The sequence below is a fragment of the Bradyrhizobium sp. SZCCHNRI20481 genome, from assembly GCF_032485055.1.
Classification (GTDB): domain Bacteria; phylum Pseudomonadota; class Alphaproteobacteria; order Rhizobiales; family Xanthobacteraceae; genus Bradyrhizobium.
Genome location: NZ_JAUEUE010000028.1, coordinates 1 through 41,289, shown reverse-complemented (window position 1 = coordinate 41,289; position 41,289 = coordinate 1). Strand labels below are relative to the sequence as shown.

The window sequence follows — 41,289 nt, the reverse complement described above, 5'->3', positions numbered from 1 at the left end:
CGACGCTCGTGACGATCGCGAAACGTCCCTCTTCAGCGAGCCGGGATGCGCGAGAATGTGGAGGTGATTTGCCCGACAACGCAAGTGAGGAGTCCGCGACAAACTGGCACGACGGGCAGTTGGCGCATGTAGGGCATGCGTGGATTGCTCGTCGGGCAGATGATCCATCGCACGACGACCGGGCGTCCGTGAGTCGCCTCGCCCCTCCCCCATCGTCATGGCCATGCTCGGTCACAGCCATCCACGTCGTGGTCATCACGAAGAAAGACGTGGATGCCCGGGCCTTCGTCGCCGGCCCCGCGCTGAACGGGGCAGCGAGGGCGGTCGAGATAGCGAGCGAAGCTCACGAGTTTTATGCACTGTCACCGTAATCCGCTAAGGGGTGCAGTCCAGCTCTGTCACCGTAATCTACCTCTCGTCCGGGTTGATCAAGCCCAGATCGCTCGGCTGATCTCGCTAATTCTTGAAGACATCTCCTGTGACGAGGACCAGATCACATCGGAACTCGTCAGAGGTCTTGCCGCCTGCATCTTCAATCCGGTGGTAGCAGGTGTTGTTGCCGAACGGCCTGTTCTCAAATTTACCATTCTTGTCCTGCACGATCTCGGCTCGGATCTTCCCGCCCAGCATGTTGAACAGGACGTGTGCCTTATCGCCTTTGCAGGCAAGAATGATGGCGTCACCGCCGTCTTCCAGGCCCCCGGCGCTCACGGCTTCTTTCAGGCAGTCGTTGATGCTTGCGACGATCAGATCCTTCGATCCGACTTCAGCGGCGGCGGACACACTCGGCAGAGCGAGACAGATGAACATTATGAACTTCTTCATGACGACGGCTCTCCGGGCCGGATTGAACGATTGATCGCCTCACCCTAACCACTTGGGACGATGAGGAATGCCTGCTTTGACAGCCGAGAAACTGGGCGCAAGTCAGGCAGACAACGCAAGAGCTCGTCCAAATCTCGGCGTGCGACATCGGCCGAAGTCCCGTGCCCATTTTTTGGCGCGGCATTGGCAATTTCATTGAGAACCTGCACCCTGATCGCGCCACTGAACCGTTCCGACCGACATGGCCGAGAGGCTGAAGGCCCTGGAACGGGAGAACCGTGAGCTTCGGCAGGTCAATGAGATCCTGCGCAAGGCAAGCGCCTATTTTGCGACGGCGGAGCTCGACCGCCGGTCCAAGCCATGATCGCCTTCATCGACGATCACCGTGGGACATATGGGGTCGAGCCGATCTGCAAGGTCTTGCCGATCGCCCCTTCGACCTACTACGCCCATGAGGCCAAGCGGCGCGATCCGACCAAGCTGTCGGCGCGCGCTAAGCAGGACGCCGGGCTGAAGATTGATCTGGTACGAAATCATCGACGGAGCACCAATCGTCTGATTGCGGCCTATCCGCGTTATTTTAGGCTGAAGTAGAGCCTATGCTGACGATACGTCTGGTCGTTCTGCTTTCTTTAGCGCGGAGCTATTCCCATTTTGTTTGAGTGCAGGTCTAGATTGGCGCCAGCTTTGATCAGGCCGCAGCCAACTTCAGTGAGGGCGCGAAATACTTGCGCTTCTCGAGACCCATGATCTCAAGGCTGCCTACGCCCTCACTCCTACCCGATCGTTCCCGGCGGCTTGCTCGTCACGTCATAAACCACCGGGTTCATGCCCTTCACCTCATTGATGATGCGCGTCGCGACGCTACCCAGAAACGTCATGTCGAACGGATAGAAGTCCACGGTCGTGCTATCGGTCGGGGGTCGCTGCGCGTGGGCCAACGCAGTGGTCACACGTTCGGCTGCTGCTCAGCGCTCGATCAGTCTTCCCAAGTGACCCAAGACGTGCCAAGTTAGCATAAAACAACCAGGAGGACACACTCTATGCGCCTTGAGCCAGCACTCTCGCGTTCAATGCCCGCAACAGAACCACTGAACATCGGCGGCGACTGGAAAAATGAGCTCCGGTCAGAGATGCACCTAGATCAGAATGGGGCAACTCTCACGGGGCACTACAAGAGTTATAAGAACGACGCCGGCCAGATTGCGGCGGAAGGTCCCTTGGTCGGCTGGGTGAGCGGCAAGCTTGTGGCCTTCTCCGTGAATTGGAACGGACTAGACTCGATCACGTCGTGGGTCGGGCAGCATATTGAAGACCAGGACGGGCCGCGGCTGGTGACACTATGGCAGATGACGAAAGCTGTTCCCGACGGCAGCGAATGGGAATCCATCAACGCCGGAGCCGACACATTCTGGCGGGTCTAACGACCCGCTGCCGCCCCCTACTCCCACTCAATTGCCTCGTGCTAGATTAAGGCATTGATCTTGAAGGCTTTTGCGCAGGTATCGTTTCAGGACGCTGATCGCGAGACCGACGGTTTGGTTTGATCTTGATTCCACAGGAATATCTTGTGCGCTCATGCCGAGCGCCCGTTCGGCGACTATCGGCTGCTATTGCCTACACGGCAATGAGCAACTTCTAACCTTGGTGCCAGCAGCTCATGAATGAGAGCTGAGCGGGAACGACAATTCAACTCCGAAAGCAGCGCGTCGGCCAGGCGATATCAGGAAAGGGCCGCAGAGGCGCATGACTCTCAAGGCGCCTCGTTACGGGGACGTGCAACCATATCATCTCGAGTTGCCCAAATACGAGCACTGTCCGCTACTCGAGCAGCCCCGACTCGTTCGTCAATTGCAAACTTCCCAAGTTGATCCCGTGTTGCACGCGATATAGCAGCGAGCCGGCGGGGATCCGAAGCGGCGCGACTCCACTAGCGAGCCAGTTACGTGCGTTGGCCGGGCGGCGGGTGGGGAAGGCCACCCCACCCTGGACAACGACAACAGTCCTCCTAACCACTGCCGGGTCCCCACTTCAGGCAACAACCCGTGGCCGACTTTCACAAGCCGCGAAGTGTGACCAAGTCGTTCTCATGCCTCCAGGCTTAGAGAGGTCACATCGAGCCATGCCTGGAGCGAGCTCAAGAGCATGAGAGCCCTCAAACATTCCCGCCGGCGACATTCCTGCCCACGAGCCAGCCGAAGACCAGCGCCGGACCCAACGTGATTCCGGGCCCGGGATAGGCCCCTTCCATGATCGAGGCCATGTCGTTGCCACAGGCGAACAGGCCAGGAATGGATGAGCCATCCGCGCGCAACACCCGCCCGCGCGCATCGGTGACGAGGCCCGCAGACATGCCGAGATCGGCCGGATAAACCGCGACGGCATGGAAAGGCGGCTCCAGGATCGGCGCGACGCAGGGATTGGGATGCTGATCGGCGTCGCCGAGCGCACGCTGATAGATGTTGCCGCCGCGGCCGAAGGCGGGATCCTCGCCGCGCACCGCACCGGCGTTGAACTGGTAGACGGTTGCAGTCAGCGCCTGCGCCGGGACGCCGATCGTCTCCGCGAGCGCGTCCAGACTGTCGGCACGCTTGAGATAGCCGGCAGCGACATCACGCGCGACAGAGCGCGTGAACGGCTTGATCTTGCCGAGGCCGTATCTCCACAGGAAGCGGCGATCGCAGATCAGCCAGGCAGGAACAGCCGTCGCGTGCCTGAGCTGCGCGCGCACGAACTCGTGGTAGGACACCGCCTCGTTGACGAAGCGGCGGCCGGTGCCATCGACCGCGATCAGGCCGGGCTTGGCGCGGTCGGTGACCGTGTGCGGGAAGACGCCACGGCTGCCGTCGGCCCGTGTGAAGGTCGAAGCCGGCACCCAGAACGCGCCTGCTTTCGTCGGCGCCGACAGGCACGCGCCCAGGGCCATGGCCAGCCGCGCACCGCGTGGTGCGGCGCCGGGGTCGACGGTGGCCGACAGCAGGCCGGCGGCCTCAGGCACATAGCAGCGGCGCAGCTCGGCATCATGCGACAGCCCGCCGGTCGCGAGCACCACGCCGCGCCTTGCGGTGATCCAGGAGCGGCCGGAGCGATCGATAATTTCGAGCCTCGAGACCCTGCCCTGCGCGTCGGCCTCAAGCTGCTGGACGGAGGTGCCGGTGCGTATGACAACGCCACGATCGAGCGCCGAGCGCAGCAGCCGCGCCGCCAGCGCATTGCCGAGATAGAGCGTCGTGCCGCGCCGCGCCGTGAGCCGCTGCAGGCCATAGCGCGCGAGCAGCCTGGCCGCATGCAGGGCCGAGCGCAACGATCGGCTGGCACGGCGCAGATGCGGGATATCCTGGCGGCTGATCATCATGCCGCCGAACAGCATGAACTCCGGCAACGGATCGCGCAGCAGCGCAAAGGCGTCGCCGAGGCCGCGCGCATCGAATGGCAGCGGCTCCAGCACCCTGCCTCCCGCGGTGGCACCGGGCAGGTCGGGATAATAATCCGGATAGGTCGGCACCGGCTGCAGCCGCAGCGCAGTGCGGACCTCGAGATCGCGCAAGGCTTCGTCGCCGAATGCAAGGAATGTCTCGAGCCGCGTGCGGTCCTGCCCCGGCACGGTCCGGTCCAAATACGTGCGCGCCGCCTCCAGCGTATCCGCCCGCCCCTCCGCGGCCGCCTTGTGATTGGCAGGAATCCAGACCATGCCGCCGGAGATGGCGGTGGTGCCGCCGAGGAATTCGGCCTGCTCCAGCAGCAGCACCGAGCAGCCGTCAGCCGCGGCGATGGTTGCCGCCGTCATGCCGCCCGCGCCGGCTCCGACGACGACGACATCGAACGTCTCGCCGGCGTGCAGCGCCGCCGTCATGCTCACACCATGCCGCCATTGGGCTGCACGATCTGGCCCTGGATCCAGGAGGCCTCGCCGGAGGCCAGGAAGCGCACCACCTCCGCAATCTCGCCCGGCTTGCCGATGCGATTGAACGGGCTCAACGCCGCCATGCGCTGCTTGGCCTCCTCGGTCTTGCCGGCATTGAAAAGATCGGTGTCGACGGGACCGGGCGCCACCGCATTGACGCGAACACCGCGCGCCGAGAGCTCCTTCGCCATCGACCGCACCAGGCTTTCGACCGCTGCCTTGGTCGCCGCATAGGGCCCGGTGCCCGGCACCGCGTGGCGGACCAGCGATGTCGTGATCGCGACAATGGCGCCGCCGTCGCGCACGCGCCGCGCTGCCTCCGCCAGCACGTTGAAGGCACCCAGGACGTTGACCTCCATCAGCAGCCGAAAGTCCTCCGGCCTGAAGCTCGCGAGCGGGCCTGCCGGCACGTTGATGCCGGCGTTGGCAATGACGGCCTGCGGCGCAGCACCGAGGTCGGCGGCAACTTGAGCGAAGACCTGCGCGACCGACGCGGCATCGCGAATGTCGACCTTGTATTGTCTGCCGGGCTCTCCGTCCGACGGGTGGTGGGTGGCGTAGGTCGAGGCCACCTGCCAGCCGGCGACGGCAAACGCCCGCGCGCAGGCGGCGCCGATGCCGCGGGAGCCGCCGAAGATGAGAACGATCGGAGAAGAAGTGGTCATTTTCGATTCCTTGATGGAGATGGTGTCTTCGCCATCGCGGCCCGCGTCGCTTCGATCGTCGCCTCGATGCCTTTTTGCAGATCGTAGCGCGGCTGGTAGCCGAGCTCCGCTTTGGCGCGGCCGATATCGAGCGCGCCCTTGACGGCGCTCAGCACGCGGCCGCCATGATGATAGGGACCGGTGTCGCCGACCGTGATTCTCGCACCGGGAATGGCGCGATTGACGGCGTCGGCCGTGTCGCGCAGCGTCGGTGCCATACCGGTCGCAACATTATAGGCGTCGAAGCTGTGACGCGGCTTGTCGAGCGCGAGCAGCACGCCAGCCACGGTATCGTCGATATAAACCTGATCAACCGCGAGATTGCCGCCGTCCTCCTGATGGAATGGCTCGCCGCGCAATGCGGCTTCGATGAAGGTGCGGGGCATGCGCAGGCGCGGCAGATGCGGTCCGTAGACCCAGCAGGTCCGCACATTGATGCATTCGAGACCGTGATCGCGCGAATAGACGCGACCATAGTGCTCGGCTGCGAGCTTGGTCACGCCGTAGACGCTGGCCGGCTTCTGCGGGTGCTCCTCGTCGATCACGGCGGATTGGAAGTCGCCATAGGTCTCCTCGGTCGAGATCTGCACGACGCGCCTGACGCCGGAGAGCCGCATCGCCTCGAACAGGTTGATCGCGCCCTCGACATTGACCCGCAGCGCCTTCAACGGAATGTCAGCGGCCTGAACCACACCGACCACCGCGGCGGCATGAATGACTGCATCGGGACGGAATGTCTGGAACGCCCGCAGCACTTCATGCCATTCGCCGAGATCGATCGCAGCGTTGACGAGTAGCTGTTGTTGCGAGGCGAGTGCGGCCATGGCCGGCGAGACCACCAGGTCGATGGCGACGACGCGATCGCCGCGCGCGAGCAGCGCCTGCGCGATGGCCGTGCCGAGCCAGCCGCAGGCGCCGGTGACCAGAATGGTCTTGCTCGTGGTCATGCCCGGCCCCTCACCGCGGCGCCGGCTCCTCGTCGGTCGGCGGGCTGGTGATCACGAGGAACAGCAGCGGGTCGTTGCCGGTGCAGTGGAATTCGTGCACCACGCCCGGCGGAATGTAGGTGACGTCGTTGGCACGGACCAGCCGGCGCTCGCCATCGAGGATCAGGATGCCCTCGCCCGACAGCACGTGATAGATCTGCTCCTGCACCTTGTGGGAATGGCTCTCGACATGCGCGCCGGGCTCGTAGGAGGAGATGCGATAGTCGAAGAAGCGGCTGCCTGTGGTATCCGGTGCCACGATCGCCTTGGACAGCGCCTGATTGTAGTGGCCTGGATACTGGGTCCAGAAGATCTCGGCGAGATTGCGCGTCACCGCCTTCTTCTCTGTCGCCGCATTCGCGTAGGCGTTCGGTCCGGGAACGACGATGGTCATGTCTCATCTCCTCAGGAAGGTTCAGATTGGGCCGGCCAGCAGATGCCGATGGTCACGAACTCGCAGCTGCTCATGACCCGTTTGCCGCGCGTTGCACTGCATCAGCGGTCTGAGTGATGCCAAGCAAACGCCCTTGCAGCTCGTGATCGGCCGCGAGCGCGGCAGCATCGCCGACATGGGCCACGCGCCCATTCACCAGCACATAGGCGCGGTCCGCCATCGCCAGCACGCTCTCGGCATGATGCTCCACGATGACGAGGCTCGCGCGCGACCTCAATTTGGACACGGCGTCGCGGACCTCCTGCACCACGGCGGGCGCCAAGCCCTCGAACGGCTCGTCGAGCAGAATCAACCGGCTCGGCACCATCAACGCGCGCGCGATCGCCACCATCTGCCGCTCGCCGCCGGAGAGATTTTCGGCACGCGCCTTGTGCAGGATGCGCAGCTTCGAGAACAGATCGAACACGTCGTCGAGCGACGCGCCGCCGGCGCGGGTCGCGAGCTTGAGATTCTCCTGTACGGTCAGGTTCGGAAACAGCCGGCGCCCTTCCGGCACCAGCGAGATGCCAAGACGGTTGATCTCGTCCGGCCGTAGCCGGTTGAGCTCCCTGCCGTCGAACGTGATGCGACCGCCGCTCGCCGGCACCGTGCCTGTGATGGCCCGCAGCGCGGTGGTCTTGCCGACGCCGTTGCGCCCTAGCAGCGCCACCACTTCGCCAGGCCGCACGGCCAGGTCGAGCCCGTCGAGCACGGTGCCACCGCCGTAGCCGGCGCGCACGCCCTCGAGCCTGAGCAGCGGCTCGGCGGCGGCGCTGCCGGGAAGCGGCGTCACATTGGTCGCCCGCGACGGAGCCGCCGCGACTTGGCCACGGGCTGTGCCGAGATAGGCCGTGACAACTTCGGGATGCGCCGCCACCTCCGCCGGCTCGCCGTCGGCGATCAGCCGCCCCTGATGCAACACCGTGATGCGGTCGGACATGGCCAGCACGCGGTCGATGTCATGCTCGATCAACAGCACGGCGTGGGACTTCGCCAGCCGCATGATCAACTCGCCTACGATCTTGCGGTCCGACTCCGCCAGACCAGCCAGCGGCTCGTCGAGCAGAAGGAGCTTGGCATCGATCGCGAGCGACACCGCGATCTCCAAGAGCCGCTTCTCACCATGCGCCAGCGCGGAGCAAAGCTCGGCGGCTCGATCGGCGAGGCCTACGGCATCGAGCAGCGACCACACCTTCGCGTTCGCAGCCGCATCGTCATAGGCATCGCGCCAAAGACCCGTCCATTGCCGGTTGGCAGCCTGCACCGCGATACGCACGTTCTCGAACGCGGTGAGGTTGGGAAAGACGCTCAGGATCTGGAACGAGCGGGCGATGCCGAGCCGCGCGCGCTTGTACGGCGACAGCTGATCGATGGGCATGCCCTCGAACAGGATGGTGCCGGCGTTGGCCCGGAGCACACCGGTCAGCAGATTGAACAACGTGGTCTTGCCGGCGCCGTTGGGGCCGATCAGGCTGTGCAGTCCGGTGCGGCTCATCTCGAAGGACACGTCGTGCTGTGTCACGATCGAGCCGAAATGCTTGGACAGGTTGCGGATCGCAAGAATTGGCACCTCTGAGGCCGTCGCCGCAGCCTGGCGTGCACGATCCGGCGCGTAAGGAACGATGTCGCGCGGCCGCGATGGAATGACATTGCGCGTCAGGGTCCAGCGGCTGCGGCCGGCGATGCGCTGGAAGATGCCGTGAATGCCCTCATCTGACAGCAGCGCGAAGGCGATGATGATGGGGGCGAAGACCAGCCACCAATTCTCCGTGATGGCGCTGAGCCGGTCCTCCAAAACGATGAAGACGATGGCGCCCCACAACGGCCCCAGGAAATGATGCACGCCGCCCAGCGCCGCCATCAGCACCGGATCGCCGGCATGCTCCCAGTTCAGATTGTTGGCGTAGACGCCCTGCAGCAGCAGCGCCATCAAACCTCCGGCGACGCCGATGCCGCCGCCGGCAATGACGAGCGCAATCAGCTTGGTGCGGTAGGTGTCGAAACCCAGGCTTGCGACCCGCTGCTCATTGTCGCGCAACGCCTGCATCAGTCGGCCGAACGGCGCATGCGCCAGCCGCCACATCATCCACAACGACCCGATCACCACGACGAGCGTGAACCCGTGGAAGGCAAGCGCGGAGCGAAACAGCGGACGCGCGACGTTCTGCAGGCCGTTCTCGCCTCCGGTCACCGAGGTCCATTTGAACGCAATCTCGAACGCGATCTGGGAGCACGCCAGCGTCAGCAGCGAAAAGTAGAGTCCGCGCCGGCGAAGGATGATGGCGCCGACGATCAGCGCCAGCAGCAGCGAAAATGCCACCGCGATCGCCAGGCCGGTGATTTCATTGGCGGCCGGCATGAAGCCCAGGCCGATTGCCAGCGCATAGCTCGCACAGCCGAAGAAAAAAGAGGCGCCGAACGGCACCAGGCCGAGATAGCCGATCAGAAAGTTTACCTCCGCGCCGTAGAGCGTGTAGATCGCGATCTGGGTCACGCGATGGATCGGCATGCCCACAGCGAGCGCGATGCCGGAGGCGAGCGCCAGTATCGCGACCGCCACGAGCACCGGGTGACTTGCGAGCCGCTGCAGCACGGGCTTGGCCGTCGTCATTCGAAACGCTCCCAGCGCTCGCCGAATAGTCCGCGCGGCCGCAGCAGCATGATCGCGAACATCAAGGCATACATCGATGCGGCGGCGGCCTCTGGCCAGAACTGAATGGTCAGCGAGGTGACGATTCCAACCGCGAGTCCGGCGACCACTGCGCCCCGAAAGGAGCCGAGCCCTCCGATGGCCACGATCACGAACGCGGGCATCACCGCATTGGCAGCCATTGACGGCGACACCGTCCACAGCGGCGCGGCCAGCACCCCAGCGATCGCCGCCAGCATGCAGCCGAGCCCGAACACCGCGGTGAGCACCCGCGGCAGATTGATGCCGAGCAACTCCACCATCTCCGGGTCCCGGCTGCCGGCACGCAGGATCCGGCCATAGGGTGTGAACGCCAGGAAGCCCCATAGGCCGAGCAAGGTCGCGGTTGTCGCGCCGAGCACGGCCACGCGATATTTGGTGATCAGGAGAGGACCAACTTCAACGATCCCTGCAAAGGCCGGCGGGGGATTGAACGGCTTGCCGTCGGCGCCCCATGCATAGCGGATCACCGCTTCGATCAGCAGCGCCAGCGCAAAGGTCACGATCAGGCTGAGCAACGGCTCCTTGCCGTAGAGGCGGCGGATGATCGTCACCTCCACAGCCATGCCGATCAGCCCGACCACCGGAGGCGCCAGGATCACGGCGCTCCAGCCGAATAGCTGGAACAGCTGCCAGGCCACGTAGGCCCCCAGCGCGAAGAAGGCGCCATGCGCGAAGTTGATGACGCCGAGCAGGCCGAAGGTGATCGACAGACCTACGGCGATCAGCACGTAGATGAAGCCGAGCACGAGTCCATTGGCCGCCTGGGAGACGAGAGTGTCGAGCATCGTTCGAGCCTGTCGGTGCGCTGCAGGAACCGGGGTCGCCCCGCCTCACAGCGACGGCAGGCTACAGCCGATATCCTCCTTGGTACCGAACGCCTTCGCCGTCTCCTCGGCGGTCGCCGAGGTGTTCTTCAGCACGTCGAAATAGTCGAACTTGTCGGTGATCTGCTTCTTGATCTGGACGATGACGGCCGGACGCACCAGCTGGTGATCCCAGTCGCGGAAGAAGAACGGAAACTCGCCTTCGGTGTTCTTCCACTGCTCGAGATGCGCCACGAGCTGAGCGGCCTCGGTCGATTTCGCCGCCTCGATCGATTCCAGCAGCGCCCGCATGCCGATCCAGCCCGACCACGTCTTGTCCGATGGCGGCTGATTGTACTTCTTCTTGAAATCCTCGATCAGCTTCTGCTCGGCGGCGGTATTCTTCGGATTGTTGTAGTACCACGGCTTGATGTAGATGCCGGTCGAGGCCTGCGGCCCGACGTCCCAGAAGTCGGTGTCCGTGACGGCGACCGCCGCATAGGGGATCTTGTCCTTCATCCCCATCTCGTTCCACTGCTTCAGGAAGTTGGAGAAGTCGCCGCCCACCAGGCCGCCGACGATCACGTCCGGCTTGGCCTGGCGGATCTTGAGGATGTAGGAGCTGTAGTCCGCGGTGTTGATCGGCACCTCGTCGACCCCGACCTCGGTGGCGCCGACCTGCTTCAGCATCGCGCGCGAGGCGCGCAGGATGTCCTGGCCGAAGGCATATGACGCCGTGATGAAATAGACCTTCTTGCCGATGCTGGAGACGTAGGGCATCAGGCCGGCCATCTGAACCGGCACGGTCGCCTGGGTGCGGAACGTGTACTTGCTGCAGCTCTTGCCGGTGATCTCGCTGGCCGCGGCGCCGGTCAGGATCAGCGGCACCTTCTCGCGATTGGCAACGCTCATCATGGCAAGCGCCGAGGACGAGTAGTTGCCGCCGACCACGGCGACCACCTTGCTCTCGTCGACAAGCCGCTGCATGTTCTGCTGCGACACCTGGGGATTGGGCTCGTCGAGCCAGACCAGCTCGATCGGGCGACCCAGCACCTTGTTGCCGGCCTGCTCGACCGCAAGCGCGCTGCCGCGTTGCAGGTACTCACCGATCGAGGCGCCCGGCCCCTGCTTGGCATAGATCATGCCGATGCGGACGGGCCCATCGGACTGGGCTCGCGCGGGACCGCCGACGCCGAGCACGGATGCGGCAGCCACGCCGGCCGACGCGCGCATGAAAGATCGCCGGTTCAGATCACGCTTCAACATGGTGCTCCTCCCTCTCGATGTTGTTATCTTTGTTTTGTATCGTCAGTCGCGTTTGTAAGGCTTGCCGAACACCGGCTCCTTGAATGGGATCGGCGGCAGCTCCCAGGTGCCCGTCGATGGCGGGCGCACCTCGGCGTCGACATGCAGATCGATCACGCAGGGGCGGCGGTTCTTGATCGCGGTCTCGACTGCACCGCGCAGGTCGGCGCTGCGGGTCACCGTCACGCCGTCAGCGCCGCAGGCGCGCGCCCAGGCGGCAAAGTCGGGGTTGTAGCGATCCCCACCGGGCCCCTGATTGCCGCGATAGAACGCGGTGCCGAGCTCGCGGCCCTCGAACAGGCCATACTGCAGATCGCGGATCGCGCTCCAGGCGAAGTTGTTCCAGACGATCCAGACGCACGGCAGGTCATATTCGACGGCAGTGGCGACGACATATGGCGCCATCATGAAGCCGCCGTCGCCGACCACCGCGACGCATGGACGGTCGGGCGCGGCCAGCTGCGCGCCGAGCACGCCGCAGACGCCGAACCCCATCGACGAAAAACCCCAGCTGTTCATCATGCTCTGCGGCCGCTTCGGCTGCCAGAACTGCATGAACCAGTTGTGATGCACGCCGGAGTCGAGCGACAGGATGACGTCGTCCGGCAGCACGTCCTGCAGGGCGCCGACGACATATTCCGGCCGGATCGGCGTGGTGTCGGCGCTGAAGTGCGGCCGCACGAACGCCTCCCACTCCGCCTTCCAGGTCCCGATCTGGTCGCGCCACGCCGCGAAATTTTCGCGGCGGATCGCGGGGCGACGCTCCAGCGCCGCGAGCAGTTGCCCGGCGAAGGTCTTGGCGTCGGCGATGATGCCGAGCGTCGGCGGATAGTTGCGGCCGAGCTCCGCCGGATCGATGTCGACCTGCAGCAGCCTGGTCGACGGGAAATTCCAGGAATAGCCCTGGTGCCAGCTCGACGACGAGCGATCGTCGAAACGCGTTCCGATGCAGAGCACGAGATCGGCATGACGGCCGGCCTGGTTGGCGGGATAAGCGCCGTTGCGGCCGATGAAGCCGAGCGTCAGTGGATCATCCGACGGCACGCAGCCCATGCCATTGGGCGAGGTGATGACCGGAATGCCGTAGCGGCTCTGCAACGCACTGATCTCAGGGCCGGCTTCCGAGAGGGTCGTGCCCTGCCCGATGAAGAACACCGGCCGCCCGGCGGCTTCGATCAGATCGAGCGCCTTGGTGACGTCGGCCTCGCTCGCGCTCGGCCGGTGACTGCCGTGAACATGCGACAGCGGCGGCAGCACGACGTCGGCCTCCTCCTGAAAAACATTGTACGGAATATCGAGATTGACCGGGCCGGGACGTCCCGTGACCATGGTGTCGAAGGCTTGGCGCAGCGCCAGCGGCAGCATGTCGACGCGGCTTGGCTGGAACGAACGCTTCACCACCGGGCGCAGCACCTGGGCAAAATCAGCCTGGTTGTGCGCGTACAATTCCTGGAACGGTGCGCGATTGGCCTGCGACGTCGGAACATTGGCGGTGATCGCGAGGAAGCTCGAGGAGTCCGACAACGCAGTCGCGAGCGACATCACCATGTTGGCCGAGCCCGGCCCGGTCGACGTCAGGGTCGCGACCGGACTGTGTTTGACGCGGAAATAGGCGTCGGCCATGTGACCGGCGCATTGCTCGTGGCGGGGCGACACCAGCTTGACGCGATCACGGACCTGGTAGAGCGCGTCAAGGATGCCGACGTTGCCGTGGCCGCAGATGCCGATCACGAAAGGCACCTTCTGCTTGACGAGATATTCGGCGATGACTTCGCCGCCCTTCATCTTGGTCATGGTCAGATCCTTGTCAGGTGACGGTCCGCGTCATGCGAGGATCGTCACGATACGCTCTTCGCTCATTTCGCGGATGGCGTAATGCGGCCCTTCGCGGCCGAACCCGGAATCCTTGGAGCCGCCATACGGCATGAGGTCCACGCGGGAGCTCGGAGTCTCGTTGATGTGAACGCCACCGACTTGCAATTGCCGCGCGGCCTGCAGAGCCTCGTCCAAGCGCTTTGTGAAAATGCCCGTGGCAAGCCCATAGGGTGTGTCGTTGACGCGCGCGATCGCCTCGTCCAGCACATCGAAGGGCGCGATGCACATCACGGGTCCGAACACTTCTTGGCAGCCGAGCGGCGTCGCCTTGTCGACATTCGTGAGCAGTGTCGGAGGAATCACGGCGCCCGCCCGCGCGCCACCGACCAGACGCCGCGCGCCGTTCTGCTCAGCCAGCGCGATCCAGGCCTCGATGCGCTGAGCCGCGGCCTCGCTGACGACGGGACCCACCACGGTGTCGTCCTCGCCGGGGTCTCCGTAGGGCAGCCCGGCAACGAGCTCTGAAAGTCTCTGCTCGACCTGCCCTATCAGCGAACGCTGCACCAGCAGCACCTGGATCGATGTGCAGACTTGGCCGGCCTTGCGGAAGCCGGCGTTGACGACCTTCGGCAGTGCAATATCGAGGTCGGCGTCCTCGCAGATCAGGCAGTGCGAGATCGAGCCGAGCTCCATCTGGGTTCGGCGTAGTCCCGCCTTGCTTTGGATGATGCGGCCAATTTCTGTGCTGCCGGTGAAAGCGAAGAACTTCACGGCAGCTTCGCTCATCAGCCAATCGGCAACCTCGCTATCGCCATGGACTACCGACATCAGGCCCGATGGCAGACCGGCTGCGATCAGGCACTCGGCCATGATGCAGGACGTCATCGGCGTATGCAGCGACGGTTTCAGCACCACGGCGTTACCAGCCGCCAGTGCAGGCGCAACCTTGTGCGCCACCGTATTGAGTGGAGCATTGAACGGCGTAATCGCGGCCACGACGCCGAGCGGCACACGGATGGTGAAACCGATACGGCCTTTCTGGCCAGCTGCTCCCTCCATCGGCACCATCTCGCCGGCAAGCCGCCGCGCCTCTTCGGCGGAGAGCCTGAATGTCGTCGCACAGCGCTGGAGTTCGCCCATTGCATCGCGGCGTGGAAAGCCCGCCTCCTGGCGCAGCACCTCCACCAGCTCCGACGCACGCTTCTCTAGTTCGACCGCAGCGCGATCGAGGATGAGGCCGCGATCATAGGGCGTCAGCACATTGGCTTGGAACGCCCGCTCCGCGGCGATCATGCAGGTGCGGACCTGCTCGCGCGACGGCAGATGCGCGGACATGGCTGGCTGTAGGCGATATTTGTCGAGCACGGCGACGGTGTGCGTACCCTTCACCCATTCCCCGGCGATCAAGAGGCGGCACGATGGCAGTTCGGCCGACGCCTGTCTCTGAACCGCAGCGTCCGCCATCGTCTGGTTCCTCCCAAAGGGGTCTTACGCCTGTTACCCTCGTCCTTAGAGAGAAATTGACATTAGCAAAAATACTGTTTTGGATTAGTTGCTATAAGCTGAGCATATAGCTCGGCGGAAACGTCTCGTTCTTCCCCGGCAGTGCGGTGCCCGCCCATGGATTTGCGTCAGTTGCGCTATTTCGCCCAGATCGTCGAGAGCGGCAGTTTGTCGAAGGCGTCGCGCTGCCTGTTCGTTGCGCAGCCCGCCTTGAGCCAGCAGATCGCAAAGCTCGAGGAGGAAGTGGGCAGGCCCTTGCTGCAGCGCTCCTCGCGCGGCGTGATCCCGACCGAGAACGGCCTTGCGCTCTACCATCACGCCCGTTTCATGCTGCGGCAGCTCGACCATGCGCTGTCGATTGCCCGCCAGGATTCGGCAGAGGTGAGCGGCATGGTGTCGGTCGGCTTACCCGCAACGACCGTGCTCGCGATCGGGCTGCCACTCACCAAGTGCATCCGCGCCAAATATCCCGGTATCCTGCTCAATGTCGTCGAGGGAATGAGCGGCCACATCGCTCACATGATGCGGCTTGGCCAGCTCGACCTGGCCATCCTGTTCAACAACGACGTGTCGTCCAAGCTCGACGCGATTCCGCTGCTCGACGAGGAACTGTTCGTGCTTCTCCCTGCCGACAGCCAGCTGGTGCCGCAACACCGTTGCAGCATCACAGTTGCGGAAGTTGCAAAGCTGCCCCTGATCCTGCCGACGGGAACTCATGGCCTGCGCCGGCGTGTAGCTGCAGAGTTCGAGCGGCGCAACATCACGCCGAATGTGGTCGCCGAGATCGACTCGCTCTCGCTGGTGATGAGCTGCGTCGGTGAGGGCATCGGAGTCACCATCAAGCCGATGTCGGCGCTGCAGGCAGGAGGACGAAGCAGCGAGGACTGGCGCGCCCTGCCCATCTCGGACGCTCGGATCACGCGACGCAACTATGTCTATTCAATCAAGCCAGACCTGCTGGCGCCTGCAGCCCTCGCCGTCGCCAAGGAGCTCCAGGATACGGCGCGAATGCTCGTCACATCCGGACAATGGCGCGGCGTCAGCCTGGTCGACGACTCCATGTCTTCCGCGATCCCGCCGGCGGCCTAGCGCACGCGCCGACCGTCTGACCGGCGGATCGCGACGGCATCGCGATCCGCCCCCGGCCCGGTCTCGTCTACTTCAGCGCCGCCTGCCCGGCCAGAGATACGACGTTGTCCTGGGCGCCCGACCCACCACTCACACCGACGGCACCGATGATCTTGCCGTCCACCATCAGCAGATTGCCGCCCCGCGATGCGATCACGTCATCGAGCGTGGCGAGATAGGCGAAATACGCGCCTTTGCCGAGCAGCGTCTCGAACACCAGCGTGGGGCGTCGATAACGTGCCGCCGTGCGCGCCTTGTGCTGAGACAGGCCGACCGACGCATATTGGCAATTGTCCTGTTTTTCGAAATAGACCAGATCGCCGCTCGGATTGACCACGGAGATGCAGAAGGCGTTCCAGTTGCGCTTCGTCGTCTCGGCAACGGCCGCAGCAGCCACCTTCTTGGCCATCTCCAGGCTGATCGGGTCGCCATAAGGAGGCGGATTCAGTGCATCCGCGACCGCGTCGTTGGGGTTGTCGGTGTTCGATGTCTGGGCGAGGCTGCTCGATAAGTGCAAAGCTGCGACGCATGCGATGATGCTCAAAATGGTCCGATAGTACATGTCTTCCTCCCGACCCTGTTGCTTTCTCCGTGCTCGTCGGCCAGCCTGGCCGCCTTGTTTTACTCGACGAGGCGTGTCGTTCTCTGCCTCCGTTGGCGCGCGCTCCGCGCCGGCGGCACCCGGCGCGTCTCTACGCTTCATTCCGACCGCCGCGCTTCCAAGCTGCCGATATCTTCGGGCTGCCCTGTTTGCATCTCCAACGGTGTCATACGCTGCAGGTCAGCGCCGCTCGTCTCGGGCAAAGCCATCGCGGCGATGAAAGCAAGTCCATAGGCGGCGAGCGCGCAAAGGCCCATCGACAAGCCAAGAGGATGCGACGCAGCAAGCACGCCCACGGTCGCAGGCACGACCGAGCCAAACCCACGCCCGCCGCCGAGGCAGAAGCCCTGCCCGCTCGCACGAATCTCGGTCGGAAACAATTCGGCAAAGGTCGGCAACATTCCTGATGCCAACCCACCCTGGAACGCGCCGAGAAAGAAGCTGAGCAAGATTGTCGTGTTGGCGCCGATCGGAGCAAGCAGGTAGATGCTCGCGTTCACGGCCTGGCATAGCAGGAAGATCATGAACGCGGGACGCCGGCCCGTGCGATCCGAAAGCCAGCCATAGAGCAACGGTCCGACCAACGAACCCAGGATGTTCATGGCAAGATAGCCTGCACTGCTCCCCACGGTCAGGTTGAGGACGGTGCGCAGATAGGTCGGCAGCCACGTGATCATCACATAGGCACCGCCGAAAATGCCGGTGGCCATCGTGACCGCCGCCACGGTACGCCGCACATGGGCCCTGGTGAAGATCGTCCAGGCCGGCAGTCCGGCTGTCTTGTCCGCGCGGCTTTGACGATAAAGCCCGGACTCCGGCACAAGGCGGCGAATGAAGAACACGAGAAAGGCCGGCGCGATCCCGACCGCAAAGAACACGCGCCAGCCGAGCTCTTCAGGAAACAGCGATGAAATGACGGGGAGCAGCGCGACGGAAATCGCATAACCCACCGCGTAGCTGCTCTGCACCGACGCGGCCACCCGGCCGCGCAGCGCGGGCCTGACGACCTCGCTGATCAGGACGCCACCCACGGCCGCCTCACCGCCGTAGCCGAGGCCCTGGAGAAAACGCACGATCAGCAAGAAGTTGAAGCCCGTCGCAAAAGCCGATGCGAGCGTGAACAGGGCGACCCAGAGGATCGTCAGTTGCAGGACCTTGATGCGGCCGATGCGATCGGCAAGGATCCCTCCGCCCCAGCCACCGACAGCTGCACCGACGAGGGCTGCGGTCGCGAGATAGCCGGCTTCAGGGCGCGTCAGTCCGATTGTTGCAATCAGCGCCGGGATGACCAGCGCATAGATCGTCGAATCCAACGAATCGAGACCAAAGCCCGCGAAGCAAGCCCAATACGTCCGGCGTTCGACCTCGTCGAGTTCGGAATACCAGCCCAGTTTCATGATCGTTCACTTTCAGGCCAGGACGCGAACCAGATGCGCTTCTTCGTTGGCCGGGAGAACAAGCGCGAGTGCAGTACAATCGGGTGGCCGCATGGACCATGCAGGCGCACTTTCTGCGCGTGCCTGCCGGTCGTGTCCATTATGAATGCCGACAGCTTCATCGCCCGCCGATTGGAGATAGACGGAATTCCAGGACAGCCAAAATACGATTTGGCGTTGGCGCTCATAAGCGAAAGATATGGCTTGGCCGGAGCTCACCGCGGCATCACGGGGCGACCTTGGCGGTGACAAATCCACTTTGATTGAGCGCTCGGCGTACTGTGCCATTCGCCTTGGCATCTGCAAGAAACCGGGCCGCCCACTCCCGCGCCGTCACTTTGCCCTTCGGGACGACCACGACGACGCCAGTTGATTGGATGACCTCGTTCAAGACCCGGCTGCCCGGCAGGCGCCGCGACAGCTCCTCCAAGGCTTCCATGCCCATGGCGAGGGCGTCGAGCTGACCCCGGCCGATCAATTCAGCGGCCTCTTCAGGCTTGACGAATTTCGTCACGCTAGCACTTTTCATGCTCGCCTCGACCGTTCTGGACGTCGAGGTGCCTTCGATGCAGCCAACCCGGATTCCCGGACGGTCGATCTCGGCAACGGAGGTGATGTCTGAGCCGGCGCGAATGAGATACCCGCTCATATAGGCGACATAAGCGGGTCCCTGATCGACGAACTGCTCTCGCTTCCGATCCGCAGGCATGAAGGACAGATCCCACGCGCCTTTGCTGCCGGCGGCCGCGATTTCGTCCGAGCTCTGATATTCTACGAGCTCAAGTGGCACATTGAGCTTGCCTGCGGCCGCCTTGGCCAGTTCGACTGTCACGCCGACAGGCTTGCCTGTCGCCGGATCGCGTGTCGTCCAGAACGCCGAGGCGGCCGGCCCGACCGCAACAGCGGCGCGCAACACGCCGGTCGGAGCGATCTCGCGCGCATCCTGCGCAGCTGCTCCCGCCATCATGGCCGAGAAGCCCAAGCAAAGACTTGCGATGGCACAACAAAGCGATGCAAGCGGACCGGTCGATTTCATGCGTGGTCTGGCGCGATCCGACATGGGTACCGCCGTGCTGACAATGTGCCGGTCTTTCATAGTGTCGGATTCCACGATGATGGGATCAGCCGATAGCCGGCGCCGTCTTTCTCGACGTGTCCGACCGACGGGAACGCGAAGTGGAATCCGATCACGATCGCCTTCTCCGCCGCCGCCATGTCGTAGAACTTGTGGCGGGTCTGCTGCGCAAGATCGGGGTCGGTGTCGAAGACGACGTGCCAATCCGGATGTCGCAGGAAGAATTCCGGGATGTTGGTGACATCGGATTGGATCAGAACCTTCGCGTTGCCCGACGCGACCGCGAACGAGGTGTGACCTGGCGTGTGGCCGGGGGTCGCGATCGACGTGATCCCCGGAGCGACCTCCTTGTCCCAGTCATATTTCGTCACCTTCGACTCGATACCGGCGAAGGTTTTCCTCACATTGGCGAAGTAGTTCTTCATCATCTCGCTGGACTGCGCCTTGGCCGCGTTGTCCTCGCTGGTCCAGAAGTCCCAGTCCTTCGCAGGCACCATGATCTCGGCATTCGGGAACGCTATCGATCCGTCGGCTGCGCGGATGCCGTTGGTATGGTCGGGGTGCAGATGCGACAGCAGCACGACATCGATGGCCTTCAGATCGACGCCTGCCGCAGCAAGGTTCTGCAGGGTTCGGCCGACCGCGCCCTTGCTGGGCTCGAGATTGGCCACACCGTTCCCGGTGTCGATCAGCACGAGCTTGCTGCCGGTATTGATGATTTGGGGGTTGAAGGGGATGGTCACCATCCCTTTCGGCATGTAAGCGGCGTCGGCGGCGGCGACCGCCTCCTCCCTGGACGCGTTGGTGACGAACTTGTCCGGAACCGGAAACGTGCGCGCACCGTCATTGATAGACATGCACTCGAACGATCCCACCTTGTAGCGGTAGAAGCCGGCTGCCTGCGCGCCGGCCGGATTCATAGCCGCTCCGGCGGGCGCCGTGCCGAGGCGAGTAGCGGCCGCAGTCCCTGCCAAGGCTGCGCCGGCCAACAACTGACGACGGTTGAGATTGATCACGTGCCCCTCCTTCTGGTCGATCCAACGACGATGAAATTGAACGCGGCGCGGGACCTCGGACGATGCTGATCGACATGTCAGTTCGCGTCGTGATGTCGTCTTCATGTCTCTCAGTCCCAGAACGGGACGACCCGTGAAGGCTCCCCGTGGCGTTTTGCTTCAGTGGGCCAGCGGATCAGGCCTCATCTGCACTTTGTAGACCTTCGGCGACGCCTCCTTGCCGCCCTCGCCGTGAAAGCTCGCGCGCGTGCCGGTCGTGGTCCACAGACCTCGTCCCTTCCAGCCGGTGTCGGGATCGTCGATATCGCTTCTCATCGCCATGACAGCCGATCACGCCGCGAATAGTGCGCGCAACCGGCCGATGTCGTCGATTTCTTCGAGCCGCCCGACCATGTCGATCAGCTTCTCCGTCTTCTCACGCCCCAGAACGGGCGTCATCAGATCCCTGGTCTTGGCGTTGACGGCCTCCGTGCTCAGCGGATTCTCCCTGGTGCCCGGCGGATGCCTAGTGAAATGATCGACCTTGCGGCCATCGACCAGAGTCACCTCGACGATCGCACCGCGTGGCGCGGCCGGATCCATCAGACTCTTGTCGCCTACAAGCGTCACCTTCCCACGCTGCTCCAGGATCATCGGATCGCGCATCAGCGCGACATCATGGCTGTCGGCGAATGAGACGGCCCCCTTGACCAAGGCGAGTGCGACGAGATGCTGACAGTTCACGTCGGGCATGGCGCTGTCGCCGACGATGCCCATCGCGTCGGTCGGAAGCTTGACCAGGATGCTGCGGACCTTGTCAGGGGTCAGCGCGTGCTGCCGGCGCAACGTCAGCAGCGCATCCAACGGCGACTGGATCGGATAGCCGACCGAAAAGGTCTTGATGGCGGTCTCCGTGACGTAGAAGCGGCTGCCGAGATCCTTGACCATCTCCTCCGGCTTCGGATCGCTCGACAGCGCGATGAACAGGTTGTGGGTGCCATCGAGCACGTCATCGACGCCGGTGAGCCCGGCCATCACCATGTCGACCGCCATGACACCGTTGCGCGCGCCCATTCCGGCGAAATCGAATGCCTTCTCGATGTGGTCCTTGTCCTTGACCCAGCTCCACAGCCCTGAGACCTGCTGCGCCGAATAGGAAATGGCGTGACGCATGTCCCTCTCATCGAGCCGCGCCAGCGAGGCCGCCGCGCCGAGCGCGCCGAATGTCGACGACGTGCCCTCGGCACTGCGGTGCGAGCCGCGCACGAGGTCCGGTCCGAGCGCCATCAGAAGGCGGCAGGTCAGGTCATAGCCGAGCACAACGGCGCGGATCACGTCGCGCCCATTGCGATGCTCCCGTTCAGCCATAGCGAGCGCGGCAGGGATGACCGCGCACCCCGGATGCGCCTTGGTGACCGGTTCGAAATCGTCGGTCTCGTCGGCGTGAGCGCACATGGCGTTTGCCATCGCCGCATTGACGGCCGTCGTCCGGACGTCGGAGCCGACGACGGACGCCTGCGGCTCGCCGCCGAGGCTGCACACGTATCTCAGCGCCATCTCGCCGGGATGCATACGCGCACCGGAGACGATCGCACCGAGCGTGTCGAGAATGCGGTGCTTGCATGCGAGCATCACCTGCTCCGGCAGCTCCTGGTCACGCGCCGCGACCATGTAGCGCGCCAGGCGCTCGGTCACGCCCGGGCCGGCGGCCCGGGAGAAACGGATCGGCATCGCCGAGATTGCAGCAAACGCCCCCGCCGATTGCAGCAGACGGCGGCGCGACGACATGGCCCTCCTCGCCATCGTCAGGCCGACGCCGACATCTTCGCGATGTCGGCTGCGCTCGACAGGCCGTCGACATTCCAGCAGGCGTCCATGATCCGCCGGATCGACGCCGCCGGAACGATGCCGTCGGCGAGATCGGAGAACTTCGCCTCGAGCTGCTGGTCGGTCATCGGCACTTCAACGCTGCCGACGGCGTGCTCGATGCGGCGGCTGAGCTTCCGCCCATCCTTCAGCACGATCGTCATCTCGACCTGCTCCGGCTTGATCTCGGGCGCGATGACCGGAATGACCTTGCTACGCAGCGACAGCACCGTCTGATCGGTTACCGCGCGATCGCTGAACTGCTTCTCTCCGCCCGCGCCTTCCACGATCGCCACGGCCACCGCGTGATAGATGCTGAACTTGCCCTCGAGCCCCTGCTGCGGCGTCTTCTTGCCGGTCAGCTCGAGCACGAGCGGATTGACTTTGAGATCGACGTGATCGATCTGGTCGCCCGTCAGCCTGTTCTCGTTGCGCAGCTGAATCGCAGCGTCGATCGCCGGATGCAGCACGATGCCGCAGGCGAACGGCTTGTAGGTGTTGAGCGCGGCTTCGTAACGCTTGCCGAGATCGCCGACGATCTCGCCATAGTCCTGCTTGGTGCTGATCGTATTGGCCCAGCCGCGCTTCGCCTCGATCATCCCGTCCGACGACGTGAAATTCTTCGACGCCAGAATGGCGGCGAATATGCCGTTTGACGCCGCACGGCCGGGGTTGAAGCTCTTGTTCATGGACCCGAACGATTCGCGCAGGCCGACCGGCTGCGACGCGGCGAGGCCCAGCGCCCAGGTCATCTGCTGCTCGTTGAGCTTCAACAGCTTGCCGGCAGCCGCAGCCGCACCGAACACCCCGGCAGTCCCGGTGATGTGCCAGCCGACATCGTAGTGGTTCGGATAGACGGCGTTGCCGATCCTGCACTCGGTCTCGACACCGAGGACGAGCGCATTCAAGAACTCCTTTCCGGAGACCGGCTGCATTTCCGAGAGCGCAATGATCGCCGAAACCACCGGGCCGGCCGGATGGATGATCGTCTTCAGATGGGTGTCGTCGAAATCGAAGATGTGGCTGGACACGCCGTTGATGAAGGCGGCGTTCATGATGTCGAACCGCTCGCGCCGGCCGAACAGCGACGCCTGCTGCGGGCCTGAGAACGGTGCCAGCGCGGCAACCGCAATATCAACCGTTTCATGTCGCGACCCGCCGATCGCGACGCCGGCCCAGTTCAGCAGCGTCCTCACGCCTTCCTTGCGGACCTTGACCGGCAGATCATCGTATCCCGCCGAGACGATGTACCGCGCAAGCGTACGCGTGACCTCCTTGGGCGGCGGCGCGGCGGGCGCCGCCGGTGCCTCAGCCTGTGCAAAAGCCGCATTCGCGCCGACCGCGGACAAGGGAAGAGCGGCGGCGGCCTGAAGCAGGGTCCTGCGATCAGTGTGCATGTAACGTCTCCCGGGCTTTGAACGAGGCCAATTGCGCGGCGAGCCGGACCGCGCTTTCGAGCGCGCCGGTGTTTGCGACGCCCTTGCCGACGATGTCGAACGCCGTGCCGTGCGAGGGCGTGGTGAAGACCGTCTCGAGGCCGGCCGTCACGGTCACTCCGCGATTGAAGCCGCGCAGCTTCGTCGCGATCTGCCCCTGGTCATGATACATCGCGACGACGCTGTCGAACTCGCCGGCAAAGGCGCGAATGTAAACCGTATCCGCTGGATACGGACCGCTGCAGACAATGCCCTTTTTCGCAATCGCCTCGACCGTCGGCTTGATCATCTCGATCTCGTCGCGACCGAACAAGCCGCCCTCGCCGGCATGCGGATTCAGCGCGGCCACGGCGATCCGCGGCGCAGCGACTCCGGATCTCCGCATCATCCTGTCGACGAGGACCACCGCATCGGCGATCCGCGCCGGGCTGATGTCGTTCAGCGCCTCGCGCAGGGACTGGTGCCCGGTGACGCGCGACATCCATTGACCATCCAGCACATTCATTTCAGAAAAATAGGTACGGTGCCCGAGCAGGTCCGCGAACATCTTGTGCTCGTCCGGGTACCTCCAGCCGCCGTCGAACATCGCCCGCTTGTTCAAGGGCGCGAAGGTGATGGCATTGATCGCGCCGTCCTTGGCAAGATCGATCGCCCGCGACAGCGTCTCTCCGGTGAGTCGCCCGGACTCGGCGCTGGCCTTTCCGATCGGGTACCTCGACGGATCGGTGTTGCCGAGATCGATCAGCTGGATCTTGCCGGAAACCCAGGAAGCCTCGCTGGGGGAGCCGATCCGCTCGATATCGAAGCTCACGCCGGCATGCGCCATTCCCATCTCCAGCACGCGGGCATCGCCCACCACGACGAGGCGCGCCGCATCGGCCAGCCGGTGATCGGAGAGGATTCGCGCCGTCTGCTCAGGACCGATACCGGTGCAATCACCGGGAACCAGCGCCACGATTGGCAAGTCTTCACAGAGAACCATGGATCCTACTTTGCTGCTTTCATCTGGACGACCCGCCCCCAATCGTCGTGGTCGAATTCACCATCCCATTTCGCCACCACGATCGCGGCCACTGCGTTGCCGATCGTGTTGGTGATGGCGCGCGCCAGCGACATGAAGCGGTCGATTCCGAGCAATAGCGCGAGGCCTTCGACAGGCAGCCCGGCCGCAACGATGGTCGCCGCCAACGCGGCGAACGCCCCGCCCGTGACACCGGCTGCGCCCTTGCTGGTGAACAGCATCACGACAAACAGGCTCAACTGCTGCGCCGTGCTCAGCTCGATGCCGTAGACCTGCGCCACGAAGATCGTGCTCAGCGGCAATGTCAGCGCCACGCCGTCGAGATTGAAGGAGTAGCCGGACGGAATGACGAGACCGGTCACGGCGCGTCCCACCCCCGCCCTTGGCAGCTTCTCCATCATTCCGGGAATCGCGGTCTCCGACGACGACGTTCCGAGCACAACGAGAAGCTCGGGGCGCAACAGCCGGAGCAGGTCCATCAGCCGGATGCCGACCAGACGGCAGATCATTCCCAGGACGACGAAGATGAAGAACGCCATCATCCCCCAGGCCGTCCCGACCAGGAGCGCGAGGGCGTACAATGTGGCGGCGCCGAACTTGCCGACCGTGAAAGCCATGGCGCCGAAGGCCCCGATCGGTGCCAGCATGACGACGACATGGACCACGCTGAACACGAGTGCGGTCAACCGCTCCATGCCCGAGCGCAGCGACAGCGCCTTTTCGCCGAGCATCAAGAGGCCGATGCCGCACAGCAGCGCGAGCACGAGAACCTGAAGCACGTCGCCGCTGGCAAACGCGCCGAAGAAGCTTTCGGGGATCATATGCTGGATATAGGCCGACAACGAGCCGACATGTGTCTGCGCATAGCGGGCCACGGCTTCGGCCTGTTGCGGGGTGGCGTGCGCCACACCCGCGCCGGGCTGGACCCATCGCACCACGACGAAGCTGAACAGCAGGCAGAGCGTCGTGACGATTTCGAAATACAGGAAGGCCTTGAGTCCGATGCGTCCGACCGCCTTCATGTCGCCGACCTGCGCGATGCCCGTCACCACGACCAGGAACACCAGCGGCGCGATCGTGACCTTGATGAGCGAGATGAAGCCGTCGGCGAGCGGTTTGAATTCGAGTGCCGCAGCCGGAAACAGCGCGCCGACGAGTGCGCCGAGCACGGCGCCCGCCACGATCAGGACATAAGGCTCCCGCCAAAGCGAGCCGGCACGAGGCGCAGCAGCCTGCGTCGGGAGCGCCTCGGACAAAGGAGTCGTAGTGATCGTCAATTCCGTGTCCTCCCGCCTCGTGCTCTTCGGCGCTGCAAACAGCGTCTCCGCGGCCCCTTATCTTTGGCCTGACATTGGACCAGCCGGTGCCGCGGTGCTAATGCCAGATTGGAATAATTCAATAACGAATTGGCATCATGGACCTGAGCTGGATCGAGGATTTCCTCGCTATTGCGGAGGACGGCGGCTTCTCCCGCGCAGCGCTGCGCCGGCACGTGACGCAGCCGGCCTTGAGCCGGCGGATCAAGTCGCTGGAAGCGTGGCTTGGAGCGCCTCTGTTCGAGCGCAGCACCCATGTCGTGAAGCTGACGCCGGCAGGGGAGAGTTTTCGTCCGGTGGCGGAGGACGTCATTCGCAGGCTGTCGAACGGCCGCGAGGAGGCCCTGGAAGCGGCTCGCCTCAAGACCGAGACCGTTCAATTCGTCGCCACCCACGCACTGTCGCAGACGTTCTTTCCGGACTGGATCCGCCGGGTCGATCGTGCGCGATCCGGTTCCGCCGTTCAGCTCGTGGCGTCGAACTTCGCCGGGTGTGAGAAGCTCCTGCTCGAGGCCCATGCGCATTTCATGCTGGCGCATTACCACCCATCGCTCGCCAGCCGCCTGGACAACGATCGCTTTCAGCGCATCGATCTCGCCGACGATGTCCTGGTCCCGATCAGCGCGACCGGTTACAGGGCCGTCACGCGCAGCGGTCGCCGGCGGCAATCGATGCCGCGGTTTGCGCTGCCTGGCTCTGCGGACAAGCCGCTGCCCTATCTCGCCTATCATCCAGGTTCCGGTGTGGGCCGCATCGTGACCGCCTTCCTCGCGACGAAGCAGCCAGGCGCCATGCTGCTCCCCAGCTTCTCAGCACCGGTGATGCTGCTCATCAACATGGCCCGGGAAGGCCGCGGGATCACCTGGGCTCCACGCAGCCTGGTCGAGCTCGATCTCCAGAGCGGCCGATTGGTGAGAGCCGGCCCGAAGGACTGGGACATCAAGATCAACATATGCCTCATCCGCGCACGGGCGCGGATGATCCATGCCGCTGAGAGTCTTTGGAGCACGGCAAGGAAGCTGGCAGCCACTTAGCCAATTGGCGAGAATTGGTTGCACAGCCAGCGTTGAGGTCAGCCCAGGCAGGGCTTCGGCCTCGCGCTCCATTTCCGCATCTCCTGCGCCTCTTCGACCCGCTACGGCTCGATTCATGTCTCTGGGCAGGCATAACGAGATGTCTGCCGGCAATCGCCTCTGCCTCGACCTCACTTGTCCCAAGATCGCGTAGCTTGATCACAAATATCGGGTCTACAGTCCCCCCGGCGGCAATGTGACCGCGAACGGCGTCGGCATCGCCACCGGCGCCTATACCTCGCTGGGCTGACGCCGGAATTGTCCGGCCGCTGCATGCCGATCCTGTCGAACTCGCTGGTGACGCGCGCGCTCACTGCGGCCGAGCTCGCGGCGACCGGCTTCAAGACCCGGCAGGTGATCTCCGACACGCGCACTTTGCGCTTCTACTACCGGCTGCTGCCGGACGACCGCGTCCAGATCGGCAGCCGGAGCGCCATCACTGGCGCCGACGCTACGCATGACCGGCACCTCCAGCTCCTGATCGACGGCCTGCATCGCAAGTTTCCCGCGCTCACAGGCATCGAGATCGATTATTCGTGGTGGGGCTGGGTCGATGTCAGCCACGACATGATGCCGCGCATCGTGCGTCCCGATGCCCAGGCGAAGCTGGTCTATGCGCTCGGCTATGGCGGCAACGGCGTCTCCTATTCGGCGCAGGCCGGCCGCCGGATGGCGCAGATGCTCGCGGGCCAAGCCTTCAAGGGGCAGGATCTGCCGATCTTCACCTCGGCGCTGCCGACGCATCCCTTCGCGCCGTTCCGCCGCATCGGCCAGCGCCTGCTCTATCGCTGGTATCACCTGCGCGACGAGGCGAGTTGAGGCGAGTTGAGGCGCCTCTCGCCGCAGGTCGGTCCGACGAGCGTGCGCCTGCAGCAGCAGGGGTTCATGCCGTCGCTTCCCTGATCTCCACACGGATCGGAGTCGGATCGAAACCGTTGCATGGATTGTTCACCTGCGGACAGTTCGAGATCACGAACAGCACGTCCATCTCCGCGGTCACGTCGACGTAGTTGCCCGGCGCGGACGGGCCGTCGAGCACGGTGAAATTGCCGGAGGGCTCGATCGGCACGTTCATGAAGAAGTTCAGGTTGGAGACGATGTCGCGCTTGGTCAGGCCGTGCCGCGACAGCTCCAGGATGAAATTCTCCCGGCAGGCACGCAGGTAGCGCGTCGCCTCACCGAAGCGCACGGCATTGCTCTCGCAGGAGCAGCAGCCCGCCGAGGTGTCGTGGCGGCCGCAGGTGTCGGCGGTGATCCGCGCCATCACCCGTCCGCGGTTGGAGATCAGCCGCGTGCCGAGCTCGAGATAGGCCGAGCCCTGGACGCGCAAGGTGTCCTGCGCGCTGTAGCGCTCGGCGGTGTCCTCCGCGACATAGATCAGCGCGTCCACCGCCTGCTCGCCCTCGCTGTCGATGATGCGGAGCGTCTGGCCCCTCTTCAGCACCCGCGACCAGGGCTGCTCGGCGGGAATGTCGAAGCTGTAGACAAGATGGCCGGGATCGGTCGATGACATGATCACGCTCCTCAGGCGAACAGCTGATCGGTGAAGGCGTAGGCGCGCACGGCTTCTGGCGAGGCCGTGCGGCAGACATCGTCATCAGCAGGCGGCGGCAGCCGGTGCCGGATCAGCGTGATCGGCGTGGTCGCTGCCGGCCGCGCCGGATCGAGCGGATGGGCGCAGTTGGAGACGGCGACGATCAGGTTCATCTCGGCGCGCAGAGCGACGAAGTCGCCGGCGCGCTTGCGCGCAGCGTGCCAGACGAAGCGGCCGTTTGCGTCCGTCGTCACCGGCGCAAAGAAGGTCACGCAAGGCGGGATGTCGCGCAGGCCCAGTCCGATCTTGGCAGCGGCCGAGATGAAATTCGCCTGCGTGTTGCGCGTCACCTCGCCATAGGCCGACAACGTCGAGTCAGGGGTCGAGTCGCCGACCAGAAGGTCATGCGCGCCGGACGTATCCTCGATCACCGAGAGCAGCACCCGTCCCATGTCCGACAGGATCATCCGGCCCTTCGACAGCGCCGCGCTCCATTGCACCTTCACGGTGTCGGCACAGTTGATCCGCTCGCACGGATCCTCGCTGCGCCACGCCAGCAGCGACACGCTGGAGCGGCCAAGATCATCGCGGAGCCGCAGCGCTTCTCCGCGCGACAGCCGAACCGTCGCGTGCCAGCCGGGCGGCACCTGCTCGGACTGCACGATCGCGTCCTCCGCGACCGGCGCGCCATCGAGCGCGGTTGGCGGCGGCAGCTGCTTCAGCTCCTGCCCCGCCGCGCGCAGTTCCTCATAGCGGCGGCGGTTGGCCGCAGCCTGCTCCGCCTTGCCTTCTCCGCTCATGCGTCGGTCACCGTGAAATGTGCCTCGACGGGCTTCCCAGCCTTGCCGTTGATCGGGAGGATATCCTGCGGACAGGCGGAGAACGCGATCACCAGATCCATCTCCGCGCGCAAGCGCACTTGGCCGCCGGGAACGGGGCGCGGCGGCGCGGCAAAGCCGAGCGTGCCGTCGGCCTCCCAGGGAATGTTCATGAACAGATTGAGCGGGCTCGGTACCTCCGGCGGCGTCAGGCCGAGCTCGGCCATGCCGGCGAACAGATTGTCAGTGCAATTGTCGTGGTGGCCCTCGTGCCCGAGAAACGCGTAGCGATAGCGGTCGCAGGCGGCGATCAGAGTGTCGTGAATGCCGCCCGAAGTATCCTCGATCAAGGTCAGGATCGGCCGGCGCTTGTTGGTCCGCAGCACGTCTCCCGGCCGCGGCACCAGATGCAGCGAATGCGCCCGCGTGTGCTCGTTCGACATGAACTCCGACAGGTCAACGCGATTGAACGCCCAGGTGTCGACCACCTGCTCGCCATGGGTATTGATCACGGTGACCACCTGGCCGGCCGTGACGAGCGCCGCCTTGCCGCGCCGCGCCGGAATCTCGATCGGATCCATCGCTCTCTCCTTCAGGGCTTGTAGGCGACCATGTCGATCTCGACGATGCCGCCGCGCGCCAGGTCGCAGACGCCGATCGTGGTCCGGCCAGGCCGCTGCGCATCGTCGAAATGGCTGGAGAAGATCGCGTTCATCGCGGCGTAGTCGCGCTTGAATTCGGTCAGGTAGATGCGGGCGAACACGACGTTCGCGAAGCTCATGCCGCAGCCCTTCAGCACACGCGCGAGGTTATCCATGACCTTGCGGGTCTGCGCGTCGATACCGTCCGGGAGCGGCAGCGCGTCGTCATCGGGATCGGTCGCGAGCTGGCCGGTGACGAACAGGAACGGACCGGCCCGCACCGCATGGCTATAGGGAGTGACCGGCTTCGGCGCATCCGGGAGCAGATGATAGATCGGATCCATGGCGTATCTCCTCGCGTTGTTTCTAGCTCATCCGGCGGCGTAGCGCTGGATGAACTGGCGCGCGCGTTCGGTTTCCGGGTTGACGAAGAAGCGCTCCGGAGGCCCGGTCTCGACCACGCGGCCGCGATCGAGAAACAGAATGCGGGTGGCGGCTTCGCGAGCAAAGCCCATCTCGTGGGTCACGATCACCATCGTGCGGCCCTCGCGTGCAAGCTCGCGCATCACCACCAGCACCTCGCCGACCAGCTCCGGATCGAGCGCGCTGGTCGGCTCGTCGAACAAGAGGACGTCCGGCTTCATCGCCAGCGCACGCGCAATGCCGACGCGCTGCTTCTGCCCACCGGACAGCCGCGCCGGGAACACATCGCATTTGTCGGAGAGCCCGACCTTGGCGAGCAGCGCCATCGCCTCCTCGCGCACCTCGGCCACGGGACGCTTCTGCACTTGCACCGGCGCCTCCATGAGATTCTGCAGCACGGTCAGATGCGGCCACAGCGCGAAATGCTGGAACACCATGCCGATGCGCGTGCGGACCCGTGACAGCTCGCGGTCGGACATCACGACGCCGCCATTGTTGATGCCGATGCGCTCGCCATTGAGATAGATCTGGCCGGCATCAGGCCGCTCCAGCCAGTTGATGCAGCGGAGCAGGGTCGACTTGCCGGAGCCGGACGGGCCGAGCACGCAGACCGTCTCACCGCGCGTCACCGTGAAGCTGATATCGGAGAGCACCTCGAGCTCGCCGAACCGCTTGGAAATGCCGGCGACGTCGAGCACGGCCATGTCGTCGGTCATCCCGGGCTCCCTCTCAGCGCCGCGCCGCGGCCAGCCGGTCGATGCCGCTGACACCCGCCTCGATCACGAGGCAGAGCCCCCAATACAGGATCACGGCGGTGATGAAGGCGGCGAACGGCACGTAGTGGCGCGACTGGATCGAGCTCGCGGCATGCGTCAGCTCGGGCAGTGCGATGATAGTTAGAAAAGCGCTGTCCTTGACGATCTGGATCATCTGGTTGCCGATGACAGGACCTGCGGCGAGCAGCAGCGGCGGCAGGATGATGCGGCGGAACAATCGCGCCCCGGAGAAGCCGAAGGCGACGCCGGCTTCGATCGGCTCGCGCGGCTGCGCCGCCCAGGCGCCGCGCAGGATCTCGGCGAGATAGGCGGCGTGATAGACGGTCAGCGCCACCAGCCCCGAGCTCCAATTGTCGAGCCTAATGCCAAACGAGGGCAAACCGTAGTAGACGATGTAGGCGAACAGCAGGAACGGCACGCAGCGCATGCCGTCGACGAACACGCGCACGGTGAGCGCCAGCCAGCGCCGCTTCGACATCAGGGCCGGCGTCAGCACGAAGGCGATCACGAGCCCGGCGATCGCCGACAGCACCGAGAGGATCGTGGTGTTGCCGAGACCGCTCAGCAGCAGACCCCGCTCGCTCCAGACGATGGCGAAATCCCGGATCATGCGGCCTCGGCTGCGAGCTGGCGCCGCTCGATGAAGCGCTGCAGCGAGACCAGCGCGAACACGATCGGCGCATACATCGCGATGGCGACCAGGAACGGCGGCAGCGGCTCATAGGTCTCGGCGCCGATGCGCACCGCCGCGCGGGTGATGTCGACGACGCCGACGACCGCCAGCACCGGCGTGACCTTGATCAGCAGCGACATCTCGTTGACGAGCCCGGGCAGACTGACCCGCACGATCTGCGGCAGGACGATGCGGCGTAAGCGCAGGCTCGCATGCATGCCGACCGACTGCGCAGCCTCGTACTGCTCCTTCGGGAAGTTCATCAGAGCGGCGCGCCAGACCTCGCAGTTGAACGCCGAGGTGTTCATCACCAGCGCCAGGATCGCCGCCGACACCGGCCCGATTGCGATCCCGACATTGGGCAGCGCGAAGAACAGCAGCAGCAGCAACGTCACGAGCGGGGTCGCGCGCAGCACCGAGACATAGACGGCGACCATGCGGGCGACGACGGGAACATCGGCCCAGCGCAGCAGCGCAAGGCCAAGGCCGATCGGCAGCCCGATCAGGATGCCGACCAAGGACAGCGTCACCGTGACCACGGCGCCCTGCAGGATGGCGAGCACGTCGGCCGCGCTCATCGCCGGCCATCCGTGGCGAGGCCGGACGGCCGGCGCCCTGCATCGGCCAACCTCGTCCGATGCAGGGGCACCTGGCCGTCGAGCGGACCGGCGCGCAGCGTTCGCCACCCGCACATCAGCTGCACCTCATCCGCGGCGTCAGAATTCCGGCTCGAACGTGACCGGCAGATCCGGAAAGGCCTCGCCGAACCACTTCGTCTGCAACTCGGCGAACCGGCCGGTTTCCTTCTCCTTGGCGATGAAGCCGTTCAGGAATTCGACCAGCTCAGTGTTGCCCTTGGCGACCGCCCAGGCCGGATAGGATTTGCCGGAGACGGGCTGGCCGACCGCGAACACGTTCGGCTTCTCGGCGACCAGCGCCTTGATGTTGATGATGGTGTTGACGACGTAGTCGACACGGCCGAGCGCGAGATCCTGATAGGCTTCGGGATAGGAGGTGTATTCGACCACCTTGCCAAGCTTGCCGCCTTCCTTCTCAAGCATCGCCTGGAGCTCGGGCAACCGCCCCAGCAGCGCGCTGCCGGCCTGCACGCCGACGGTCTTGCCGCTGAGATCCTTGATGGCGGAAATGCTCTTGTCGTCCTTGCGCTTGACGTAATAGTGCGTCGCGTCGGCGATCGGGCTGGTGAAGTCGAGCGACTTCTTGCGCTCCTTGGTGATGATCGCCGCGGTGATGGCGACATCGTACTTGCCGGTGGAGACGCCGGCCAGGATGCCTGTCCACGGCAGGATCTGCTGCTTGATCTCGAATGGCGCGTATTTGCGCAGATCCTCGATCAGTTCGTTGTCGAAGCCGGTCGGCTTGCCGTCCTTGACGAACTCGAAGGGACGGAAATCGTCCTCGGTCGCGACGATGAGACCGCGCTTCTTGATCTCGTCGAGGCTGCCGGCCTTGGCGCTGAACGCGGCCGGCAGCGTCAGCGCGGCGGCCAGCAGCGCAAGCGCTGCTCGCCGCGACGGTGCCGACAGGCGGGGAAACGAAGGCTTGGTCATCTCGTATCTCCTTACATGAACTGATCAGTCGAAGCTGAAGCCGTGCGCGCGCAGATAAGGTGGGAAGGAAGCCCCCTCGGCCTTGGCGGCCTGCCGCGCCTTGTCCTCCGACCAGCCGTAGAAATCGGCCTCGCCGAACTCGGCGTTGCCGCGCTGCTGCTCTTTCGGAATCGCGTGCCGCGCATGGCGTCGCCGGTCGTAATCGTCGAGCGTCACGGGCAGCGCATCGTCGCCGTAGCGGTCGACATGGGTGGTGATGCTGCGCGGCAGCCGCAGGCTGACATGGCCTTCTGCCGCGGGATAGCCGAGACACAGCCCAGCGACGGGAAACACCATGTCGGGCAGTTCCAGCACATTGGCGACCGTGTCGATCTCGTTGCGGATCACGCTGATCGGACAGGTGCCGAGGCCAGCGGACTCCGCGCACAGGATCATGGTCTGCAGCGCCAGCGCCGCATCGACCGAGGCGTTGAAAAAGCCTTCCAGGGTGCCGTTCCTGACCGGCTTGCCGCGCAGCTCGCCGATGCGCTGCAGCCGCCGCGCATCACCGAGGAAAACGAAGAACACCGGCGACGCACCGATCCAGGGCATGCTCGGAAACAGCCGGCCGATCGCCGCCCGCTTGTCGGCATTGCGCACGCGCATGACCGAAGCCTGCTGGAAATCCGACTTGGCCGAGGCGCTCAGCGCGCAGGCGACGAGCAGGTCGAGCAGCCCCTCCTCCGGCATCCGGTCGCTATAGCGGCGCACCGTCTTGCGCGACAGCACGCCGCGCAGGAACGCGTTGGCCTCGACATCGCCGCCATCGGGTCCGCCGTCTCCGAAGCGTGTGGCGAGGGCATCGGCATGCTCGGACATCACAGCGCCCCTATTGCATCACACGCGACGCGCCAGGTCGAACGAACGCCATTGGCCTGAGCCATGATCGGCGGATCCCGCAGCGGCAGACGTCGCATTGCTCACCCCACGCGCTGCGACATCGGTGTCGCCGCCCCGGATCGATTTCGCCGCGGCTTCCGCGCAGCTATTGTTCGAGATGTGAGCAAGGGACATGCCAGACGTCGCGGGGCCCGGCGCAGCGCGACCGCTCCTGCAACGATCTTCACCGAAAATGAGCAGCCAAATGCGCCGGTTGCGGACAAAACGCCGCAGCACCTGAATGCGGAGCATGCTTCGTATTTACGGCGACGGCGCCCCGACCGGATGCTGCATTCCGGCGACGCGCTGCTTTTCGGGCAGCACCATGCCCATTATCTAATCGGAGCTCATCGCGGTCGGGCGCGCTCAGTCTGGCGATCGTGTCGCATCGAGCCGTTCGCCCTGCGCCTTGACGATCGCCTGCATCATGGCAATGAGCCGTTTCTGATCGGCCTTGGTGAGATCCGCGACCGTCGCGAGATGCGCCGCCCGTGCCGGCCGCTCGATCTTGCGCAGCAATGCCGCGCCGGAACGGGTCAGGCGGCAGGTCCGCGACCGCCGGTCGTGCGGTCCGACGCTGCGATCGACGAAGCCACGCGCCTGCAGCCGCTTCAATGCGCCGGTCGTCGTGGTCCGGTCGAGCGCGATGTCCTGGGCCAGCGCCGTCTGATCCGCCGTCCCCCGTTTTGCAAGCGCCGTCAACAGGCTGTACTGCAACGGCGTGATCTCGTAAGCGGCACATTTCTCCTGGAACAGCGCGACGTGGATCTGATGCAGCCGCCTGATCAGATAGCCCGGACGCTCCTCGAGCGGCCACGACGGATCTGCTTTCGGCTTATTCTTTCCGGCCATCGAACGGCTCCCGCATAAGCGCTGATCACGCTGCATCAATTTGAAGCTGTCTATGGCACGGATCTTGATGTAATGCGAAGTATGCTTCGTAAATTGGTCGGCGTATCGTCCGCGCCGGCTCGCCGAGGAAGGCTTTGACCGGGACAAACACACCGCCCGGAAAGGAGACCTTGCATGTCCGTGAGCGCCTCGTTCGACCTGCTCCTGCGCGGCGGTCGCGTCATTGACCCCGCCTCCGGCATCGATGGACTGAAGGATGTCGCCATCCGCAATGGCCGCATCGCCGCTGTCCAGTCCGATATCCTGCCGACCAGCGCCAGGGATGTCGTCGACGTCACCGGCCAGCTCGTGCTTCCCGGACTGATCGACACCCACGCCCATGTCTATCAGTACGTCACCGGCCGCTTCGGCATGAATGCGGACATGGTCGGCGTGCAGTCGGGCGTCACCAGCCTGATCGACCAGGGCGGTCCGTCCTGCATGACCCTGCCCGGCTTCCGGCACTTCGTCGCCCAGCAGGCGCAGTCGCGCGTCTATGCGTTCCTGTCGGCCTATCTGGTCGGCGGCCTCGAGGGCCATTACTACCCCGATCTCTATCGGCCCGACTGCGTCGACATCGACGCGACGGTGAAGTCAGCTGTGGCCAACCGCGACCTCGTCCGCGGCATCAAGGCGCATGCCGAGATCGGCGGCTTCGCGCGCTGGGGCATCCGAGTCATCGAGATGGCCGCGGAGATCGGCCGCCGCGCCGAGCTCCCGGTCTATGTCCATTTCGGCCAGCTGTGGGGCCTGCCGGCGAGCGGCACCAACGGCGAGGATGTCGACACCATCCTGGAGCGCGTGATCCCGCTGCTGCGTCCGGGCGACGTGCTGGCGCACCCGTTCACGCGGCATCCCGGCGGCTTCGTCAACACCAGGGGCGATGTGCATCCGGTGATCCAGGCCGCGCTCGACCGCGGGCTCAAGGTCGACGTCGGTCATGGCAGCCATTTTTCCTACCGGCTGGCGCGCAAGGCGATCGACGCCGGCATCGTGCCGCATACGCTCGGCGCCGACATCCACGGCTACAACACGCATGTGCCGGCGCCCGCCGGCACGCCGGACGAACCTGCCGACGACGAGAACCACCCCTTCGCCGGCCAGGCCAAGTTCAGCCTCGTGCAGGCGATGAGCTCGCTGGTCGCGCTCGGGCTGACGCTGGAGCAGGTCGTGCCGATGGTGACGTCGAATCCCGCTGCCATGCTCGGCCTGTCCGATCGGATCGGCGCGCTGCGTCCGGGCATGGAGGCCGATGTGAGCGTGCTCCGCGAGAAGCAGGGCCGCTTCGTGCTGCGCGACAACGAGAAGACCGAGGTGATTGCCGATCGGCTGCTGCAGCCGGCGTTCTGCCTGCGCGCCGGCGTCAGGCACGACGCAACGGCGCCGATCCTGCCTGCAGCGGTCGCGGCCTGACGTGGCCGGCGCGGCGCCGACCGTCTCGGATGAGCGCGCGCCGCGTGGCGTCGGCGCGCGGCTGCAGCGCAAGGAGGACGATCGCTTCCTGCGCGGCCGCGGCCAGTATGTCGCCGACATCAGGCTGCCGGGGATGAAGGACGTCGCCTTCGTGCGCAGCCCGATGGCGCACGCCAGCATCAAGGCGATCCATATTCCCACGGTGTACCGCGACGTCGTCTTCACGGCCGACGACCTCGCCCGCATCAAGCCGATCCGCGCCGTCTCAGGCCTGCCCGGGTTCAAGATTTCCGAGCAGCCGGTGCTGGCGACAGGCAAGGTGCGCCATGTCGGCGAACTCGTGGCGATGTGCGTCGCGCGCAGCCGCGCCGAGGCCGAGGACATCGCCGCTTCCGTCGAGCTCGACCTGGAGCCGCTGCCGGCGGTGCACGACATGCGGCTGGCGCGCGCGGCCGGCGGCGCGCTCGTGCACGAGCATTGGGGCGACAACGTCTTCCTGGAAACGAATTTCGAGGTCGACATCACTGCGGCGCATGACGCGCCGATCAAGGTGACGCGCGAGATCTCGACGGCGCGCCAGTGCATGGCGCCGCTGGAGGGCCGCGGCGTCGTCGCGACCTTCGATCACCGGCTCGATCAGCTCACGCTGCACACGGGCTCACAGATGCCGCACATCGTGCGCAACGGCCTGTCCGACTGTCTCGGCATGGACCAGGGCCGCATCCGCATCATCGCACCCGACATCGGCGGCGGCTTCGGCCACAAGGGCATCCTGCTGCCCGAGGAAGTGTGCCTGAGCTGGCTCGCCATGGAAAAGGGCTGGACGGTGCGCTGGCTCGAGGACCGGCGCGAGCATTTGAGTGCGAGCGCGAATTGCCGCGAGCACGCCTATCACATCACGGTCTATGCCGATCGCGACGGCCGCCTGCGCGGTATCGATTGCGAGGCGATCGTCGATTCCGGCGCCTACTCGTCCTATCCGTTCTCGGCCTGCCTCGAAGCGGCGCAGATCGCGAGCATCCTGCCGGGGCCGTATCGGATGCCGGCCTATCGCTGCCGCACCTACTCGGTCGCAACCAACAAATGCCCGATCCTGCCCTATCGCGGCGTGGCGCGCACCGGCGTCTGCTTCGCGCTCGAGCTGCTGCTCGATGCTGTCGCGGCCGAAGCCGGGCTAGAGCCCGGCGAGGTCCGGCTGCGCAATCTGGTGCAACCGCAGGACATGCCGTTCGACAACATCACCAACAAGCATTTCGATAGCGGCGACTATCCCGGCGCGTTGCAGCGGGCGCTGGCGTCGATCGACGTCCCCGCGATCCGCGCCCGGCAACAGCGCGGCGAGGCGGACGGCCGGCTGATCGGGACCGGCGTCTCGATCTATTGCGAGCAGGCCGCGCATGGCACCTCGGTCTATGCCGGCTGGGGCATCCCGATGGTACCCGGCCACGAGCAGGCGACGGCGCGCCTGACGCCCGACGGCGGGCTGGAGCTGCGCGTCGGCGTTCATTCGCACGGCCAGGGACTCGAGACTACGCTGGCTCAGGTCGCGTCCGAAGTGCTCGGCGTCGATCCCGGCAACATCCGCGTCGTGCTCGGCGACACCGCGATGACGCCCTATTCCACCGGCACCTGGGGCTCGCGCTCGATGGTGATGGCCGGCGGCGCCGTAGGCACCGCCTGCGCGCAGCTCGTCGCGCGCGCCACGCGCATCGGCGCCAAGCTGCTGCAGCTCGCGCCCGAGGCGGTCGTATGGCGCGAGGGCCGCGCCTGCGGACCGAACGGCAGCGTCAGCCTCGCCGAGATCGCCCACACCTGGTACCGCCGGCCGCAGGACCTTCCCGCCGACGTTGACCCGGCCGGCCTCGAGGTCACCAGCGGCTACAAGCCGGTGCGCGACAGCGGCACCTTCTCCTACGCGGCGCATGCCGTCACGGTCGCGGTCGATCCGGATCTCGGCGAGGTCGAGCTGCTCGACTACGTCATCGTCGAGGATGGCGGTGTCCTCGTCAATCCGATGATCGTCGACGGCCAGATTCTCGGTGGCCTGGCGCAGGGCATCGGCACCGCGTTGTACGAGGAGATGCCGTTCGACGACGCCGCGCAGCCGCTGGCGACGACGCTGGCCGATTACCTGCTGCCGGGTCCGACCGAAGTCCCCGAACCGCGCCTGTTTCACATGGAGACGCCGTCGCCCTACACGATGTTCGGCGTCAAGGGCATCGGCGAAGGCGGTGCGATCGCGCCACCGGCGGCGATCGCCAATGCCGTCAACGACGCGCTGCGGCCGCTTGGTGCGGAGCTGATGCAGTCACCGCTGTCGCCACGCCGCATCGTCGCGACAGTGCTGGCAGCGAAACAGGCGCAAGCGAGCTCGCCGTGAAGGCTGCATCCTTCGCCTATGAGCGTCCCAACAGCGTCGGCGCCGCGCTCGCCCTGCTCGCGGACGCCAATGGCGGCGCAAGGATCATGGCCGGTGGCCAGTCGCTCGGGCCGATGCTCAATCTGCGCCTGGTGCAGCCGCCGTTGATCGTCGACATCGCGGGGCTCGCCGAGCTTCGTACGGCGGAGCGCGACGGCGATGCTCTCCTGATCGGCGCCTGCGTCACCCATGCCGACATCGAGGACGGCCGGCTTCCTGACGTGACTCATGGCGTGCTGCGGCGGATCGCGCGCGGCATTGCCTATCGCGCCGTACGCAACCGCGGCACCATCGGCGGCTCGCTCAGTCACGCCGACCCGGCCGCCGACTGGGTAACGACGCTCACGGCCCTCGGCGCCGGCGTGCGGCTGACGAGCTCCACCGGCCAACGTGACATCGCCGTGGCAGAGTTCATCCAGGGCGCACTGCAGACCGCGCTGCGTCCCGGCGAGTTCGTCGCCGCGATCCGCCTTCCCTCCCTGTCGCCCACGACGCGCTTCGGCTACGCCAAGGCCTGCCGCAAGCCCGGCGAATTCGCGCATGCGATGGCCGCCGTCATGATCGAGCCGGACAAGGCCTGCAGCCGAGTTGTGATCGGCGCCATCGACAGGACGCCGATCGTCGTCGACGATTCATCGCTGTTTGGCGGAGCGAACACTAATCTCGGGCAGCAGTTCGATCGCGACCTCGCTGACCGCCTGCTGATGCAGGCCGGCGTGACCGATCCGGCCGCCCGGCACATCCACGTGACCGTGCTCGCGCGGGCGATCGCGGAGGCCGCGGCGTGATGAAGCTCCAGCTCACCGTCAACGGCAGCGCGACCGAGGCCACGGTCGAACCGCGTACCCATCTCGCCGACGTCCTGCGTGATCGGCTCGACCTGACCGGGACGCATCTCGGCTGCGAGCATGGGGTCTGTGGCGCCTGCACGCTGCTGCTCGACGGCGCTCCGGCCCGCTCCTGCATCACGCTCGCGGTGGCCTGCGATGGTGCTGCGGTCACGACCATCGAAGGCCTGGATGAGGATGAGATCGCAGCCGAGCTGCGCACGGCCTTTGCGCGCGAGCATGCGCTGCAATGCGGCTACTGCACACCCGGCATGATCATGTCGGCGCGCGACCTCGTGCTGCGCCTCGATCACGCGGACGAGCAGGCCATCCGTGTCGGGTTGAGCGGCAATCTCTGCCGCTGCACCGGCTATATCGGGATCGTCCGCGCTGTCCGCGCCGTGATCGAGGCGCGGCGGCAACGTGGCATCGCGGCCGTGATCGGCGCCGGACGCACGACGCTCGGACCCGTGGGATCGCAGTCGGGCGCGGTCGCGACCGCTGCGTCGTCAGCGCGGCCAGCAATGGCGGAGATGGCGGTTGACCGGGGCGCTGCCATCAGCACACGCGATATTCCCGAGGCCGTGCCCGCCAAGAGCTTCGACGCATCCTTCACTGTGAACGCCGCGCCTGCGCAGGTTTTCGCGCTGTTCGGAAACCTCACGACCCTGGCCGCATGCTTTCCCGGCGCGATGATCACGGCCATGCCGGCCCCCGATCGCATCGAAGGCGAGATCAGGGTCGCGCTTGGCCCGCTTGCGGCCGTGTTCCGCGGCGCCGCGCGGATCGAGCGCGACGACGCAAGTCTGTCCGGCCGGCTGATCGGCACCGGACGTGACCAGCAGAGCCGCAGCTCGACCTCCGGGCAGATCAGCTGGCGCATGCTTCCGATCGACGAAGGACGGGCAACCCGCGCCGAGCTCGCCATACGCTACAGCCTCTCCGGTCCACTAGCGCAGATCGCGCGCGACGGGTTGGTGCGCGATCTGGCGGCGCGCCTCACGACAACGTTCGCGCAAAATTGCGAGCGGCATCTCAACGGCACGTTGAATCCGGCGGAGATTGCCGAGCCGCAGCGCCTCAACGTACTTGCCCTCCTGATGGACATCGCACGGACACGGCTTACGGCCTTCGCGCAGCGCATGCGCGGGCAATGAAGCCGCCTCTCACCGGCGGCCTGGTTCTCGTCCACGGTCAGCTTTGAATGAGCGCCGAACACCAGCGCGGAACATCGTCCCGGCACCTGTCTCCACGTTTCAAACAGCAGGCGTGACGACGCGATCTCGCGGCCGCCCGAGCCCGAGTTATTGTCTTCATTCAACCGCCTCTCAACGAAGAGGCGCAGGGAAGACCGGGTATCGGCTGATACCCGCGGTCCGCGTGCAGCAAATAAGCACGCGGCAGAACCACAGGTTCAGCCCAATATCCGGCCTTCCCTGCGCGACGGTTTGACGGGTTATAGGCGCTC

At 65.2% G+C, this 41,289-nt stretch carries 36 protein-coding genes, 3 pseudogenes and 1 other annotated feature; of the genes and pseudogenes, 9 read left to right on the top strand and 30 right to left on the bottom strand.

Annotation, left to right across the window (positions count from 1 at the left end; all coding sequences use genetic code 11):
• Positions 1–456: 456 nt before the first annotated feature.
• Positions 457–825, bottom strand: a complete 369-nt coding sequence (locus tag QX132_RS32425; RefSeq protein WP_315739234.1) for a hypothetical protein — start codon at positions 823–825, stop codon at positions 457–459.
• A 235-nt stretch (positions 826–1,060) separates the two neighbouring features.
• On the opposite strand from QX132_RS32425, the pseudogene QX132_RS32420 reads away from it, so the two are divergent.
• Positions 1,061–1,356 (top strand): annotated as a pseudogene (locus tag QX132_RS32420) (IS3 family transposase); the annotation flags it as partial.
• Positions 1,144–1,260 (top strand) — a sequence feature (AL1L pseudoknot). Its footprint overlaps the pseudogene before it by 117 nt.
• Before the next feature lie 245 nt (positions 1,357–1,601).
• On the opposite strand, the pseudogene QX132_RS32415 reads toward QX132_RS32420, so the two are convergent.
• A pseudogene (locus QX132_RS32415) lies at positions 1,602–1,767 on the bottom strand (GMP synthase (glutamine-hydrolyzing)); the annotation flags it as partial.
• A gap of 101 nt (positions 1,768–1,868) precedes the next feature.
• Here QX132_RS32415 and QX132_RS32410 point away from each other — a divergent pair.
• Complete coding sequence (locus QX132_RS32410) at positions 1,869–2,249, top strand: avidin/streptavidin family protein (protein WP_315739233.1); 381 nt, start codon at positions 1,869–1,871, stop codon at positions 2,247–2,249.
• A 731-nt stretch (positions 2,250–2,980) separates the two neighbouring features.
• Here the strand turns inward: QX132_RS32410 and QX132_RS32405 are convergent.
• The 9 genes from QX132_RS32405 to QX132_RS32365 form a co-directional block, all read right to left on the bottom strand.
• Entirely contained in the window at positions 2,981–4,678 is a 1,698-nt protein-coding gene (locus tag QX132_RS32405) for an FAD-dependent oxidoreductase (RefSeq protein ID WP_316163808.1), read from the bottom strand.
• A gap of 2 nt (positions 4,679–4,680) precedes the next feature.
• Entirely contained in the window at positions 4,681–5,394 is a 714-nt protein-coding gene (locus QX132_RS32400) for an SDR family oxidoreductase (RefSeq protein WP_316163807.1), read from the bottom strand.
• Positions 5,391–6,380 (bottom strand): NAD(P)-dependent oxidoreductase, encoded by a 990-nt coding sequence (locus tag QX132_RS32395; protein WP_315799226.1) that lies wholly within the window; start codon positions 6,378–6,380, stop codon positions 5,391–5,393. Before QX132_RS32395 ends, QX132_RS32400 begins: the two co-directional genes overlap by 4 nt.
• 10 nt (positions 6,381–6,390) lie before the next feature.
• Complete coding sequence (locus QX132_RS32390) at positions 6,391–6,813, bottom strand: cupin domain-containing protein (protein ID WP_316163806.1); 423 nt, start codon at positions 6,811–6,813, stop codon at positions 6,391–6,393.
• A gap of 70 nt (positions 6,814–6,883) precedes the next feature.
• Positions 6,884–9,463, bottom strand: coding sequence for a branched-chain amino acid ABC transporter ATP-binding protein/permease (locus QX132_RS32385; protein ID WP_316163805.1), 2,580 nt, complete (start codon positions 9,461–9,463; stop codon positions 6,884–6,886).
• Positions 9,460–10,329: a branched-chain amino acid ABC transporter permease gene (locus tag QX132_RS32380; protein ID WP_315739227.1), complete on the bottom strand. Its 870-nt coding sequence runs from the start codon at positions 10,327–10,329 to the stop codon at positions 9,460–9,462. Before QX132_RS32380 ends, QX132_RS32385 begins: the two co-directional genes overlap by 4 nt.
• Before the next feature lie 45 nt (positions 10,330–10,374).
• The gene (locus tag QX132_RS32375) at positions 10,375–11,613 is read right to left on the bottom strand and encodes an ABC transporter substrate-binding protein (RefSeq protein WP_316163804.1); all 1,239 of its coding nucleotides are present in this window, start codon (positions 11,611–11,613) and stop codon (positions 10,375–10,377) included.
• Positions 11,614–11,655: 42 nt separating this feature from the next.
• Positions 11,656–13,446 carry a thiamine pyrophosphate-binding protein gene (locus tag QX132_RS32370; RefSeq protein WP_316163803.1) on the bottom strand — a complete coding sequence of 597 codons (1,791 nt, stop codon included), beginning with the start codon at positions 13,444–13,446 and terminating at the stop codon, positions 11,656–11,658.
• 30 nt (positions 13,447–13,476) lie between these two features.
• Entirely contained in the window at positions 13,477–14,931 is a 1,455-nt protein-coding gene (locus QX132_RS32365; protein ID WP_316163802.1) for an aldehyde dehydrogenase family protein, read from the bottom strand.
• Positions 14,932–15,087: 156 nt separating this feature from the next.
• On the opposite strand from QX132_RS32365, the gene QX132_RS32360 reads away from it, so the two are divergent.
• Entirely contained in the window at positions 15,088–16,059 is a 972-nt protein-coding gene (locus QX132_RS32360; protein ID WP_316163801.1) for a LysR substrate-binding domain-containing protein, read from the top strand.
• 67 nt (positions 16,060–16,126) lie between these two features.
• Here the strand turns inward: QX132_RS32360 and QX132_RS32355 are convergent, their stop codons facing one another.
• From QX132_RS32355 to QX132_RS32315, 9 genes are all read right to left on the bottom strand, one after another.
• On the bottom strand, positions 16,127–16,801 hold the full coding sequence (locus tag QX132_RS32355; protein WP_316163800.1) for a GlcG/HbpS family heme-binding protein: 675 nt from the start codon (positions 16,799–16,801) through the stop codon (positions 16,127–16,129).
• Positions 16,798–18,096: an MFS transporter gene (locus QX132_RS32350; RefSeq protein ID WP_315799232.1), complete on the bottom strand. Its 1,299-nt coding sequence runs from the start codon at positions 18,094–18,096 to the stop codon at positions 16,798–16,800. The genes QX132_RS32355 and QX132_RS32350 overlap by 4 nt, the downstream gene beginning before the upstream one ends.
• A 265-nt stretch (positions 18,097–18,361) precedes the next feature.
• Positions 18,362–19,171 carry a transporter substrate-binding domain-containing protein gene (locus tag QX132_RS32345; RefSeq protein WP_316163799.1) on the bottom strand — a complete coding sequence of 270 codons (810 nt, stop codon included), beginning with the start codon at positions 19,169–19,171 and terminating at the stop codon, positions 18,362–18,364.
• A gap of 56 nt (positions 19,172–19,227) precedes the next feature.
• Positions 19,228–20,226: an MBL fold metallo-hydrolase gene (locus tag QX132_RS32340; RefSeq protein WP_315739218.1), complete on the bottom strand. Its 999-nt coding sequence runs from the start codon at positions 20,224–20,226 to the stop codon at positions 19,228–19,230.
• A gap of 159 nt (positions 20,227–20,385) precedes the next feature.
• Positions 20,386–20,547: a hypothetical protein gene (locus QX132_RS32335; RefSeq protein ID WP_315776807.1), complete on the bottom strand. Its 162-nt coding sequence runs from the start codon at positions 20,545–20,547 to the stop codon at positions 20,386–20,388.
• Between the two features lie 9 nt (positions 20,548–20,556).
• A complete protein-coding gene (locus QX132_RS32330; RefSeq protein ID WP_410052929.1) occupies positions 20,557–21,993 on the bottom strand; it encodes an MmgE/PrpD family protein in 1,437 nt (478 codons plus the stop codon).
• Positions 21,994–22,010: 17 nt separating this feature from the next.
• On the bottom strand, positions 22,011–23,468 hold the full coding sequence (locus tag QX132_RS32325) for an MmgE/PrpD family protein (protein ID WP_316163797.1): 1,458 nt from the start codon (positions 23,466–23,468) through the stop codon (positions 22,011–22,013).
• Positions 23,458–24,489 carry a PdxA family protein gene (locus QX132_RS32320; RefSeq protein WP_316163796.1) on the bottom strand — a complete coding sequence of 344 codons (1,032 nt, stop codon included), beginning with the start codon at positions 24,487–24,489 and terminating at the stop codon, positions 23,458–23,460. The genes QX132_RS32325 and QX132_RS32320 overlap by 11 nt, the downstream gene beginning before the upstream one ends.
• A 5-nt stretch (positions 24,490–24,494) precedes the next feature.
• A complete protein-coding gene (locus QX132_RS32315; protein ID WP_316163795.1) occupies positions 24,495–25,805 on the bottom strand; it encodes a cation:dicarboxylate symporter family transporter in 1,311 nt (436 codons plus the stop codon).
• Between the two features lie 137 nt (positions 25,806–25,942).
• On the opposite strand from QX132_RS32315, the gene QX132_RS32310 reads away from it, so the two are divergent.
• Positions 25,943–26,878, top strand: coding sequence for a LysR family transcriptional regulator (locus QX132_RS32310; RefSeq protein ID WP_316163794.1), 936 nt, complete (start codon positions 25,943–25,945; stop codon positions 26,876–26,878).
• A gap of 223 nt (positions 26,879–27,101) precedes the next feature.
• Positions 27,102–27,736 (top strand): annotated as a pseudogene (locus QX132_RS32305) (NAD(P)/FAD-dependent oxidoreductase); the annotation flags it as partial.
• Positions 27,737–27,800: 64 nt separating this feature from the next.
• On the opposite strand, the gene QX132_RS32300 reads toward QX132_RS32305, so the two are convergent.
• From QX132_RS32300 to QX132_RS32255, 10 genes are all read right to left on the bottom strand, one after another.
• Positions 27,801–28,430, bottom strand: coding sequence for an urea amidolyase associated protein UAAP2 (locus tag QX132_RS32300; protein ID WP_316163793.1), 630 nt, complete (start codon positions 28,428–28,430; stop codon positions 27,801–27,803).
• Between the two features lie 11 nt (positions 28,431–28,441).
• Complete coding sequence (locus QX132_RS32295; RefSeq protein WP_316163792.1) at positions 28,442–29,251, bottom strand: urea amidolyase associated protein UAAP1; 810 nt, start codon at positions 29,249–29,251, stop codon at positions 28,442–28,444.
• A complete protein-coding gene (locus QX132_RS32290; protein ID WP_316163791.1) occupies positions 29,248–29,850 on the bottom strand; it encodes an urea carboxylase-associated family protein in 603 nt (200 codons plus the stop codon). The genes QX132_RS32295 and QX132_RS32290 overlap by 4 nt, the downstream gene beginning before the upstream one ends.
• An 11-nt stretch (positions 29,851–29,861) precedes the next feature.
• Positions 29,862–30,254 (bottom strand): RidA family protein, encoded by a 393-nt coding sequence (locus QX132_RS32285; protein WP_315770950.1) that lies wholly within the window; start codon positions 30,252–30,254, stop codon positions 29,862–29,864.
• Positions 30,255–30,281: 27 nt separating this feature from the next.
• Entirely contained in the window at positions 30,282–31,049 is a 768-nt protein-coding gene (locus tag QX132_RS32280; RefSeq protein ID WP_316163790.1) for an amino acid ABC transporter ATP-binding protein, read from the bottom strand.
• Between the two features lie 13 nt (positions 31,050–31,062).
• Entirely contained in the window at positions 31,063–31,719 is a 657-nt protein-coding gene (locus QX132_RS32275; protein WP_315705368.1) for an amino acid ABC transporter permease, read from the bottom strand.
• On the bottom strand, positions 31,716–32,360 hold the full coding sequence (locus QX132_RS32270; protein ID WP_315776817.1) for an amino acid ABC transporter permease: 645 nt from the start codon (positions 32,358–32,360) through the stop codon (positions 31,716–31,718). The genes QX132_RS32275 and QX132_RS32270 overlap by 4 nt, the downstream gene beginning before the upstream one ends.
• Positions 32,361–32,498: 138 nt before the next feature.
• Complete coding sequence (locus QX132_RS32265) at positions 32,499–33,353, bottom strand: transporter substrate-binding domain-containing protein (RefSeq protein WP_316163789.1); 855 nt, start codon at positions 33,351–33,353, stop codon at positions 32,499–32,501.
• 24 nt (positions 33,354–33,377) lie between these two features.
• Positions 33,378–34,211: a nitroreductase family protein gene (locus tag QX132_RS32260; RefSeq protein WP_316163788.1), complete on the bottom strand. Its 834-nt coding sequence runs from the start codon at positions 34,209–34,211 to the stop codon at positions 33,378–33,380.
• 426 nt (positions 34,212–34,637) lie between these two features.
• Positions 34,638–35,123, bottom strand: a complete 486-nt coding sequence (locus QX132_RS32255; protein WP_316163787.1) for a MarR family winged helix-turn-helix transcriptional regulator — start codon at positions 35,121–35,123, stop codon at positions 34,638–34,640.
• A 174-nt stretch (positions 35,124–35,297) separates the two neighbouring features.
• Between QX132_RS32255 and QX132_RS32250 the strand changes: the two genes are divergently transcribed.
• Genes QX132_RS32250 through QX132_RS32235 form a run of 4 tightly spaced genes read left to right on the top strand, consistent with a single transcriptional unit; the run spans position 35,298 to position 40,978 of the window.
• Positions 35,298–36,575, top strand: coding sequence for an amidohydrolase/deacetylase family metallohydrolase (locus tag QX132_RS32250; RefSeq protein WP_316163786.1), 1,278 nt, complete (start codon positions 35,298–35,300; stop codon positions 36,573–36,575).
• 1 nt (position 36,576) lies between these two features.
• Positions 36,577–38,955 carry a xanthine dehydrogenase family protein molybdopterin-binding subunit gene (locus tag QX132_RS32245; protein ID WP_316163785.1) on the top strand — a complete coding sequence of 793 codons (2,379 nt, stop codon included), beginning with the start codon at positions 36,577–36,579 and terminating at the stop codon, positions 38,953–38,955.
• Positions 38,952–39,782 carry an FAD binding domain-containing protein gene (locus tag QX132_RS32240; protein ID WP_316163784.1) on the top strand — a complete coding sequence of 277 codons (831 nt, stop codon included), beginning with the start codon at positions 38,952–38,954 and terminating at the stop codon, positions 39,780–39,782. Before QX132_RS32245 ends, QX132_RS32240 begins: the two co-directional genes overlap by 4 nt.
• Positions 39,779–40,978: a 2Fe-2S iron-sulfur cluster-binding protein gene (locus QX132_RS32235; protein WP_410052928.1), complete on the top strand. Its 1,200-nt coding sequence runs from the start codon at positions 39,779–39,781 to the stop codon at positions 40,976–40,978. The genes QX132_RS32240 and QX132_RS32235 overlap by 4 nt, the downstream gene beginning before the upstream one ends.
• Positions 40,979–41,289: the final 311 nt, after the last annotated feature.

Excerpts from the sequence above, each read along its gene's own strand:
- QX132_RS32250 (WP_316163786.1), top strand. The coding sequence starts at position 35,298 with ATGTCCGTGAGCGCCTCGTTCGACCTGCTCCTGCGCGGCGGTCGCGTC.
- QX132_RS32425 (WP_315739234.1), bottom strand. The coding sequence starts at position 825 with ATGAAGAAGTTCATAATGTTCATCTGTCTCGCTCTGCCGAGTGTGTCC.
- QX132_RS32285 (WP_315770950.1), bottom strand. The coding sequence starts at position 30,254 with ATGGATCCGATCTATCATCTGCTCCCGGATGCGCCGAAGCCGGTCACT.
- QX132_RS32350 (WP_315799232.1), bottom strand. The coding sequence starts at position 18,096 with ATGAAACTGGGCTGGTATTCCGAACTCGACGAGGTCGAACGCCGGACG.
- QX132_RS32390 (WP_316163806.1), bottom strand. The coding sequence starts at position 6,813 with ATGACCATCGTCGTTCCCGGACCGAACGCCTACGCGAATGCGGCGACA.
- QX132_RS32395 (WP_315799226.1), bottom strand. The coding sequence starts at position 6,380 with ATGACCACGAGCAAGACCATTCTGGTCACCGGCGCCTGCGGCTGGCTC.
- QX132_RS32410 (WP_315739233.1), top strand. The coding sequence starts at position 1,869 with ATGCGCCTTGAGCCAGCACTCTCGCGTTCAATGCCCGCAACAGAACCA.
- QX132_RS32320 (WP_316163796.1), bottom strand. The coding sequence starts at position 24,489 with ATGGTTCTCTGTGAAGACTTGCCAATCGTGGCGCTGGTTCCCGGTGAT.
- QX132_RS32360 (WP_316163801.1), top strand. The coding sequence starts at position 15,088 with ATGGATTTGCGTCAGTTGCGCTATTTCGCCCAGATCGTCGAGAGCGGC.
- QX132_RS32335 (WP_315776807.1), bottom strand. The coding sequence starts at position 20,547 with ATGGCGATGAGAAGCGATATCGACGATCCCGACACCGGCTGGAAGGGA.
- QX132_RS32260 (WP_316163788.1), bottom strand. The coding sequence starts at position 34,211 with ATGTCCGAGCATGCCGATGCCCTCGCCACACGCTTCGGAGACGGCGGA.
- QX132_RS32325 (WP_316163797.1), bottom strand. The coding sequence starts at position 23,468 with ATGCACACTGATCGCAGGACCCTGCTTCAGGCCGCCGCCGCTCTTCCC.
- QX132_RS32365 (WP_316163802.1), bottom strand. The coding sequence starts at position 14,931 with ATGGCGGACGCTGCGGTTCAGAGACAGGCGTCGGCCGAACTGCCATCG.
- QX132_RS32380 (WP_315739227.1), bottom strand. The coding sequence starts at position 10,329 with ATGCTCGACACTCTCGTCTCCCAGGCGGCCAATGGACTCGTGCTCGGC.
- QX132_RS32300 (WP_316163793.1), bottom strand. The coding sequence starts at position 28,430 with ATGTCATCGACCGATCCCGGCCATCTTGTCTACAGCTTCGACATTCCC.
- QX132_RS32290 (WP_316163791.1), bottom strand. The coding sequence starts at position 29,850 with ATGGATCCGATCGAGATTCCGGCGCGGCGCGGCAAGGCGGCGCTCGTC.
- QX132_RS32270 (WP_315776817.1), bottom strand. The coding sequence starts at position 32,360 with ATGAGCGCGGCCGACGTGCTCGCCATCCTGCAGGGCGCCGTGGTCACG.
- QX132_RS32295 (WP_316163792.1), bottom strand. The coding sequence starts at position 29,251 with ATGAGCGGAGAAGGCAAGGCGGAGCAGGCTGCGGCCAACCGCCGCCGC.
- QX132_RS32370 (WP_316163803.1), bottom strand. The coding sequence starts at position 13,446 with ATGACCAAGATGAAGGGCGGCGAAGTCATCGCCGAATATCTCGTCAAG.
- QX132_RS32385 (WP_316163805.1), bottom strand. The coding sequence starts at position 9,463 with ATGACGACGGCCAAGCCCGTGCTGCAGCGGCTCGCAAGTCACCCGGTG.
- QX132_RS32275 (WP_315705368.1), bottom strand. The coding sequence starts at position 31,719 with ATGATCCGGGATTTCGCCATCGTCTGGAGCGAGCGGGGTCTGCTGCTG.
- QX132_RS32330 (WP_410052929.1), bottom strand. The coding sequence starts at position 21,993 with ATGTCGTCGCGCCGCCGTCTGCTGCAATCGGCGGGGGCGTTTGCTGCA.
- QX132_RS32265 (WP_316163789.1), bottom strand. The coding sequence starts at position 33,353 with ATGACCAAGCCTTCGTTTCCCCGCCTGTCGGCACCGTCGCGGCGAGCA.
- QX132_RS32280 (WP_316163790.1), bottom strand. The coding sequence starts at position 31,049 with ATGACCGACGACATGGCCGTGCTCGACGTCGCCGGCATTTCCAAGCGG.
- QX132_RS32355 (WP_316163800.1), bottom strand. The coding sequence starts at position 16,801 with ATGAAGCGTAGAGACGCGCCGGGTGCCGCCGGCGCGGAGCGCGCGCCA.
- QX132_RS32375 (WP_316163804.1), bottom strand. The coding sequence starts at position 11,613 with ATGTTGAAGCGTGATCTGAACCGGCGATCTTTCATGCGCGCGTCGGCC.
- QX132_RS32255 (WP_316163787.1), bottom strand. The coding sequence starts at position 35,123 with ATGGCCGGAAAGAATAAGCCGAAAGCAGATCCGTCGTGGCCGCTCGAG.
- QX132_RS32405 (WP_316163808.1), bottom strand. The coding sequence starts at position 4,678 with ATGACGGCGGCGCTGCACGCCGGCGAGACGTTCGATGTCGTCGTCGTC.
- QX132_RS32345 (WP_316163799.1), bottom strand. The coding sequence starts at position 19,171 with ATGAAATCGACCGGTCCGCTTGCATCGCTTTGTTGTGCCATCGCAAGT.
- QX132_RS32310 (WP_316163794.1), top strand. The coding sequence starts at position 25,943 with ATGGACCTGAGCTGGATCGAGGATTTCCTCGCTATTGCGGAGGACGGC.
- QX132_RS32400 (WP_316163807.1), bottom strand. The coding sequence starts at position 5,394 with ATGACCACTTCTTCTCCGATCGTTCTCATCTTCGGCGGCTCCCGCGGC.